Here is a 56,276-nt window from a genome sequence, read left to right as displayed (position 1 = left end):
CCGGAGTGGTAATTCTTTTCGGCTTCTTCGTCAGTCATGGTGTGTTTCTCTCTTGATGGGTAGATAGCCCGGAAAAGAGACCTTCCGAAACAACAAGGGGGCAGCTTGGCTGCCCCCTTGGAAGATTGGGGCCTGGTATCAGCCCTCTCCCTCTACGGCCTTGAGATCGGCCTTGAACTGGTCAAGTAGCTTCTTGCCGGTATCTCCCGTCATCTCCAGGAACTTTTTCTCCACCTGAGGGGCACGTTCCTTGAAGACCTGAATCTGTTCGTCAGTCAAACGAGTTACCGTGACATCGTCAGAAGCTTCCTCGATCTTGGCCAAGGAGTCTTCTGCCAGGCCCTTGATGTGCTCCATGGTAGTGTCATAGGCCGCGTCGGAAGCTTCCTGCACCAACTGCTTGTCCTCATCGGACAGGTCGTCATAGAAATCCTTGTTGGCCATCATCGCGGTGGTGAACCAGCCATGACCAGTGAAGATCAGGTTGGGAGACACTTCGTACAGGCCACCGGACTCGATCCAGAAGATAGGATTCTCCTGGCCATCGATGACTCCAGTCTGCAGAGCGCCGTATACCTCTCCCCACGGAAGCGGAGTCGGGGTTGCCCCGAAGGCCCGATAGGTTTCCGCCAGCAGTGGGTTGGTCATGGTACGGATCTTCTTGTTGTTGAAGTCTTCCGGAGAGGTGACAGGCGTGTCGGCCGTGACCACCATTTCCCCCTCGGGGAACATCTTCAGCAACTCCAGGCCGTGCTCGGCGTAAAGCTCGGGGAGCATCTCGTTGATGGCCTTGCTCTCGTCGAAGAACTTGAGCACGGTCTCTTCATCGGTAGGCAGCAAGTAGGGAATGAAGAAGATCTGGGCAGATGGGATAAGGGATCCGGTGAAGCCGGGGGACTGGTCGACGAACTGGATGATGCCGTTCTGGGCCTGCTCCATGAAGTCATCGGACTCGCCCAGTTCACCGAAACGGTAGACCTGAACAGTGTGATCCGAGTTCTCTTCGACGTACTTCTTGAATGCCTGAGCGTAGACGTCCTGAACGTCACCCTCATATTCCTCGTGGGCATAGCGCCATGTATCAGCCATGGCGAAGGAGGACAGGCCAAGCATCAGAGCGCCGATGCTGGCACTGGTGAATAGGTGTTTTGCCTTCATTATTGTGGCTCCATTTAAGGGCTTGTCTGGGCGAAATTTGTGAAAATTCTTTCACTTCAATGTCAAAATCATGTTGCGCTTACAGCATCAAAGCAGCAGCGCTGCCTGTTCAGCGGACACTGAAATTCAAGAGAAATATCCCGTGCGATGTATTTCAGGCTAGCGTGGGTGGCAAAGAGGGTCAAGCTGGGTTTCCAGCGTTGCAATCAGTCTAACTTGCGATTTTTTCTTTAATTCATGGTCAGAAAGTAGAACTTTTTCCAGACTTGGAAGAGGCACGGGAAGAGGTGTTAACGTGCTATCTTTGAGGCTGATTTTCATGAGCCTGTTCATGGTTTCTCTCTCCGCCGCAAGCTCGGATTTCTTGATTTGCTCACGCAGGCTGAAGACAGCCGTAGAGCGGCATGATTCTGGCTTGAGCTCGCGACGGATCCTGCGCAGGGGCTGCGTGACCTCGGCTTGCCAGCGACGTATCTCCGGCGCCAGCTCGCCGGCTTGTGCCCCATGCTGGAAGAGCCAGCAACGCCACAGCAGCTCGCACACATCCCAGCCATACTCATCCTGAAGGCTGAGGCAGACCTGCTCGACGCCTGAACGCGCATAGAAATCGACAGCAAACGTCCATAAAGGCTGTGCTGTCAGGTGCTGACGCAGTTGTGTCATGAATTGGGTAGAATTGGTGCCCAAGATAGCGACCTTTACATACTTGATTGTGGCATCACCGCTCACGCTGCTGAGAGCAGCGGTGGATGCCTTATGGAGTCTTGATGATTGCACTGCGCCAAGTGACTCTGCAACGTGGAGCCGAGCCACTGTTCGAAGGGGCCGACGCGACCCTGCATGCTGGCTACAAGGTGGGTATTGTCGGGCCCAATGGTGCTGGAAAGTCCAGCCTGTTCAGCCTGGTGCTAGGGCAGATCAGCGCCGACAAGGGTAACGTAGAGATGAGTGGTGGGCAGCGCATTGCGCACATGGCCCAAGAGGTCGAGGCCCTGTCACGTCCCATCGTCGATTACGTGCTCGATGGCGACACGGAGCTTCGCCGTACCGAGGCCGCTCTGGCGGATGCCCAGGCCAGCGGAGATCACCAACGAGAAGCCGAACTGCATGGCACCATCGAGGCGTTGGATGGATATAGTGCCCCTTCCCGTGCAGCCCAGCTGCTGGTCGGACTGGGATTTTCCCAGCAGCAGTTGAGCCAACCACTGTCTGCCTTTTCTGGTGGCTGGCGCATGCGTGCCAACCTGGCACGAACCCTGTTCATGCCTTCTGACGTCCTGTTGCTCGATGAGCCGACCAACCACCTGGATCTGGATGCATTGCTGTGGCTTGAACAATGGCTGATCCGTTATCCCGGGACCTTGCTGCTAATCTCTCACGATCGCGACTTCCTCGATGCGGTGTGCGACCACATTCTGCATTTCGATCGCCAACAGCTAGTGCTGTATCGTGGTAATTACACGACGTTCGAGCGCACTCGCGCAGAGAAGCTGGCGCTGCAGCAGGCGGTTGCCGCCAAGCAGCAGGCACGACGCGAGGAAATCGAGAAGTTCGTGGCACGCTTTCGCTACAAGGCCACCAAGGCCCGTCAGGCCCAGAGTCGATTGAAGATGCTCGAGCGCATGGGCACCATCGCGTTGGCCCATGTGGATTCGCCCTTCCATTTCACCTTGCCCTCTGCCGAAAAGACGTCTCATCCTCTGCTGGTGCTGGACGAAGCCACTCTCGGTTATCGCACTGCCGATAACGAGCGTGTTCAGCTTGAGCAGGTTCGTCTTACCCTCTTGCCGGGGCAGCGCATTGGCTTGCTTGGCCCCAATGGCGCGGGCAAGTCGACCTTGATCAAGTCGCTTACCGGGGCGCTGCCATTGCTGGCAGGTACCCGGATACCCGGTGAACATCTGGCCATCGGCTATTTCGCTCAGCATCAGCTTGAAGGGCTGGACCTGGCGTCGACGCCATTTCAGCACGTGCAGCGCTTGTCTCCCCGCGCAGCAGATAGCGAGATTCGTAGCTTCCTGGGAGGTTTTGGCTTCCCAGGTGATGATGTCTTTGCTGAAGTCGGCCAGTTCTCTGGAGGAGAGAAGGCCCGCCTGGCACTAGCCCTGGTGGCTTGGCAGAAGCCCAATCTATTGCTGCTCGACGAACCTACCAACCACCTTGATCTGGAGATGCGCGAGGCGCTGACCGAGGCCCTGGCAGCTTTCGAAGGTACGGTTATCGTGGTGTCTCACGACCGACACCTGCTCAAGGCCACTGTGGATGAGTTCTGGCGGGTCGCTGATCATCGTGTCGAGCCTTTTGACGGCGACCTGGAAGACTACCGCCTCTGGCTTAAACAGCGCTTGGATGCGGCGCGCCGAGAAGCTCGGGAGGAAAAGGCCGAGGCGATCGAGGCGCCAAGGGAAGATCGCAAGGCTTCACGCCGGGCAGCAGCAGAGCTGCGTGAGAAGCTGCGGCCATTGAAGCGTGAACGCGACAAGGCCGAGCAGGCCATGGAAAAAGTGCAGGAAGAACTGGCTGCTATCGAGGAGCGTTTGGCAGACCCTGAACTCTACACCGCAGAAGAACGCAAGGCCGAACTTACCGACAGTTTGGCGCGCCAGGGAGAGTTGAAGAGCCGCCTCGACGACCTGGAGCAGCAATGGCTGGCCGCCGAGGAGGCATTGGAGCAGATGAGTCAGGAATTAGCGGGCTGACACTGACTTGGCCTCGGTATCGGACTGGGTTCTGCCGCTTGACTTGGAACCTTGGCGATCTGAGTCATTCATCTTGGCCGCAATGCGTTCACGTTCCTGATGTTCATCATCCAGGCTGCGCTTGGGCAAGAGCAGGTTGAGCGTGACGGCGGTAATGGCTGCGACGACGACAGGGGATCCACCGATCGCCAGCTTGAGCATGGGGGGCAGGGCATCGAGGGCTTCGGGGGCAGCATAGACGCCCAGGCTCAAGGCCAGGGCCAGGCTGGCGATAGTCATGTTGCGTGATGATAGTTCATCACGGGTCAGCAGCTGGATGCCTGTCATGGTGATCATGCCAAAGACGGTGATAGTGGCGCCGCCCAGTACGGGATAGGGAATGGTGGTCATCAGCGCGCCGAACTTGGGAATGACCCCGGCCAGCAGCATGAATACGGCAGCAAGGGCCAGCACCGTACGGCTGACGACCTTGGTCATGGCGATGATGCCGACGTTCTGGCTATAGGAAGATGTGGGCAAGGCACCGAACAGGGAACCCACCAGGGTGCACAGGCCATTGCCCAGCAGACCACCGGACAGTTCCTTTTCTCCCAGCTCTCGGTTCATGCCGCCGATGGTCGTTGCGGAAAGATCGCCAATGGTCTGTACCGAGTTGACCACGCAGATGATCACCATGGAGATGACCGCGGCAGCAGGAAATGTCAGTTCAAAGGGCATCAACTGTGGGGCACTGAACCAGGAGGCATTGTGCACGGGGCTGAAGTCCACCATGCCCAGGGCCAGAGACAACCCGTATCCGACCAGAATGCCGCAGACGATGGCCGAGAGTTTCATGAAGCCGCGCGCAAACTGAGAGATGCACAGCACGACGAATAGTGTTACCAGCGCCACGGCCCATTGCGCAGGTTCCCCGAAGTGTGGATTCCCTATTCCACCTGCCATGTAGCGGATGGCGATGTCGTACAGCGACAGGCCGATTACCAGGACAACCACGCCAGCGACAACTGGGGGAAACAGGTGTCGCAACGGACGAATGCCCACACCGACCAGCAGCATTGCCAGGCCACCGATCAGCTGTGCGCCGAGAATACCACTGATACCGAATTGCGATCCGACGGCTGTGAGGGTTGGTACATAGGCGAAGCCGACCCCGAAGATGGTCGGCAATCGTGCACCAAAACGGTATACACCATATAGCTGAATCAGAGTGGAAACACCCGAAGCCAACAGGGAAATCTGGATCAATAGCAGGGTTTCTGCACTGGAAGCTCCCACAGTGCCTGCAACGATGATGGGCACTGTTACCGTGCCCATGATCATGGCAAGAATGTGCTGAAGTGAGAGTGGCAGAGCTCGAGTCAGGGGAGGGCGACCGTAGAAGTCGAAGACGGACCTGCTGCGGTTAGTTGTCATGGATACGCTCTTTGCCAGTTATTGTATACATTGGATATTTGGTAAATATTTCCAAAAACCAGGCTCGGGAGCCAGCACATAACGGCAAAATACGACCAAGGGATAAGAAGAGGAACACATATCACCGTTATGGAAAAACACCGCAACGGCAATATATGTGATTGATTTACATGAGGCTGATCAGCTTTCCAGGAGGAAAGTGACAGGTCCATCGTTGATCAATGAAACCTGCATGTTGGCACCGAACTCTCCACTGGCAACATGGGGCCAGCATTGCTGAGCCTGGTTCAACAGATAATGAAACAACCGATCACCCTCGGCAGGTGGTGCCGCGCTGGAAAAGCTGGGACGCAGGCCCTTGCGAGTATCGGCAGCAAGGGTGAATTGCGACACCAGCAGCAGACCGCCTTGGGCCTGTTGTAGATTGAGGTTCATTTTGCCTTCACTATCGCTGAATACTCGGTAGTGAAGCAGCTTGTGCAGCAAACGGTCCGCAGCGGCCTCATCATCTCCTTTTTCCACACCGATCAATGCCAGCAGGCCGGAGTCGATGGCGCCGACAATACGTGCGTCCACTTCCACACTGGCACGCTGCACGCGTTGGATCAAAGCTTTCATTGGGCAGGTTCCTGGTGCTTGTCATATATCGCGCCGGAGCCTACCACGAATGGATGGTCTGGTGTCTCCTGTCTCTCACCAAGCCCTGCATACCATGATGTCGTAATGCAGTTCCGACAGCAGGTGCCGGGTGATCTGGCCACATTGCTCGGATGGGCTGCGATTGCTCAATGCCAGCATGTCCGGCGGCTGATGTCTGAGGTGAGATACCAGCACTCCCAAGGGATCCCCTTGTTCGAGAACGAGCTCCAGTTCCGGCACTTGTTCGAATTCGCCCATCAGTTGATCGACATCTTGTTCCAACTGTTGGCGAAGGCGCGAGACTTCCTGATCTCGCCACAGTGCGAAGCCACTGTCAGAGCCCAATTCGCGTTCACCGGGAATATTCCAGGCATGCAGCAGCTTCAGGCGCGCTTCAGGAAAGCGACACAGAGTCTCATGCAAGGTGCGCCGGCAGGCCAAGGAAAAGTCCACTGGCACCAGAATGTCATGCCATGCCCTTGCTGGGGGTTGGCTTATTATCAGAACGGGGCAAGGTGCACTACGCAATACCCGTGCAAGGGTTGTCCCGCCGATCAGATCTGGATGCCCTCGCTTGCGATGGGTACCGAGGATGATCATATCGGCCTGGCGCTCATGGGCTTCGCGAATGATTTCCGCATAGGGGGCGCCGGTGACGGTCTGGATCAGGTGGGCGGGTTCTTCGAACGCATAGTCTTCGCGGAGGTCGGTCATGATCGACTGGATGTCGGCAACCACGGCACTTTCCAGGTCGTGCAGGACTCGATGGGGCAGGTAAGGATCCAGGACATGCAGGATGTCCAGATGAGCACCTTGCTCGCTGGCCAAACGAATGGCGCGCCCGAAGGCCGATCGGTTTTCAGCAGATAGATCGCAGGCAAACAGCAGGGTTCGAGCCATGACACATCTCCCACACCAGCAGGTGAGTTCTTAGCATGGGCGCCCATGCAGGATCACGCAAGATACGACAGAACCCTGGCCCATGATACTCAGGGGCCTCGAGGGCCCCTGAGCTGGTACTGATGAGAGTTCTTCCGATGCATGAAGCGTGTGATCAAGGATCACCATAGCGCATGGAAATGATGCACTGGCCCGCGCCCATGCCCCACCGCCAACTGGCGGCTGGCAGTGAGTGCCTCGTGGAGCCAATGCTTGGCTTCACCGATAGCAGCAACGATGCGCTCATGGCTGGCATCGGCGGGCAGGTGAGCGAGCTTCGCCGCAATAGCTGACGAAAGAGCACAACCGGTACCATGCAGGTTGTCGGTTTCAATGCGAGGGGCCGGCAACCAATGATCGCCTTCCGGTGTGGCCAGCAGGTCAGGGCAACTATTGCCGGCCAGGTGGCCTCCCTTGAGTAGCACATAAGGTGACTTGAGGGTTTTCAGCCCTGGCAGCATGGCTTCCATGGCATCAGGGGTGGTGGGCGGTGTCACTTCCAGCAAAACGGCAGCTTCGGGAAGGTTGGGAGTAATGACATCGGCCAAGGGGATGAGAATATCTCGGACGGCCTCGATACCCGCAGCATCGACCAGGATGTCGCCACTTTTGGCGACCATTACCGGGTCGAGTACTATCCAGCGGGGGCGACGGACTTCCAGCGCTTCTCGTAGCGTTTCGGCCACTTCGCGACTGGACACCATGCCGATCTTGACGGCATCGATATGAACATCGTCGAGCAGATTATCCAACTGGGTACGAATTGCCGAGGCTGGTACAGGGTGGACCTCGCGCACGCCACAGGTGTTCTGTGCGATGACTGCCGTGATCACATTGGTTGCGTAGGTACCGAGAGCGGAAAGCGTCTTGATATCGCCTTGCAAGCCTGCGCCCCCGGAAGGATCCGAGCCGGCAATGGTCAAAGTGTGAGGAATGGGAGAAGGTACAGACATGAATCTAGCCCGAGTCATAGCGTGAGCCACAGCATACACCTTTTCTTTTCTCTGCCTGGACCTGATACGACATGTTGAGCCTGTTCGTGGTCGCCCTGGCTGGAGCCACCTTGCTTCCAGGAGGCTCGGAAGCCTGGCTGGCGGCACTCTGGTGTCAAGGTGCAACGCCTTCAGGGCTGTGGCTCACCGCAACGGCAGGCAATACGCTTGGCAGTCTGATCAATGTGGCCATGGGGCGCTATGCTCGCCATTGGGAAGGGAAACGTTGGTTTCCCGTCTCATCACAAGCGTTGGCACGAGCCGAGGGATGGTACATGCGCGGAGGCGAGCTCAGTCTGTTGCTGTCGTGGCTGCCTGTCATCGGGGATCCACTGACGGTGCTGGCAGGTATCGCCAGGCTGCCCTGGTGGCGTGCCTGTCTATGGATCGTCGTGGCCAAAGGAGGCCGATATGCCCTGATGCTGTGGCTGGCGGAGCGCTTTCTGGCCGGTTACTGCGAATGACTCCATAGGCAGATTATCTTCCCGTATGTGCCTCACAGAACAAGGGCCGCATGAAGCGACCCCGTGTTTTTGTGCTCACAGCAAGCTATGACTCAAAACTTGCTGGGTAACCAGGTGGCCAATTGCGGGAAGAATGATAGAGCCACCAACATGCCTAGTTGCAGCACGATAAATGGCACGACACCGCGATAGATGGCTGAAGTCGGTAATGACGCTGGTGCGACGCCTCGCAAGTAGAACAGCGCAAAACCAAAGGGTGGAGTGAGGAAAGAGGTCTGCAGATTGATGGCGATCATGATGCCGAGCCATACAGGGTCGAGGCCCATGGCCAGTAGAATGGGACCAACGATGGGAACCACCACGAAGGTGATCTCGATGAAGTCGAGAATGAAGCCAAGCAGAAAGATCACCAGCATGACGATGACGGTTGCGCCGACGACTCCTCCGGGCATGCTCTCGAAGACATGGGTGACAAGTTCTTCACCACCGTAGGCGCGGAAGACCAGGGAGAACAGGGCTGCGCCGATCAGGATCAAGAACACCATGGTGGTCACATGGGTCGTGGTGCGAAGCACATCCTTGAGTGTCTCCAGATTCAGGCGGCGATAGGCCAGGGCCAGCACGAAGGCTCCAAAAGCGCCTACGGCTGATGCCTCGGTGGGAGTGGCCAGGCCGGCAAGGATCGAGCCCAGGACGGCAATGATCAGCACGATGGGTGGTACCAGGCCCTTGAGCAACAACAGGCCGAGGCCCTCTCCATGCCCAAGCTCCTTCATCAGCTCTTCACGATCTGCCGGGGGCGCGGCATCAGGTCTGAAAAAGGCGACCAGGCTGACATAGAGCATGTAGACCGCCACCAGGATCAGGCCAGGGACCAGGGCCCCCATGAACAGGTCCCCCACCGATACCGTCTTGGGGCTGAAGATACCCATGGCCAACTGGGCTTGCTGATAGGCAGAAGATAGGACGTCACCAAGCAGCACCAGGGCGATGGAGGGCGGGATGATCTGGCCCAGGGTTCCGGTGGCACAGATGGTGCCGGTGGCCAGGGACGGGCTATAGCCGCGCTTGAGCATGGTCGGCAGCGACAGTAATCCCATGGTCACTACCGTTGCACCGACAATACCAGTGGAGGCCGCCAGCAGCATACCCACCAGGGTCACGGAGATGCCGAGCCCTCCGCGTAGCGAGCCGAACAACAAGGCCATGGCGTCAAGCAAGGTTTCAGCGACCTTGGACTTTTCCAGCAGTACGCCCATCAACACGAACAGTGGCACCGCCAGCAAGGTCGCATTGGTCATGATCCCGTAGAGACGATTGGGAAAGGCATTCAGGTAGCTGGCATCGAAGTTGGCATCGATGCCAACAGTTTCCAGGCCATAGCCGAGTCCAGTGAAGGCCAGCGCGGTACCCGCCAGCGACAAGGCGACGGGATAGCCGAACATCAGGACAATGCAGATGACGGCGAAGAGCACCAGGGGCATGTATTCCATCATCACAGGCGCTCCTCATCCGCAGCATCGTGATCTTTCGTGCTGGGATCGAGACGTCCCGAGATGATCAATGCATTACGCAGGATCTCGACCAGGCCCTGCACGATCATCAATCCGGCAAACAGGGGAATCAGTGTCTTGAGCAGGAAAACCCCATGAATGCCTCCAGCATCCGGCGAGCCTTCGAAAATGGCCCAGGACTTGGCGACATAGCCAAGACTGGCCACAATGGTGAAGATCATTACCGGCAATAGCAGGAACACCGTACCAAGCAGGTCGACCCAAGCCTTTTTGCGTGGTGACATGTCTCGATAGAAAATATCGACGCGCACATGGCCGTCATGTTTGAGGGTGAAGGCCGCTGCCAGCAGGAATACCAGCGCGTGCATGTACATGACAGATTCCTGCATGGGAATGCTGTTGATGCTGAGGGCATAACGCAGCACGACAATCAGAAATTGCACCGCCATCATCGCGAGGATGAGCCAGGACAAGGCCTTGCCCAAGTAGTCGGAAAAGGCGTCGAGGGCGGCAAGAGGCCTCGGTAAGCCGCGGGAGTGGGTCATGGGGAACTCGCTGCTGTATCCATTGCTTGGACAACACCGTGCGCATGAAGCAGACGAATGACGGTGTAGTGTTGCCCTTTATTATCGTTGTGCCGGATGGCGTGATCATCCTGCACAGGCTAAGTGCCGACTATACGGTAAGCCGCTGAAGGATGTCATGAAAGCGGAGGTCGGGGCTTTCCAAGCGAGCGAGAGGCCACGGACTTGCATAAGACGTTCAGAGGAAACGCAGGGCTGGCATCTGACTGTTGGTGCTGATTCGCTCAGCGTTTCTCAGAGAGCAGGGTGTGCAGCAGCAATGGCAGACTTTGCGCTGTTGCAGGTGAGCATGGCCCGACGGCAGGCCGAGGGTAGATGGACATCGATCGCCACCGGAAGATGGTCGGAAAACAGGTGGTCAAGCACCTCGATCTTGTCTGCTTGCAGAGAAGAAGACAGCAGGATGTGGTCCAGCGCACGGCGAGGACGCCAGGAAGGGTAGCTCAGTGCAGGCTCGACAGGATGCAACGGGAAGGCATCACAGAAGCGGTCGTGGGCCTGGATGCGCTCAGGAGTGCAGTTCATGTCTCCCATCATCACGACATGCTTCAGGGGCGAGATCAACTCACTGAGATAGTCGAGCTGGCGTGTCTGTGAGCGTTGCCCCAGGGCCAGATGGACGATAAACAGATGCAGCGCATCCGGTCCTTCGCCAAATTGCGCATGAATGGCGCCACGCCCTGGCAGTGTGCCGGGTAAACGATGCTCCTCCACCCGGCTGGGGGCGAGGCGGGATAACAAACCATTACTGTGTTGTCCCAGGCGACCCAGGTTGCGATTGAGCTGCTGATAGTGATGGGGAAAGCCTGCGGATTCGGCCAGGTAGTGCACCTGGTTAACCTGATTCGAACGAATGCTGCCGCCATCGACTTCCTGTAACCCGACCAGATCGAAACGGGACAGTGTCTCGGCGATGATGTCGAGACGCTGTTGGCGCTCGGGGTGTGGCAGCAGATGCTGCCAGCTACGCGTCAGGTAATGATGGTAGGCCGACGTCTGAATACCTACCTGGAGGTTGAAGGTCACCAGCTTGAGGTGATCCTGCTCCTCTGGCAAGGACATGTCAGGTATTGCCACGCCGGCCTTGAAGGTCATTCTTGATTAGCCTCGTCCTGTTCGGAATCATCGGTTCCTGCTGCGCGCTCTTCACGGACCTGATCAATGAGAGCTTCGGCCACCTTGGGCATATTTTCCAGGCTTCCTGCGCTGCTGGGGGACACGATGTAGCGGTTATCGACGATCAGCGCCGGAACGCCCATCAATTCGAGGTTGCGCATGGCGGCGCTGGCACGATTGAGTTCCGACTTCACACCAAAGCCATTCAGTGCGCTCAGGGCGTCTTCCTTGCTGACACCGTAATTGCTGAAGAATTCGGCAATATCGTCCGGCTCGGTCAGCTTCTGGCCTTGCTGATGCAGAGCATCGAAGAAGTCAGCATGGACTTTATCGAGGATTCCCAACTGCTTGGCGGCATAGAAGGCGGTGGCATGCTTGACCCAGGTGTCTCCCAAAGTGGCAGGCATGCGTTCGAAATCGACGTCATCGGGAAGCTCTGCCACCCAGGCATTGAGCGGTTCTTCCAGGTCGTAGCAGTGCGGGCAGCCATACCAGAAGATCTCGGTCACATTGATCTTGGTGTTGTCGGTGCTCAGTTCGACCGGATTCGGGGATACAGTATAGTCTTTACCTTCGGTCAGCGGGGCCGCGCTAACCAATGTCGACAGGCCAAGGCCAGCCAGACCAACCAAAAAAGACTTCAACATGAGACCTTCTCTCCTTGTATGGGACATCTGACCCCCAGTTCCTGAGGGTCGATAAAAGAACGCTGTTTTGAGTCTACAATGCCGCCAAGGTTCCCCGCACCTGCTAGTCGGCATTGCACGTTTTTTTCTCGATTACCGCGTGTTACCTGGATGTGCCGCCGGCAGGCCTCTCCAGCCAGCGTAGCCCCTGGATCTAGCGTAGCCCCTGGATATAGTTGGCCACGGCCTGCATGTCGGACTCGCCCAGCTTGGTGGCCACATCGGCCATGATGCTATTGTCCCGACTGCCGGCAGCGTAGGCCTTGAGGCTGGTCACGATGTAGTCGGAGTACTGCCCGGACAATGCCGGATAACCTGCAGAGGCAATGCCTGCTCCACTGGGTCCATGGCAGGAGGAGCAGGCAGGAATGCCTTGCTCGATATCGCCAGCACGATAGAGTTCCTGTCCTCGTTCGAGCTGCTCCGGGTTCGGGGAGGCTTCGCCTTGCGGGAGTTCCTGGCTGGCGAAGAAGGCGGCGACATTCCAGGCATCCTGGTCACTGAACCCCGCCACCATGGCAGCCATTTGCGGTACCTGACGCTTGCCGTCTCGAATATCCATGATCTGTTGGGCGAGATAGGACTCATGCTGGCCTGCAAGATGGGGAAACAATGGAGCAGGACTCTGTCCAGTGGGGCCATGACAGGCAGAACATACTTTTGCCTTGTCGCGGCCGGCATCGGCATTGGCGTCGCTTTGAGCGTCGCCATGGGCGGTGCTGACAGCACCAATGAGAATTGCCAGGCTTGCCAATATTCGTCTCATCGCTAGCTCACTTACCTGTGGTCGTTTTTATGTGCTCTTTTCGCCGGCGACCATAAGGGCACGATGGTATGATGGGGTGCCCGAGCATTGACGCCAATGGCTTCACTATAATCAATCGCTGCCGATGAGACACAATGTCTCCATCATCGGGTTTCTAATCTTCTTACCAGCAGGATGTTCTCTTCCCATGCCGCTCAAGTATTCCACGGCTCGTTTTCTGACCAGTGCACCCACGCTCGCCAAATGTCCGGTCGACAGCGGTGTGGAAGTCGCCTTTGCTGGCCGTTCCAATGCGGGCAAGTCCAGTGCGATCAATGCCATCACCCAGCAGAAGGCGCTGGCGCGAACTTCCAAGACACCTGGCCGAACCCAACTGATCAACATTTTCTCCCTGGGAGATGATGTCGAACGGCGTCTGGTTGATCTCCCCGGCTATGGTTACGCCAAGGTGCCAGAGAATATCAAGCAGGAATGGCAGCGCCATCTGTCGGATTACCTGCACCGGAGAGCTTCACTCAGGGGGCTGGTGCTGGTCATGGACGTTCGGCACCCCCTGACCGAGTTTGATCTCGACTTGCTCGAGGTCGCCGATGAACGTGATCTTCCTGTCCATATCCTGCTGACCAAGGCCGACAAGCTGAAGAAAGGGGCAGCCAAGAACGCTCTGCAACAGGTGCGTTCAAGGCTGCGTGAATGGGAGGACCTGATCAGCATCCAGCTGTTCTCTTCCCTCAAGCGTCAGGGCGTGGAAGACGTCCATCAGCGCCTGGACAGCTGGATGGAAGGTGAAACAGGTGTGGCAGGCTAGTGGCGCCAGCCCCCGTCGGCAGCGAGCAGTGCCTCGAGCTCAGTCACCAGGGGCAAGCGCACCACGCCAAGTGGCAGGGGGTCGTTGACCAGAAGCTCGGTGGGAGCGATCCACACTGCCTGCATGCCCAGACGCAGGGCAGGTATGACATCTTCTTCCCATGAGTCTCCGATATGGAGTGTCTCATGGGGCTTCACACCAAGTAACGCAAGCATGGCCAGGAAAGGGCGCGGGTCTGGCTTGGGAGCGAGCAGCTCTCCGGCGGCAATGCGGTGCTGGAAGTGGCGCGACAGAGGAATACGCTGGAAAGCCACGTTGCCATTGGTGATGCTGCCGAGGCGATAGCTCTGCCTGAGCCTGCCGAGCATGTCATCGACCCCTGGGAAGGGCGTGACTTTCACGCGCAGGGCGTGGAAGTGATTCATGGCGAGGGCCGCCCAGAGATGAGCGCTGGCCCTGTTCAGGCCACTTTCTTCCAGTAGATGGGCCAGGGTACGCTCGCGCAGCCAGGTAAAATCCCCACGCCGCGCCCAGCAGCGCTTGCCTAGTGCCACGCGCTCACGTTGATAGTCTTGTAGCGAGATGGGGGGTGTCAGTGGTTCGCCTCGACGCTGCTGCCAGAGAGCCAACTCGCTCACCAACCATTCGAAGTGGCCGTGTTCAGTACGATGCATGACACCATCGTTATCCCACAAGGTGTCATCGAGGTCGAAGGTCAGAGCCTTGATCATGAGAGGTCTCGATCTTTACGCTTGGCTCTAGGATGAGCCTGATCATAACTCTGCGCCAGATGTTGCCAATCGAGCCGGGTATAGACCTGTGTGGTCGAAAGGTTTGCATGACCGAGCAACTCTTGCACGGCGCGCAAATCCTGACTGGACTCCAGCAAGTGACTGGCAAAGGAATGGCGCAGCCGATGTGGATGCAAGTGTTCAGGCAAGCCTCGGCGCCGGGCCTGTGTGACCAGCCGGCTCTGAATGGCACGGTGGCCGAGGCGCTTGCCCTGTTGGCCGACGAACAAGGCTGTTTCCCCCTCTGCCGCTAGAGTCGTGCGCAGCGCGAGCCAGTCTTGCAGAGCTTCTCGAGCACGCCTTCCTACCGGCACCTGGCGTGGTTTGGAGCCTTTGCCTATCACGCGTACACGTTGGGACTGCAGATCGCTGAGGTCCAGCGCCGCCAGCTCCGCCAGACGCAGGCCACTGGAATAGAGCAGCTCCAGCATGGCCTGGTCGCGCACCGATAACGGAGAGCCATCATGGGGCGTATCGAGAAAACGAGCCAGTTGATCCACGTCAACGGGTTTGGGCAGATCTCGAGGTGTTCGTGGACCACGACTCAGTGTCACTGGGTTATGTGAGAGGCGCTGGTGCTTGATCTGGTGCTCACAGAAGCGTGACAGAGCAGCACGGCGACGTTGCAGACTGCGCGGAGCCAAGCCTCGTGCCCGCTCGGAGGCAAGAAAACGGCGGATGCTGTTGCTATCCAGTGGCGTAGTTTCCAGACCTTGTTCTGCACGATAGGCCAGCCATGTACCCAGGTCGCGTCGATAGGCATCCAGAGTCGCTGGAGAGGCTGTCTGGCCGAGTTCTTCAAGAAATTCGGCTACCTCTCCTTCCAGCTTGTCTGTTGGCTGATGGTCAGCCATGCGGGTGTCCATTGAGCCTTGTCGACAGGCGTACGAGAACATCCGCCAGATATTCGGTGAATAGCGTATCCATGCTGGCGCAGAAGTGCTCCGGGTCGGGGCTGGCCAGCACCAGGTATCCCTGAGGTTCACCCAGGGTCAGCTTGGCAATGGCGCAGGAGCCTGTCTTGGTGGGCGCCTTGGCATGGGGAATCAGGCGCTTCCAATCTGTAGGTGTCAGACGGGTACAGCGACTGGCGCGTCCTTCCAGCATGGCAGCCAGGCGTTGGCCGGTATGCTCATCCAGCACATGGCGCGGTGCTTGAGGAGGCGTGGGTGCATTGTCAGTCAGGCTGGCAGGACACCATAGCGACACGGCCGGAGTCTGGAAGCGCTCGCTCAGATGGGTCGCCAGAGCCTGGCCGAGCGCATCGTTGTCCTCTGCTTCCAGCAACGCCAGCATCAGCTCTCGTGTACGCCGGTACTGGGCTTCGTTGTGGCGTGCTGAATCAAGCAGTTGCTCAAGACGCTGTTCGGCACTCTGGGAGCGCTGGCGCAGGTCGTGTACCAGACGCTCAAGCAGGGATGTGGCGCCTTTGGTTTCGGGATGGGGCACCGTGAGCTGCTGCAGCAGGCCCTCGCGCCCGACGAAGAAATCCGGGTGTCGAGCCAGCCATTCGGCCACGCGATCCGGGTCAAGGGTCTTGCGCGGCTCGGGGGCAGCTTGGGACATGGGGTTGTTCTCCCTTGCAAACGGCCTGTTAATTATCGATAGACCTTATTATTCATGGATGGGTCTTTATTGATGGATAGTCGGTGCCCAATCCCTATTTCAATAGCACACGACCATCGTAAACCCGCTCTGCGGGCCCCGTCATGATCAACGCTGAGCCATCGCCGTCCCAGCGAATGCTCAGATCGCCTCCTGGCAGGCGCACCTTGACAGGACTCGTCAACAACCCTTGGCGAATGCCGCTGGCAACTGCCGCACACGCACCCGTGCCGCAGGCCAGGGTTTCGCCACTGCCGCGTTCGAAGACCCGCAGGCGAATTTCCTGAGAAGATACCACCTGCATGAACCCGACATTGACCCGCTTGGGGAAGCGGGGGTGTGCCTCGATGGCCGGCCCCAGATGTTCGACGGGAGCGCTGTCGACATTGTCGACGCGCAGAACTGCATGAGGGTTGCCCATGGATACTACGCCAATCTCGACATGCTCGCCGCCTACATCGAGTCCATGACGCAGCAGGTCCGCGTCGGCCTCAAAAGGCAACGACTCAGGAGCGAAGCGTGGCATCCCCATATCGACACTGACTTGATCATCGTCGAGAACATTCAACACCAGAGGCCCACCTGCGGTTTCCACCTTGATCTGGCGTTTATGGGTCAAGCGCTTGTCGAGTACGAAACGAGCGAAACAGCGCGCTCCGTTGCCGCAGTTTTCCACCTCACTGCCATCCGCGTTGTAGATGCGATAGCGGAAGTCCATGTCGGGATCCCGAGGCGGCTCGACGATCAATAGCTGATCGAAGCCAATCCCGAATCGGCGATCAGCCAGGCGCCGGACTTCATCAGCATCCAATCTGGCCCGCTGGGTGACCAGGTCGACAACCATGAAATCGTTGCCGAGCCCATGCATCTTGGTGAAGTGCAACAGCATCAGCGCGGATCCTCCAGCAATGTTTCGCCGGCCCACAGATCACTCAACGTCTCGCGCTTGCGCACGACCTGATAACGATCGCCATCGACCATGACCTCGGCGGCTCGAGGGCGACTGTTGTAATTCGATGCCATGACGAAACCATAGGCACCGGCGGAACGTACTGCCAGCAGATCTCCCGGAGCAATGGCCAGTTCACGTTCTTTACCGAGAAAATCTCCCGTTTCGCATACAGGGCCAACGACATCATAGATGGCTGCGTCGCGGGGCTCGCGGGTATCAACGGGGAGAATGGCCTGCCAGGCCTGATACAGCGCTGGTCGAATCAGATCATTCATTGCTGCATCGACGATGGCGAAGTTCTTGGTCTCACCGGGCTTGAGGTATGTCACCCGGGTCAGCATCGTGCCTGCATTGGCGGCAATGGAACGTCCCGGTTCGAACAGCAGGGTCAGTTGCTTGCCACCTTCCCAGCGAGCCAGGCGTTCGAGTAACTGTGAGGCGTAAGCGAAGGGTTCGGGGGGCGTTTCATCGCGATAAGGCACACCCAAGCCGCCACCGAGGTCCAGGTGATCGACTTCGATACCTTGTTCACGCAGGCGGTCGAGCAGCAGTAACAGGCGCTCCAGGGCATCAAGGAACGGGGCTGTGTCTGTCAGCTGAGAGCCGATATGACAGTCCAGGCCAGCGACACGCAGGTTCGGCAGAGAAGCTGCCTGCTGATAGACCTCGAAGGCCTGCTCTACCGGGATACCGAATTTGTTGTCCTTGAGACCAGTGGAAATATAGGGATGAGTGCCGGCGTCCACATCCGGGTTGACGCGCAAGGACACTGGAGCAATGACGCCGAGACGGCCGGCCACTGCGTCAAGTCGCTCCAGTTCAGGACGCGATTCCACGTTGAAACACTTGATGCCCACCTGCAGAGCTCGGGCCATCTCGTCTTCCTGCTTGGCGACACCGGAGAACACCACCTTGGCAGGATCTCCACCAGCGGCCAGCACGCGCTCCAGCTCACCCACAGAGACGATGTCGAAGCCAGCGCCCAGGCGTGCCAGCACGTTGAGCACGGCCAGGTTGCTGTTGGCCTTGACCGCATAACAGATCAGATGCGGGTGTTCACCCAGGGCATTCTGGTAGGCCTTGAAGTGGCGTTCCAGAGTGGCTCGGGAATAGACATAGCAAGGAGTTCCCACTTCATCGGCAATACGTGCCAGAGGCACCTGTTCGGCATGGAGCTGGCCGTCACGATATTCAAAATGATCCATTCTCAGTTCTCGCCTGCCGCTGAAGTGCTGTCTTGAGTCGCGCTGTCTTGAGTGTTGCCGTCAGTAGTGTCCGGGGCAGTGGCGTCCTGCTCGGTCTCTTCGTCTTGCTGGTCTTCCTCCAGCTGGCTGGCCGGGTCGTAGCGCTTGGCAGCTTCCTCGTCATCAGGATGGTACAGAGGTCCTTTCTGGCCGCATCCTGCCAAGCCCAGCAGAGCACTCAACAACAGCGCAACAACAAAAGTCGGTCTCATTGATCATGTTCCTCTGTCGTTGCCTGCTGGGTTGTCACGAACTGGGCCAGAGCATCGCGGGCACGCTGGGCAGCAGCGCGAACCTGGTCGGGTGCGGTGCCACCGATGTGGTTACGTGCGGCCACGGAACCTTCCAGGGTCAGCACCTCAAAAACGTCGGCTTCGATCACGTCAGAGAACTGACGCAATTCATTCAGACTCATCTCGGACAAGTCCTTGTGGTTCTGGATGCCGTAGGCCACGGAGAGCCCGACGATTTCATGGGCATCACGGAATGCGACTCCCTTGCGCACCAGGTAGTCGGCCAGATCGGTGGCCGTGGAAAATCCGCGGCGAGCGGCTTCGCGCATGGAGTCCTTCTTGGACTCGATGGCCGGAATCATGTCGGCAAAGGCGCGCAGGCAACCAAGTACCGTGTCCAGGGTATCGAACAAGGGCTCCTTGTCCTCCTGGTTGTCCTTGTTGTAGGCCAGTGGCTGAGACTTCATCAGTGTCAGCAGACCGATCAGGTGACCATACACACGTCCCGTCTTGCCGCGAACCAGTTCCGGCACGTCGGGGTTCTTCTTCTGCGGCATGATCGAGGAGCCGGTGCAGAAGCGGTCCGGCAGGTTGATGAAATCGAACTGGGCGCTGGTCCACAGCACCAGCTCTTCGCTCATGCGTGACAAGTGCATCAAGAGCAGGCTGGCAAAGGCCGTAAACTCGATGCCGAAGTCGCGATCACTGACCGCATCCAGGCTGTTTTCGGCGGGACGCTCGAAGCCCAGCAGTTCAGCCGTCAGGTGACGATCGATGGGATAGGTGGTACCGGCCAGGGCGGCGGCGCCCAACGGCATCACATTGACGCGCTTGCGACAGTCAAGCAGACGCTCGTGGTCGCGGGCCAGCATTTCCTGCCAGGCCAGCAGGTGGTGTCCGAAAGTCACCGGCTGAGCTGTCTGCAGGTGGGTGAAGCCAGGCATGATCGTATCGGCCTCGCGGTCGGCCAGTTCGATCAGACCTGCGCGCAAGCGGGCCAGTTCGGCGGCAACCGCATCGATTTCATCGCGCATGTACAGCCGGATATCCGTTGCCACCTGATCATTGCGAGAGCGGCCTGTATGCAGTTTCTTGCCGGTAATGCCGATTTTTTGCGTCAGACGTGCTTCGATATTCATGTGCACGTCTTCCAAGGCAACTGACCACTCGAAGGTGCCAGCTTCGATTTCCTGCAGGATCTCCTTGAGTCCTGCTACGATGGCGTCACGCTCGTCCTCGCTGAGCACACCGACGTGTGCCAGCATGGTGGCATGGGCAATGGAACCCTGGATATCGTGGCGGGCCATGCGTTGATCGAAGTCAACCGAAGCGGTGAAGCGGGCGACAAAGGCATCGGTAGGTTCGCTGAAGCGGCCGCCCCAGGACTGATTGGTGGTCTGGCTCATTGGGCTGGAATTCCTGCATCGGGTTCGCGAGCGACGCTCGGGTCCATCAGGGACGACCTGGCTGAGTGGCCATCGTGCCTTGGAACGGCGTCGAGATATGCTGAAAGTGTACCAGAGTCGCACCCTGTGGCGAGGGGGAGGGTGATGATAATGACAGACGGGATACCTGCCAGTAACGGGACTGCGATTTTACTGATACCGGTGGTGCATTATGATGGTGGCATTCATTTCACTATATAAAGCAAAACCGGTGGACAGGCCGTCCGGTCAGGGAGAAACAAGTGCAATATACGTCGACACTGCGTATCGCGACCCGCAAAAGCCCGCTGGCCATGTGGCAAGCCGAGCATGTGCGCGATCGCTTGAAGGCGCTTCATCCGGGGCTTGAAATCGAATTGGTTGCCATGTCGACCAGAGGCGACAAGATTCTCGATACCCCACTGGCCAAAGTCGGTGGCAAAGGGTTGTTCGTCAAGGAACTCGAAGAGGCCATGCTGGATGGCCGTGCCGACATTGCCGTGCATTCGATGAAGGATGTGCCGATGCAGTTTCCCGAAGGCCTAGGGTTGTCAGTCATCCTGGCGGGAGCGGAACCTACGGATGCCCTTGTTTCCAACCATTACGCTTGCCTGGATGAACTGCCCGAAGGTGCGCGTGTCGGTACCTCCAGCCTGCGTCGCGGCCTGCAGTTGAGTGAGGCACGCCCTGATCTGGAAATTCTCAGCCTGCGCGGCAATGTGCAAACTCGGCTGAGCAAGCTTGATGCAGGCGACTTTGATGCCATCCTATTGGCCACCTCCGGGCTCAAGCGCCTGGGACTGGGAGATCGCATTGCTCAGGAATTGCCCCCGGAAGTCTGCCTGCCTGCGTGTGGGCAAGGGGCCCTAGGTATCGAGTGCCGGATGCATGATGCTGAGCTGGTATCGCTGCTGGTGCCATTGGATGACCCGGAAACGTCTGCTCGGGTCCGTGCCGAGCGGGCAATGAATACCCGCCTTGAGGGTGGTTGTCAGGTACCGATAGCAGGTTATGCCGTGCTCGAGGACGAGCGGACTCTGTGGCTGCGGGCGCTGGTGGGCAATCCCGACGGAACCCGCGTACTGCGCGCTGAAAGCCGTGGTTCGGCAGAAGAGCCAGAGGCATTGGGGATTCGCGTCGCTGAGGAATTGCTCGACCAGGGAGCTGGCGAGATCCTTGCCGACATCTATGGGCAGCATTGATGGCTGACTGCCCTGTCATCATCACCCGACCCGGTAGTCGAGCCGAGCCATTGGCTGCGGCCATCCAGGCCTATGGCCTGGAAGTGGAGCGGATGGAAGTGATGACACAGGAAGTTGTGCCGGAATCAGCAGGCATGCGCGCAGTGTGGCTCGATATTGACCAGTTCCATAAGGTAGTGGTGATCAGTCCCGCTGCCGCCGAGTGTCTGATAGACGCACTGGATCGTTACTGGCCGCAACTGCCCCAGGGCCTGGCGCTATATGCAGTGGGTGAGGCAACTGCCTCAGTGTTGTATCAGGCCCTGGGGGTTCGCGCCAGGGTGCCCACGGTGGGGAATGAAACCAGCGAGGGGTTGTTGGCGCTGGGGTCATTGCGTCAGCTTGATGAACAAAAGGTTTTGCTGGTCGCCGGTCAAGGCGGCCGAACATTGCTGGCTGATGCCCTGGCTGAACGGGGAGCGCGTGTGACTCGTCTGGAAGTCTATCGACGGCGGTTGATGGAGCCTTCCAGGACGGATCAATGGCGCCTCAGTTCGGCACAATATAGGGCGTTGGTAGTCAGTAGCGGAGAAATTCTTGAACATCTGGCAAGATGGTGTTCAAAGACTGCGTTGTACCAACCGCTTATCGTTTCCAGCCAGCGGTTGGCTACACTGGCCGAACAACTAGGGTTTCGCGACGTGGTAGTGGCATCCGGCGCATCTCCTGCGGCAATGGCAGCGGCGGCAGCCGGAACCAGCAACCCCAGGTAGTGGGGAGTCTAGGACGGCGAATGAAGATCTCGAACAAGGGCTAGCGACAGATGAGCAATCAACAGCACGATAAGGACGAACAGCAGACCCCGTCCGGAACTGCCCAGAATGGAGCAGGCGACTCGGCTGCGGGCAAGGAAGGCTCGAGCGGTACCACTACGAGTAGGAGTGGCCAGCGACGCTCGCGACGACGTACCAAAGGTGGCGGTGAACGCTATGTTTCCACTTCGTCATCGTCGTCCACGACCACATCGACACCTTCATCCACTTCTACTGCTGCGGAGCCGTCCTCGAAAGCTGCTGTGGATGATGCCAAGCCGGAAGCGTCCAAGGCAGCTGATAGCCCATCGTCCACGGCCAGTGACAGTAAGCCTTCCGGTAAGGACTCGTCAGTCAGCAAGCCAGCCGACGTGAAACCTGCCAAGAGTGATACAACGGCGAGTACCAGCAAGGCCAGCGACAGCAAGCCTGCTGACTCGAGCAAGACCGGTGGATCGAGCAAGTCGTCTTCCTCCGCTGGCAGTGGTGGTTCCGGCGGTAGCAGCAAGACAACGTCCTCTGGCTCCGGCGGTGGCAAGGCCGGTGTCATTGCCCTGATTCTGGTGTTGATTCTGATTGCTGGAGTGCTGTTCATTGGTTGGAAGGGCTGGCAGCTGCAGCAGGCCATGTCCGAGCGACTTGATCAGCTCAAGGAAAATTCTCCCAGCGTGGCCCAGGTGCAGGAACTGTCCAACGAACTGCATAGTAACCTGGAAGAGCGCAAGGCCAGTGTGAATGAGACCATCGGCGGTATCCAGAGTGAATTCGCCGACTACAAGGCCGATGTCAACCAGACGCTGGACCGAGTGCTGATGGAACTGGCCAAGAAACAGAAGACCGACGAGCGTGACTGGCTCCACGCCGAAGCCGCCTATCTACTGCGTCTGGCCAACCAGCGCTTGCAACTGGAGCGTGATGTGGGGGGGGCTGCTGCCCTGTTGCGTACTGCCGATAATCGTCTGGAAGAGGCTGACAATCCTGCCTTGGTTCCAGTGCGCCGTGCCATTGCCGAGGAACTGGCGGAGCTACAGTCCGTGCCACGTGTCGATCGTACAGGCCTGTATCTGGCACTGAATGCCCAGCAGGAGCAGATCGCTGGCCTGCCGCTGGCTCAGGACATAAAGGAATTCACTGCTGATACCACCATCGCGGAAGCGCCTACCGGAGCCTGGCAGAAGCAGTTGGCTCGAGTTGGGGAAGAGCTGAAGGACCTGGTGGTGGTCCGGCATCACGATCAGCCCATGGAAACGCTGATCACACCGGAGCAGGAGACTTATCTGCGTCAGAGCCTGCGCCTGATCCTGGAGCAGTCTCAACTGGCCCTGTTGAAGGAAGAGCAGGACCTTTACGAGACCAGCCTGGAAAAGGCTGAGGGCCTGCTCAATTCCTACTATGACCTGGATGACCAGAAGGTACAGGCCGTCCTGAGCAAGCTTGATGAACTCAAGGGGGCTTCCATCCATCCTGAGTTGCCCGACATCAGTGCATCCCAGCAAGCACTGGCCCGTTTCATTGAGCAGCGTTTTGAAGCGACTGCCAAAGGCCAGGGGGATAACGCATGAGAAAGCTGATCCTGCTCATTGTGCTTGGCCTGGCAGTGGGAGCGCTGTTTGGCCAGCTGATGATGTCAGTGCCCGGTTACTGGCTGGTTCGGGTGGGGGATACTTCCTACCAGACCTCATTCTGGTTTGGCCTGGTGATCCTTCTGGCACTCTTTATTGTGCTGCACTTCGCGCTGCGTGTGCTGATGCGCATGACCCGGCCAGTCAGTCGTTTCAAGGTCTGGAATGCACGGACCCGTAACCGCAAGGCCATGAAACGTACCGTGCGTGGCCTGGTAGCGCTCGCCGAGGGCCGCTGGAAGCGTGCCGAGAAGGCATTGGTCAAGGCAGCGGATGATTCCAGTACGCCACTGGTCAACTACTTGTCAGCAGCGCTGGCAGCCCATTATCAGGGGCGCTATGAGCAGGCCGACACTCTGCTCAAGCGTGCACATCTGAGCACCGACGGTGCCGACCCTGCCGTCGGCATGATGCAGGCGCAGTTGATGCTGGATCGTCAACAGTATGAAGAGGCTCTGGCGGTGCTGACGCGGCTGGATCGCCACCTGCCGCGCCACCCTCAGGTGCTCAAGCAGCTCAAGCAAGCCTATATCAGTGTCAGTGACTGGGAAGGGCTGCGTCGTTTGCTGCCGCGTCTGGCTGACCAGCAGCTGATTGCCCGAGAAGAACGCGAGGCATTGGAGCTGCAGGCCTATAGCGAGTTGATCATGCGTGAGACGCGTAATCCGGAAGACGTCGACCGGGTGCGCAATCTGTGGGCCGACATGCCTGAGCACTTGCGTTCCAATGTCGACTTGATCGTGCTCTACACCGAGGCTCTGGTGCGGGGTGATCAGCAGGTCATTGCTGAGCGCCTGCTGCGTCATTCGCTCAAGGATCACTGGGACAGTCGCCTGGTTCTGCGCTATGGCCTGCTCGATGTGGATGCCTCACGCCAGCTGGTAACCGCAGAGAAGTGGCTACAAGAGCGTCCTAACGACCCAGATCTGCTGCTTACCTTGGGTCGCCTGGCACTGCGCAATGCATACTGGGGCAAGGCTCAGGAATATTTCGAAGCCAGCCTGCGTCAGCGTTCCAGTGGTGTGGTGTGTGCTGAACTGGCGCGCCTATACGCCAACCTCGGTGAGCACAACAAGAGCCAGCTCTATTATCGCCAGAGCGTCGAACTTCTCGACAAGTCGCTGCCATCACTCCCGCAGCCCAGCGATGCTCAGCAGGCCGCTCAAGCCTGAGTGCCCAGGTAAAACTCCCCGATACCTGCACCAAAAGATCCCCCCATGGAGAGCCCCTCCATGGGGGGATCTTTTGGTGGGTTGCTTCAGGCACTCAATGCATGATCCTGTGCCCCATCGCTATGCCTAGGCAGGAGTGCCTGTCCCCGGTGATTCACGCTGCTTATGCTGGTGGCCGTGTGGCAGTGAAGCCGATGAGCAGGGAGTACGATGATGGTGAGCATAGCGGTGATGACACGCATGAAATGGGCGAGTACATGTTCGATTCTCGCCTTGCTGCTGTCTGCCGTGCTGCTGTCTACTCAGGTACAGGCCTATCAGGAGAGTCGGGAGCAGACGGTATTCTCTGCCAAGGAGACGCTGGCTGACGATGCAGTGGGGCAACTTCCTGATGTCTGGGTGCAGGCCTTGTCAGCAATGAAACTGGGGCCGATGACGATTGCCCTGAGTGATCAGGCCAGCCTGGAGCTTCCTTCGGGATATGGCTTCATGCCTCAGCCTTGGGCCAGGAAGATAATGGCAAAGATCGGAAACCAGCCTTCGGCCGATGAGTTGGGTGTGATCTTTCCACTAGTGGAAGAGGTTGAGTGGTATATCGATGTCGAGTATGTGGGGTCGGGGTATATCCGAGGCGGAAATGACCAGCCGTGGGATACGGAACAGCTGCTTGCAGGGCTGCGCCAGGGAGCCAAGGCGGGTAATGCCCGGCGAGGGAAGTTGGGTATCCCTCCTGTTCAAGTGGTGGGTTGGGAGGAAACGCCTGTCTATGATGCAGAGCTCCACCGCTTGCTTTGGGCTATCGAAGCTCGCATGCAAGCCAGCATGCGTGACAGCACCTCAAGCAGTGAAAGCATCGTCAATTACAACCTCCATGAGCTTGGCCGAGAAGGCTACATCTCGCTGAGCCTGGTAACCAACCGGGCATCCTTGGCGCAAGGCAAACATGCTGTCGATGAGCTGGGAGCTGCGATCGAGTTCAAGGAGGGTAAACGCTACCAGGACTTTGATGCGGCCTCGGATCGCCTCGCTGAGAGTGGACTTGTCGCGCTGGTTGTCGAAGGAGAGATCAGAGAACCAGGGTTGATGATGGAAGCGGGTAGTTGGCTGGCCAAGCTCGGGGCGCCTCTGATGGTTGTTCTTCTGCTGCTGATGTGCGGGCTTGTTTGCTGGAGCAGGAAAGCGAAAGGCCGCAATCGGTTGATATCCCCATAAAAAAAGACCCGCGGATCAGTTCCGTGGGTCTTTGTCATTCGGGCATGAACCCTGTAAGTCAGCCTAGTTTTCCGGACTGTCGGGGTAATCACCCTTGAAGGTGGATTTGATCTCTGCTTCTTCGGGGGCGTTGTGGATCTCGGGAGCTTGAACGCTGCCGTCCTCGCCCGCCTGGGGAGCCGATGACTCGGGAGACACGTAGCCGGTCTTGTCCACCAGGCGCAGATTGGCGGCAGGAGCATGGCCCTGTTTGTCTTCGCCGAAGTACACGGTGGTATGCGGGAACGGAATCTCGATACCGGCATCGTCCAGGTGCAATTTGACCAGACGGTTGTATGCGCGCCCCACGGCCCACTGCATGCCAGGGGTGGTCTTGATTCGTACTCGAATGTGAACCGCGCTGTCAGCCAGTGCCGTGACACCTTGCACCTCCAGGGGAGCGACAATCTCCAGCTTCATTTCCGGATCCGTGGTCAGCTCTTCGAAGGCATTGTGCAGGGCAATGATGGCCTCATCGATGCTTTCACGATAGGCGATACGGTATTCGCCCACATGATAGGCAAAGCCACGCATGTAGTTGGACACCACATCAACGCTGGAGAAGGGAATCAGGTGGTAGGTGCCATTGAGATCACGCACACCCACCGAGCGGATATTCAGCTTTTCGGCAGTACCGGTGATGCCGCCAAGGGTAACGACGTCTCCGGTATTCATGGCATTTTCGACCTGAATGAAGATGCCCGTGATGATGTCCTGCACCAGTTTCTGGGCACCGAAGCCGATGGCGAGGCCCAATACCCCAGCACCCGCGATCAGCGGACCGATGTTGATGCCGATCTCCGACAACACGATCATCAGCGTCATGGTGACCAGAGCAATGGCCAGTGCATTGCGGAACAGCGATAGCAAGGTGTGGGTGCGAGCCGAAGATTGGCCATTGCTGTTGGCCTGGCTGAGCTTATGCTCAATCAGGCTAGCCAGAGAGACCCAGACAATGGCGGCCACGATCAGGATGACAGCAACATTGAAGGTCTTGGTGACCAGGTTGCGCCCGGATTCCGATGCATACCACGAGGCTATGTCGAATAGCCCCCAGGCATTCGCCAGGCTCATGACAGCGGTGATCAGAATCAGGATATTGATGACCCGTAACAGCGCGGGAATATAGGAATTCAGTCGTGGCTCAAGTAGCGGCAACTTCTGGCGCAGCTCATCGGACAGCGTGATGCGCCGGCCGATGATCTGGGAAATGCCGCGGGATACCAGGCTGGCAACGAGCACAATGGCAAGGGTCTTGGCCGTGGCGATCAGGACATAGGGCAGTGCTCTCTCCGGCTGGGTCAACGTCAGCATCAGCACTACGGTGAAGTAGACGATGGCCAGCAGGTGCCAGGTGCGGGCCAAGAGCCCGATAGCCACACTCGACGCAGGCAGGGTCGCCCGCTGAGCGACGCTGAGCAGCCCATCTCGCACCTTGGTCCGATTGATCAGAATCACGATGATGGCATAGAACCAGGCGCAGAGCATGATCAGGGCGCCAGCCCCCTTGCTGAGGCTTTCTGACAGGTAGAGACTGATCAGCGGTACCACGACCATCAGACCATAGCCGGCCAGGCCGATCAGGCGAGCGATCCAGCGGTTCCAGTAGGATGCGTCCTTGGCGCCAATCGGCAGCAGGCGAATGCCTTCATAGCGTGAAGCGAACAGCATGCGCATCCCCGCCTTGAGCAGTTCAATGACCAGAAAGGCGTTGAGGAACAGCGATGCCTGGGTGGAAAGATTGCCGGTCTCACCAATGATGAAGGTTGCTGCCAGGTTGCCACCGACATAGGCCAAGCCTACTGCCATGGCGTCGATCAACAGTGCAAGCGCTGAGCACAGGACTTGCCGCACGATGGGATAGAGACTGCGCCCATTCAGTGACCATTGGCTCAGGTGGGCGAACAAAGGACGCACCAGGCGGCGAATGACCAGGAACAGAGCGAAGGTGGCGATGATCACCAGACCCAGGTTGAGCGCTGCCGTCATCAGCAGGCCGAGATCCAGCGAGCTTGATGTCAGGGAGCCATCGAACAGTGCACCAAGGGAGGAGACGAGGTTGTCGAATTGTTCGCCGAATTCGCTCACGGTCTTGCTGGTCAGAGTAGCCAACTGAGCCGGCAGGTTGGCACCAACGATCTCTGTGCTATCGGGGGGGGCTGCCTCGGGAACCTCTTCTGCGGCAAGCTGGCGTAGTTGTTCGATCAGTTGGGTTCGGGACTGTTCGTTTTCCAGCATGTCGGCAAGGGTGGAATATGCCGGTGTTCCGGTGCCTTCCTCTGCCGGCGGTGCTTCCGCTGGCTGGGCGAGTGCTGGCATGGCTATTGTCATGAGCAGCAATAGAGCACCCAGTAATAGAGCGCAGATGCGTGGGGGCATCACTCGAAGATCTCCTTTCATCGGTGGGCCTGTTCGATAATGGTGGTATGGGAGAAAGTTGAGCGCAGGCTAACATATCGTCAGTAAGCGCTTCCTGCTTTCGTGTGCCGTGTCGGCATATGAATCATGTGACAAGCATGTGGGTGCGGGGTTCGTGACTTTTTTCGGGAGTGACAATGGGACAGGGATGGACGTTATTGGGGATATCACTGATAGTGGCAGCCGGCGGCGCCCTGGGGGGCATGGGACGGCTCTACATCAGTCGCTGGTCGGCGAGCTACCTGGGCAGCCGTTTCCCCTGGGGAACCCTGATCGTCAACCTGGTAGGGGCCTTCGTCATCGGTGTGCTGGGGGGGCTGATGACACAAGGCTCGTTTGCCGCCATGTTTTTGCTGACCGGTGTGCTCGGCGGTTTTACCACCGTCTCGTCACTCAGCCTGCAGACCCTGGACCTGTTGCGTGAGCGCCGCCCTCTGGCAGCATTGAGCAATGTCGGCGTGACGCTATCGCTGGGGCTTGCTGCTGCGGCCTTGGGCTGGAATATGGTGGCTGCCTCATGAAGACCTGGCCAATCTATCTGGCGGTAGGTGCAGGCAGTGCCCTTGGTGCAGTATGCCGCATGTGGGCGGGGCTAGCCGTTGCCTCTGTCGCCACGACAGCTTTCCCCTGGGCGACGTTGATGGTCAATGTGATAGGGTCCTGGCTGATTGCGCGTTTTGCCACTCATGCCAGCCTCCATGAGCATGGACGAGTGGCCCGTCTACATCCCTTCCTGGTCGCTGGTTTCTGTGGCGGCTTTACGACATTTTCTCTTTTCAGCCTTGAAGCGGTGACTCTGGTCAGTGAAGGTCGGGCCGGGTGGGCCGCGCTCTATGTCGGGATCAGTGTGTCATCCTGGCTGGGAGCCGCCTGGTTGGGTGATCGCAGCGCGCGGCGAGCTGCTGCTCAGTAGCTTTTCAACTGAAAGCGTCACCTGACAGAAAGAATCACCCAGCTGAAAGATCACAGGTCTGTCACAACAATAAGGCTGCCCGAAGGCAGCCTCGCCCTGAAAGGATCCAGGTGAGATATGCAGGAAGACAAGCGAGGATCAGGATGTCTTGCGCTTGGCCTTGCTGCTGCCCTTGGGATTTGCGGCTGCCTTGTCCGGTGACTTGCTCTGGGGCGGGAAATGCGCACGCACCAGTCCCAGCAGGCCTTGGGTCGAAGCATCGAAATCCTGGCTGCGTTCGTCGATGCGTTCGCTGATCTCGCCGGCGATACGCTTGCCCAACTGGACGCCCCATTGGTCAAAGGAATTGATGTTCCAGATGACTCCCTGAACAAATACCTTGTGTTCATAGAGCGCTATCAGGGCGCCCAGGTTGCAAGGCGTCAGTTCATCGAGCAGCAGTACGCTGGAGGGGCGGTTGCCTGGGCAGCTGTAGGGGTCGAGATCTCCTCCCTGGAGGCTGCCTTCCATGAAGGCATTGGCCTGGGCCAGCATATTGGTGAGCAGGGCGAAGTGATGCTCTTCGACGCCTGGCTCTGGCTTGAGTGAAGCGATGAAGTCGATGGGCACATAGCGAGTGCCCTGGTGGAGCAGCTGGAAGAAGGCGTGCTGACCATTGGAGCCCGTCTGCCCCCAGACGATGGGACCTGTCTTGTAATCCACCGGACGCCCGAAAATATCCACTGACTTGCCGTTTGACTCCATGTCGAGCTGCTGGAGAAAGGCGGGCAACTGATGCAGGGCCTGGTCGTAGGGCACAATAGCCTGGGTTTCCGCACCCACGAAGTTGATGTACCAGATGCCAATCAAGGCCATCAGCACAGGCATGTTCTGTTCCAGCGGTGCCTTCAGGAAGTGCTGGTCCATCTCCCAGGCACCCTGCAGCATCTCGATGAAGCCTTCAAAGCCAATGGCCAATGCGATGGGCAGGCCGATGGAGGACCACATGGAGTAGCGCCCACCGACCCAGGCCCAGAATTCAAAGACATTTTCCTCGCGAATGCCGAACTCCATGGCGGCTTTGCGATTGGTCGACGCTGCCACGAAATGTGCCCCGATGTCCGCGTCTTCGCCTGCCTGTTCCAGGAACCAGCGGCGTGCGGTGCGGGCATTGAGCAGGGTCTCCTGGGTGGAGAAGGTCTTGGTCGAGACGATGAACAGGGTCGTGGCCGGGTTGAGGCCATTCAGCACCTTCTGAATATGTGCACCATCCACGTTGGAGACGAAGTGGAAGTTGAGTTCTGGATGGCGATATTTGAGCAGAGCACGGCAGGCCATGTTGGGACCCAGGTCGGAGCCACCGATGCCGATGTTGACCACATCACGGATGCGCTCGCCGCTGTAGCCTTTCCACTCCCCGCTGCGTACGGCTTCGGAGAAGCGTTTGATCTGCTCACGGGTTGCGTGGATCTCTGGCATCACATCCTTGCCATCGACGATGACCGGCTGATCGCCCAGATTACGCAGTGCGGTATGCAGGACGGGGCGGTCTTCAGTGACATTGATGATATCGCCGGAGAACATCTGGGCCCGGCGCTGCACCAGCGCTGAGTGATGGGCCAGTTCCAGTAGTTTATCCAGTACTTCGTCGGAGATCTGATGCTTGGAATAGTCGAGGAACAGACCCCCAACCTTCAGGCTCATCTTGTCGAAGCGCTGAGGGTCCTGGGTAAAGTAATCGCGAATACGGTCATTGGCGGTTTCCTGGTGCAGACGCAGCAGGGATTGCCAGGTCACACTACGGGTCAGCTGAAACACTGATTGCTCCTCTTGTTATTTGCTGCGCGCGGATACCCAGGCGCCAGCGTCAGGAATGTTCATCTCATAGTCCTGGTTCAGCCAGGGAGAACTCATCATGAAGTCAGCGCTGGATGGATTGCAGGCCACGGGCACGTTCCACAGGGCTGCCAGGCGCAGCAACGCCTTGACGTCCGGGTCGTGAGGTTGAGGGGCGAAAGGGTCCCAGAAGAAGACCAGCAGGTCGAGGCGCTGTTCGGTGATGCGCGCTCCGATCTGTTGGTCTCCACCCAAAGGGCCGCTCATCAGGCCTTCTACCTGAAGCCCCAGGGCCTTGCTCAGGCGTGCCGCGGTGGTTCCAGTGGCAATCAGCTCATGCTGCTTCAGTGTGTCATTCCAGCGTTCAGCCCAGGCCAGCATTTCTTCCTTCTTGCCATCGTGGGCGACAAGGGCTATGCGCTTACGTGCCGGAAGGGTGCGGCGAGCCTGGTTGGCAGGGAAGGTTGGGGTCATGACGAGCCTCCGGAAACAGGGCAGTGATAAAGAGTCACCTGTCGAGATGTCACCATAGTGCTTTGAAGGTAATATTACTACGGCAATAGGTGTCGACTAAGGTCTATATGGGTGAGCTGAATCGTGATTAAAGCGATAAATCGCAGATTTTCCGCAGTATTTGTCTGGTTCCATATGAGGTAGTACCACTTGATGTTGTAATTTTAACAAAAAACACTTGAGTCCTTGTGGTACATGTACCAAAGTGTTGGCTAATGACGACGTCCCAGCGGGGATTCATGGAAGGAGCCCGCCTGCCGTCGAGTCCTAGGGTTTGTCTGAAAGTCGTTGAGTACTGTCAGGAAAAGCGATACCGGTCGACAAATTATCAGGCGTGGCGATATGGAAAGCCTCACTGGTCGCAGAGCGACAGTGATACTCCAGTCACCAGCCGCAGAGTCATCAGCTGCAAGTCGTCTCTGTTCAGATAGTCGCTGTGGATGGTTTCAAGACAGATCCTAGATGGTTCTTGCATCACTTTTCATCGCTTCTAGTTCTAGTCAATGGAGGTCTCGCCATGACGCTCAAGGTTGCCATCAACGGGTTCGGTCGAATTGGACGCAATGTACTGCGTGCCTTGTATGAAAACGGTTATCGCGAGAAGGTCCAGATCGTTGCCATCAATGACCTGGGCGATCCTTCTCTGAATGCCCATCTGCTGCGCCACGACACCGTGCATGGTCACTTCGCCTTCAAGGTAGAGCATGACGAAGAAAGCCTCAGCGTCGATGGGGATCGCATCACCATTCTTTCCGAGCGCGATCCGGCCAACCTGCCCTGGGCCACCCTTGGCATTGATCTGGTCATGGAGTGCACCGGGTTGTTCACCAAGCGTGAAGCGGCTGCCAAGCACCTGGAAGCTGGCGCTGGCAAGGTACTGATTTCCGCCCCCAGCCCTGATTGTGACGCTACTGTCGTCTTCGGTGTCAACGAGCAGGTGCTGACAGCGGAACACAAGATCGTCTCGAATGCTTCCTGCACCACCAACTGCCTGGCGCCAGTCGCCAAGGCATTGAACGATGCAGTGGGCATCGAGAATGGTCTGATGACCACAGTGCATGCTTACACTAACGACCAGAACCTGTCCGATGTGTATCACTCCGATCCGTACCGCGCGCGTAGTGCCACGCATTCCATGATCCCGACCAAGACAGGCGCTGCCGCTGCGGTGGGCAAGGTACTGCCGGAGCTGCAGGGCAAGTTCGATGGCCTGGCTGTGCGTGTACCGGTGATCAACGTGTCATTGGTTGACCTGGTATTTACTGCTTCCCGTGATACTACCCGTGAAGAGATCAATGACATTGTGGCCAAGGCCGCCGAAGCATCGCCAGTGCTGGCCGTCAACGCTCAGCCACTGGTCTCGATCGATTTCAATCACGATGCGAACTCCTCGACCTTCGATGCCAACCACACTCGCGTCAATGGTCGCCTGGTCAAGGTCATGGCCTGGTACGACAACGAGTGGGGCTTCTCCAACCGTATGCTGGATACGGCCTTGGCCATGCAAGCTGTAGGCTAAAATCATTAGCCAGCGCAGTTGTTTATTGTTATGAGAATGTGATTCTCTAAGGCAATAGACACAAGAAAGAAACGCCGGTGCCTCGACAGGTTCCGGCGTCTTTGCGCCTGAGGAGCACCAATGCTGCCGGATTATTCATGGATTGCCTGGCTTCTGATCATCCTGTCCACATATCTGACAGGAGTGTCCAAGGGGGGCTTTGCCGGAGGGTTTGGTACGCTCTCGGTGCCGTTGATGGCACTGGCCATTGATCCCATTGCTGCCGCGGGCTTACTGCTGCCGCTTTTGATTGTCATGGATGGTCTGGCGGTGAAGGCTTGGTGGGGGCGGCAGAACTGGGCCGAGGTGAAGCGCTTGATACCCGGGATGGCGGTTGGTGTCGTGGTAGCCACCCTGGTGGCGGACAGCCTCGATGCTGATCATGTGCGTCTGGTGCTGGGCGTCATATCGCTGCTGTTCGTTGCCTACATGCTATTCAAGCCGTCGGCGTCTCGACCGATTTCCACTGCCTGGGCCTGGCCCGCAGGCATTGCCACTGGCATTACCAGCTTCATTGCCCATGCCGGCGCGCCACCCATGAACCTTTATCTGGTGCCCCGACGGCTGGACAAGACTTCCTTCATCGCGACCACCACTCTGGTGTTCGCGGCCGTCAACCTGATGAAGCTGCCGCCTTACCTGTGGCTAGGCGAGATCAACACCACCAGCATCTGGGCCTCGCTGGCACTGGTGCCTGTGGCCTGGCTCGGTATTCGCAGTGGTGTGTGGCTGCATCACCGGGTCAATGAACGGCTGTTCTATCGCGTGGTGATCCTGGCCATGGCCATTGTCGGCGTACAGCTGATTCTCAAGGCGCTGGGGTAGCTCCGGGAAAGTGAGCGAATGGCACCGGTTATCCTCGCTGTTCAGGAGCGGCCGGTGTATTGATCGTCGCTCACATGCTCCATCCAGGTGACGACCTCGCCGTTGTGCACTTCCTGTATCGCCATATGGCTCATGCTGACGTCGGGAGCTGCACCGTGCCAATGCTTCTCGCCTGGCTCGAACCAGACCACGTCTCCGGGATGAATCTCCTCCACTGCGTCGCCCCAGCGCTGAACCAGTCCACGACCAAAGGTCACGATCAGCGTCTGGCCCAGCGGGTGGGTGTGCCAGGCCGTGCGTGCACCGGGTTCGAAGGTGACATGAGCCCCTTGTACCCGGTCCGGATCGGCCTGATTGAACATCGGGTCGACCCGAACCGTACCGGTGAACCAGTCTGCGGGCCCTTTGGCGGATGGAGTGGTACCAGCGCGCGTGATTTTCATGATGAGTTCCTTGCTTTCAACGTGATGTATTCTCCAGCGTTGCCGAGAAGTTGCTCGCCGGCATTCGCTCATTACTCGCCCCGCTACTGACATGTTGATGGCGGAAATGGAGAGTTGTCGTCTCAGGGCTGGCTCTATCGCAGGCTCGATATGGGCGATATCAGTTATCCGCTTCCGTCATCGGCTCGTAGCTTTCATCTTGGCTGTCCTGGTTCGACAGCGTCCTTCTTGGTGGACTGGGTAACGGTGCCCGGCTTGGCACGTCCTCATGTTCCAGGCCATGCAGCCACTCCCGCCAAATGGCAACCAGCAAGGCCATCAATACCGGGCCGACAAACAGCCCCATGAACCCCATTGTCGCCACACCGCCGATCAGTCCGAAGAAAGTCGGTAGAAACGGTAGCTTGATTGGACCGCCGACAAGCTTTGGTCGTAGCGTCTTGTCGACGATAAACAGTTCGACCGAGCCCCAAAGAAACAGCCCGACGCCAGCAATCAGGTTACCGGTACCCATGAGGTAAAGAGACACTGAAGTGAATGCCAGGGGCGCGCCACCTGGTATGAGTGCCATGAATCCCGTCACAACTCCAAGAGCAACTGATGAAGGAACTCCCGCGATAGCATAGGCAATACCCAATACCACGCCTTCCCCCAGCGCGATGATCCCCATGCCGAAGACCGTGGCACTTACGGTGGCCGGTATCACTCGAGAAAAGCGTTGCCAGTGTTGTGGCAGAATACGCTCTCCGACAAAGTCGAGTTGAGTGGCGAATTTAGTGCCATCCTTGAACAGAAAGAACAGCGTTATCAACATGAATACGGTTGTCAGGACGATGTGGACGGCATTGCTGCCAAACGCTAGCAGCCAGCGCGAGATATTGCCGATATTCTTGCCAGTAGCAGCTCGAACGAGCTCGTCCAAGGCACCTGGAGAGCCGAGATAATCCATCCAGTATCTGCCGGCAGATTCGCCAACCCCTGGTAGCGCGATGATCCATTCCGGTACTGGCCAGCCTTGGTCGTTCACCAGGAATAGCCAGTCCAGCCATCCATAAGCCTGCGTCACGGCGTAGAAGACAGCCACAGAAACGGGGATAACGAGTCCGGCAATGACGAGCAGCAGCATGAGTGTTGCTGCTACGGCCGTGTTCCCATTACACCACTCAACGATCTTTTCGAATGCGGGCCAACTGGCAAAGCCGATAATCAGGGCAGCGAAAACTGGCACTAGAAAACCGCCGAAGAAATAGATCCCAGCGAGAATGACGATAACCAACAGCCAGCGGGCGACAAGATTGTCTGGAAGGGAGGGCGGCATAGGTAGAGGCATCGTTTGATTGAATCAGTACGCACTATACGTTGAATTGGCCGGGAGTGTCAGCGTGAGTGGGCAATGCAGGAACGCACCTGAGCTGGCCAGTTCCGACGCATCAGAACCTTTCGTAGCGACGTGGCCTGTCAGGCGTCAGGCACCTGGTTGGTTCTATTGCTCTATTACCTGGTGGAATAGAAAACGGCAGATAGTGGATGGCTCGGGCGGAAACAGAACTCTCTTGTGCTATTGCGATCACTGCTTTAACTTGAATTTGGGTATCACACGTTCATTTTGAAGGACCTGCTGCCTTTGCAACGTATCCTGATCGCCTGTCTGACAGCCTTGCTCTTCTGGAGCACCTTGCCGACCGTATTCGCGGCCGAAGAAGGTGCTCGCGCCTCGAACAAGGCTGTGACGGCATTCACGTACGACAATACCTGCTCAACGACAGCGTTATCCGGTGAAGGGAACGAAAACAACGAAGCGCTCACCGATTTCGTTCTCCTTGCCTGCTGCACCGCTCGGGCGTCGGGCGTAGCATCACTCCCCCTGACGTATAGCGGGCGTTACCGCTCAGCTCATTCCATCCGAGCGCCTCCACAGTACCTCTGATCTCTCCCTGACATTTCGGCTTGAGAACAAGCCGGTATTGATTGATGCCCCCTCACAGAATGTGGGCACTGTAGAGGCTACTGTATGAAAACCTTACCCCTATCAAAGCTTGATGTGACTGATCATTTGGTAACACCTCTGGAATTCGACGATATAGAGCGAGATTCTCCTGCGCTGAGCCTCATGACGGACTTCCGCCAACACCGTCCCCATGCTGTGAGTGCTACGACTCCAGCGCTCTGGGTGGCCAGGCTGATGACAACAGAGGATGTGGACAGCAAACTGGTGGTTGACCATCGCCGTGATTTTATCGGGCTACTCACCCAAGGACGCCTTTCGGAACAGAGCCTGCTCGTGGCACAAGCCACCCTGGGTATTGACCGTGATAGCCTGACAGCTGCCGATCTGATGGTGCCTCGTGCTGGCATGCCTGCCCTTGATTACCATGATCTGGCCAAGGCCACTGTTGCGGATCTGGTGGCTACCTTGCAGGAAGCTGGCGAACCTTACTGTCTGGTGCGGGATAATGAACACCAGCAGATCCGTGGGTTGATTTCCTTGCGAGAACTTTCCGAACGTCTGCATCAGCAGCTATCGCTCAAACCCAAGTCATCGGTGCTCAAGGTGCTGAGCCACGCATTAAACTGAGATCCTTGTCGTTCTGAAAAATAGACAAGCGGGTCCACTGGGCCCGCTTTTTCATTTCCAGGAACCTTGGGAAGGTTCGCTACCACTTCGCCAGAAGATGGAGCTTCTGGTGCATGACAACGTCATGAGGCTGAGGAGCTGCAAGTGGCGAAATATTTGATCTTTTATATCTTTTAGGACTAAAGGTAGTTTTTATAGATCTTTTTGGTCTTAACAGGTATGCTGTCTCAATAATAAACCCATCGTTACCCGTTGTACTCGAGGTCTCTAGCGCCGTCCCTAACTGAATCGAGATCATGACATGCTCCTCATTGCCCTGATCGCTCTACCGTTTATCGCCTGTATTGTCGCGGCGTGTATGCCGGCCAATGCGCGTAACCGTGAAACCTGGCTGGCTGGGGCGACTGGATTGATTGCCTGGGTGATGGCAGCCAGCCAGTTTGGAGCCGTGTCACAGGGGCAGTCTGTCGCATACAGCGCTGAATGGGTTCCTGCCCTGGAGTTGTCGTTCTCACTGCGCATGGATGGCCTGGCCTGGCTGTTCTGCATGTTGATACTCAGCATTGGCCTGTTGGTTGTGCTCTACGCGCGTTACTACATGTCGCCGAAGGATCCAGTGCCTAGATTCTTCGCCTTTCTCATGGCGTTCATGGGATCGATGCTGGGCGTGGTGCTTTCCGGCAATGTCATTCAGATGGTGGTGTTCTGGGAACTCACCAGCCTGACTTCGTTTCTGCTGATCGGTTACTGGCATCACCGGGCAGATGCACGCCGCGGCGCACGCATGGCGCTGACGGTGACTGCGTCGGGCGGACTCTGTCTGTTGGTGGGTGTCGTGCTGATGGGGCATGTCGTAGGTAGTTACGAACTCAGTGACATACTGGCCTCGGGAGAGACACTGAGAGAACACCCTTGGTATGTGCCGATTCTGACACTGGTGGCTCTTGGCGCATTGACCAAAAGTGCTCAGTTTCCATTCCATTTCTGGTTGCCGCATGCCATGGCGGCTCCGACGCCGGTTTCTGCCTATTTGCACTCGGCAACAATGGTCAAGGCTGGCATCTTTTTACTGATGCGTTTCTGGCCGGTGCTCGGTGGTACGCCTGAATGGTTCTGGCTGATCGCTGGAGCTGGTGCGTGCACACTGTTGCTGGGCGCCTTTATCGCCATATTTCAGCACGATCTCAAGGGGCTGTTGGCGTATTCGACGATTAGTCATCTTGGCCTGATTACTGTGTTGCTGGGTATTGGGTCTCCGCTTGGGGTGGTGGCTGCGATTTTCCACACCATCAATCACGTTACCTTCAAGGCCTCGTTGTTCATGGCTGTGGGAATCATTGATCACGAGACTGGTACCAGAGATATTCGCCAGCTCAGTGGATTGAGACGCCATATGCCAATCACTGCAACGTTGGCGATCGTCGCCAGCGCAGCGATGGCGGGTGTGCCATTACTCAACGGCTTCCTGTCCAAGGAGATGTTCTTCGCTGAGACGCTGTTGGTGGGGTCGGCCGAGAATTGGACGATGTCGATCGCGGCAGTGGTGATGGGAATGTTCAGCGTCGCGTACTCATTACGCTTCATCCATGTATTCTTCGGCCCGGCGGCCGAGGATCTTCCACGCGCGCCTCACGAGCCAGTCCGCTGGATGCGCTTTCCCATCGAATTGCTGGTGTTGGCGTGCCTGGTCGTTGGGGTCATTCCTGGGGTGAGTATTGGCTGGTTACTGGATGAGGTAGTGATATCGGTACTGGGGGCGCGCACTCCAGATTATAGCCTGTCGGTTTGGCATGGCTTCAACCTTCCGTTGTTGATGAGTGTGGTTGCGTTGGGAGGCGGTGTCCTGTTCTACATCCTGTTGCGCCGCCGCTTCCACCTATCCCAGCGCGACCGTGTGCCACTGCTCCATTATCTTAGTGGCAAGCAGTTATACGAATCGATGATGCTCAATCTCTCGCGGTTGGCCAAAAGAGCCGAGTCGCTGCTGGGAACACGCCGTCTGCAGTCTCAATTGCTGTGTGCCGTGGTGGTAATGATCGCGGTGGTTGTCATGGCATTCGGTCGGCCAACGATCAACTGGCAGGTACCCATGTCATGGGATGCGGTGCTCTTCGCATTTCTTTGGTTGGTGGGTGGCGGTTGCGCCATCGCCGCGGCTTGGCTGGCCAAGTACCACCGTCTGGCGGCGCTTGGGCTGACCGGCGCGACGGGGGCAGCGACCTGTATCACCTTCTTGTGGTTATCAGCTCCGGATTTGGCGCTGACACAACTGTTGGTCGAGTCGGTGACGACGATACTTATTCTGCTGGGGTTGCGATGGTTGCCGCCTCGGTTGACAGCCTTTGTTGTGGGTGACGAAGGGCGAGGGTGGCGTCGACTGCGACGTGGGCGTGACTTGATTGTGGCCATCGCTGCAGGCACGGCGATGAGCCTCATCAGCTATCTGGTGCTGGTGCATCCAGTGGCTTCGTCGCAAGTATCCGACTTCTATCTGACCCAGGCATTGCCCGGTGGAGGAGGTAGCAACGTCGTCAACGTGCTGTTGGTGGATTTTCGCAGTTTCGATACGCTCGGCGAGATCAGTGTTCTGGCGATTGTCGCGCTGACGGTATATGCCCTGTTGCGGCGCTTTCGGCCAGCACCAGAGAGCATGGTGACGCCTTCGCAGCAACGCAACCCAGCCGACCCGGCATCTGGAACAACCCCTGCACACCATGTCGAGCACGGCTATCTGAAGATTCCCGGCATATACATACGATTGCTGTTGCCGATCATCGGTGTTGTGTCGGCATTCTTCTTTCTGCGTGGTCATAACTTGCCCGGTGGTGGGTTCATCGCCGGGTTGATCTTTGCGACCGGGTTGATTCTGCAGTACATCCTCGGAGGAACGCATTGGGTTGAGACGCATCATCGCATGCAACCACATCGCTGGCTTGCCATCGGTCTGCTATTGGCTGGGTTGACCGGATTGGGAGCTGTAGCGTTCGGTTACCCGTTTCTGACCACGCATATGGCTCATGTGACATTGCCAATATTTGGTGAAATCCATCTGCCCAGTGCTTTCATTTTTGATCTGGGTGTATTTGGCGTAGTGGTTGGTGCAACCATGCTGATTCTGGTCGCACTGGCCCACCAGTCGGTACGTAGTCATCGTGCGGCACCTCTGGAGCTGGAGGTGCCGTTGAAGCCAACCGATTTGACGCCAGGAGACAGCCCATGGAAGTCGTGATTGCCATCGCCATCGGAGTGTTATTCGGTTCTGGAGTCTGGCTGTTGCTTCGGCCACGTACTTACCAGGTCACCATCGGGCTGCTGCTGGCCTCATATGCGGTCAACTTGTTCATCTTCACCATGGGGCGACTGTGGGTCGACAAACCTCCCCTGACGCTCAATGGCGTGCCGACAGACTTGAGCCAGTATGCTGATCCTCTGCCACAGGCCCTGGTGCTCACGGCGATCGTGATTGGTTTCGCCACCACTGCGTTATTCCTGGTGGTGCTGCTGGGATCGAGAGGAGTTAACGGCACGGACCATGTCGATGGCAAGGAGCCGAAGCGATGACGTTGTGGCAACAGTATCTGCTTATGGTCCCCATTCTGGTGCCGCTGTTCTCCGCGACAGTCCTGATTCTGCTGTCTGAGCGTCACCATCGACTCAAGTTTGGACTCAATCTGGTCACGACACTGGTGGTACTGGCAGCGGCAGCAATGCTGTTGTGGCAGGTTGATAGCGGCACCTTGCCTCTTGGTATCGGCCTTCATTTTATTGCGGATTGGCCTGCGCCGTTCGGGATTGTGTTGCTGGTCGACCGTTTGAGTGCGCTGATGGTGCTGATGGCATCAGGAATGGCGGTGTGCGCACTGCTTTACGCCGAATCACGCTGGAGCCGCATCGGTGTGCACTTTCATTCCTTGTTTCAGTTTTTGCTGATGGGGATGAATGGAGCTTTCCTGACACATGACCTGTTCAATCTTTTCGTGTTCTTCGAGGTGATGCTGGCGGCTTCCTATGGGCTCGTTCTTCATGGTTATAACTCACAGCGCTTGCGGGCCGGGCTTCACTACATTGTGATCAACCTGGTCGCTTCCTTCTTTTTCTTGATCGGAGTGTCGCTGCTGTATGCGGCCACCGGAACGCTGAACATGACCGACATGGCGATGCAGATCGCAACGCTATCGCCTGACGATTATGTTCTGCTCAAGGTCGGCTGCGGGATATTGGTGCTTGCTTTTCTGACCAAGGGAGCTGCCTGGCCACTGGGGTTTTGGCTACCTCAGACTTATGCTGCGGCATCGCCACCGGTTGCGGCCATGCTGGTGTTGATGACCAAGATTGGTCTCTATGCAGTGCTGCGTCTATGGCTGCTGCTGTTCGCGGATGCGCCTGCGGTCCTGCAGGGGTTTGGTGGAGAATTTCTGCTGTGGAGCGGTATGGCGACGATCGCCTTCGGCACGTTTGGCATGTTGGCCAGTCAGGAGCCCGCACCTATTGCCGGATATGGGGCGATCATCTCCTCTGGCATATTGCTGTCGGTAGTGTCTTTTGGTGATGCTGACTTGTTGGCGGGTGCACTGTTCTACTTGATAGGGTCGACTCTGGCGATTGCGGCATTCATGCTATTGACGGAGATTGTCAACCGCTTGCGCACACCGGCATCGGCCATGCTCGCGCTGACCATGGAGGCGTTTGCCGTAGAGGATAAACCCTCAGAACCTGTGGGCGTGGTGATTCCTGCAGCGTTGGCTTTTCTCGGTATTGCGTTTATCGGTTGTGCATTGATGATCACGGGGTTTCCTCCGTTGTCAGGTTTCATCGCCAAGTTCAGCTTGCTACGGGCATTGGTCGAACTAGCCAGTAGTGGAATTGCCAACACCTTGATCTGGCTTTTAATCGTGCTGATTGTGGTATCGGGACTGACGGGGATCATCTCGTTGATGCGCTTTGGAGTGCGTACCTTCTGGGCGACGAATATCACGACATCAGTACGTCTGTCGGTTAGCGAAGCGGTACCGATAGTAGCGCTGCTACTTGTATTTATCGGGCTGACAGTGCAAGCCGGGCAGGTGATGGGATACCTCGAGCGCACAGCCGATGGCCTGCTTGTACCGCAGCATTATCAGTCAACGGTGATGGATAACCAGGTAGCCACAAGAGCGTCAGGAGGTGACACATGAGGGCATGGTTGCCTACACCGCTGTTGTCGCTATTCCTGCTGCTGATGTGGTTATTGCTCAATCAGAGCATTGCTCCGGGAACCTGGGTGATGGGAGCGGTTCTGGCAATTGTTGCTCCAAGACTCGCAGGGAATCTATTGCCGGAATCCCGGGTCCGCATCTATCGACCCAGGCGGTTCTTCAGGCTATTGATCTGGGTGATGATCGAGATTGTGCGCTCGTGCATTGCGGTGTGCTGGATCATTGTCACACGTCGATCACCTCATCTGAATTCGCGATTCATTCGCGTGCCCCTTGATATTCAGGATCCGTATGGTTTGGCAGTGATGGCGGCACTGGTCAATTCGACACCAGGAACCGTCTGGATCGAAATCCTGCCAAAATCAGGTGACCTGTCACTGCACGTGCTTGATCTACACGACGAGCAATGGTGGATCGATACGATCAAGACGCGTTACGAGAAACCGTTGATGGAAATCTTCGAGCCTCCGCGAGGAGAAGAGTGATGGCACTATTATGGACGATCGTGTGTATCTTCACGCTGACCTGCCTGGTGCTGTCGATGCTGTGTTGCACTTTCCGGCTGCTGATCGGGCCTGCTGCACAAGATCGTGTCGTTGCCCTTGATACGCTGTGGATCTGCGTCATGCTGCTGGCCGTTGCGCTGGGCATCATGTTCGGGCGCCTAGTCTACTTCAACGTAGCAGTACTCATTGCGTTGTCCGGCTTTGTAAGCACCATCGCGTTGACCAAGTTCCTGATGCGTGGAGAGATCATCGAATGATTGCGTCAGTTGATTCCTTACCTATCGTCGCCGTGGTGGCCATCATGGTGTTGATGATCTTCAGTGGAGTAGTAGTGCTGATCGGTGCCTTGGGCATATTGCGTCTACCGAGTTTCTATCAGCGCATGCACGGGCCGGCAGTCATTTCCACTGTGGGTTCTGGCGCGCTTCTACTCGCATCGGTGCTGCTTTTTCTTGTGGCTAAAGGGCCGGCCTTGCCGCATGAGATACTCGTTCCGATATTCATTGCCATGACTGCGCCGATCTCGGCGATGCTGATCACCAGGACGGCGGTGTACCGTGATTTGCGAGCCGGACGCGAGGATGTCAATACTGGCATCGGCGAAGACCACCCAATGCCTCGCGAAGATGGCCCGCAAGAAGGCGGGCGCTGAATACACCGTGGCTATGCTGGCTGCGCTGGATACTGGAGCCCTGACGGGGCCAAGACAATAACGACTGAAATAATGGAGATAGCATGCTGCAACTTCCACGCCTGAAGGCAGTCGCGGGCGCTCTGCTGGGGGCCGCTGCATTGACCATATCCCTGAATGCTCAGGCTGATACGCGCTTGACCTACAAATCCGCATCCGCGGGAACGGCCTATTACCAGATGGGCGTGGAACTGGCGGAGTCTATCAAGCAAGGTACCGATGGCGGCATGACGCTGACACTGGAAGAAAGCCAAGGGTCGGTGCAGAACGTCATGGAAGTCATGGCGCGCCCGGGCAATTATGTCTTCACTGCGCCGCCTGGGCTGGTAAGCAAGGCCAGAGCGTCCAGCGGCCCATTCGAGAAGCGCCAGAGCCCGCGCTTCCAGGATATTCGTGCCCTGTTCCCGATCCCATCGCTGACCATGCATTTCGTCGTGTCTGGCGAACAGGATGTGGTGTCGCTGGAGGACCTGGCGGGCAAGCACCTGCTGATTGGCCAGGGGTCTTTTGGCGCTCGCGAGGCGGCCCGCTATCTGGACCTGTTCGGACTGACAGACAAGGTAGATGTCGATAATGCGGATGTTGGCAGTGCGCCTGATGCGCTGAAGAATGGCCAGATCGATGCCTATGCGACGGCCAGTTCCTTCCCTGCACCCAATGTCATCGAAACCGCCGCCAGCCATGCTGTCGGGTTGGTGTCATTCTCTGAATCGCAGGTGGAGCAGACCGGGGCCACACCGCAGGTGATTCCTGCCGGCACTTATGCGGGCATCGATCAGGATGTACTGACCACGTCACTGCCGGTGGTGGCTTATGCCACGACGGCAATGGACGATGATACGGCCTACACCCTGACCAAGACCTTCTGGGAGCGGCGCGAGGCAATGGCCGAGACATCTCCGTGGTGGGGCGGTATCCGTCCACAGATGCTGGCCAACCTGGAAGGCAAGCTGCATCCGGGGGCGTTGCGCTACTACGATGAGGCCGGTATCGAGGTGCCCGAAGCGCTGCGCTGAGGGCAAATACTTTTCTGATCTTTTGTGAATCTCATGAGTGCTACGCAATCTGAAGTGGCAACATCGCCATCCACCGATGTTGCCGCCACACCCACGCATTGGTCATGGGTGCTGCTTGGCAGTGTCTCGGTCCTTTTTCATCTTGGCCTGATCTTCTATGGCCTGACACCGGCACTGGTCAGCCGGCCACTGCACATGGCACTGATTGTGCCTTGGGTATTGGTGTTTACGGCCCGCACCCGTAACCAGCGTATCAGTGGCCTGGTGCTCAGCGTATTGGCGGTTGCCGCCTGTGCATGGATTGCCCTTAACCAGCAGGTGCTGGCCGAGCAGTATGGCTTCATCGATAGCCCATGGCAGATGACGATGGGCGGCCTGCTGATCGTGGTGGTGCTGGAAGCAGCCCGCCGGGCGATTGGCTGGCCACTACCACTGGTCACGCTCGTGGCCCTGGCTTATGGCGCATTCGGTCAATACATCCCCGGAGAGTTCGGCCACCCAGGGTTGCCGATGGGCAGTTTCGTTGGTTCGCTGACCATTGCGGAAAGTGGGCTGTGGGGAGAGCTCACGGCGGTCAGCGTTGGCGTCGTGGCAATCTTTGTCATCTTTGGCGCTGTATTGAATGCGGGAGAAGCAGGCAAGGGCTTCATGAACCTGGCTGGCGCCGTGGCCGGACGCCTGACCGGTGGCGGGGCCAAGGTCTCGGTGATCTCATCGGCCTTGATGGGTTCGATTTCCGGCTCGGCATCGGCCAATGTCGCCTCGACTGGGGCGATCACCATTCCTTCGATGGCCAGGCTGGGGTATCCACGTTCCCTGGCGGCTGCGGTGGAAGCGGTGGCGTCTTCGGGAGGCCAGATCATGCCGCCGTTGATGGGGGCGGGAGCCTTTGTCATGGTGGAACTGACCGGGACACCCTATACCTCCATCATGGCCGCTGCCTTGCTGCCGGCAGGGTTGTACTTTGCCGCGGTATGGCTAGGCATCAATGCCTTTGCCACGCGTCATGACCTGCGTCCGGTGGCGGCCGAGGACCGCCCGGCAGGGCGCGATGTCGCGATGACGGCGCTGTTCTTCGCATTGCCTTTTGCGGTGTTGCTGGAACGAATCTTTCATGCAGGCAACACGCCTCAGTACGCCGCCAGCGTCGCTATCTTCGTCGGCGTTGCCCTGTTGTTCCTGAATGCCAGGCTGGAGGTCTCCGGGAGCGCATTCCTTGCGCGCTTGGCCGAAGCTGTTGTCATTGCCGGCCGCCAGATTGCCACTATCGGTTCCATCATCCTGTGTGCCTCGCTGGTGATCGGGGTGCTGGCTATCACCGGCCTGGGCGTCAAGGTGACGTCCGGTATTCTGGGGCTGTCAGGTGGGGCGCTATGGCCGGCACTGCTGCTGACTGCGCTGGCCTGCCTGATCCTCGGCATGGAAGTGCCGACCACGGCGGCCTATGTCATCTGTGTGTCTGTTGCGGGGCCAGCCTTGACCGAGCTGGGCCTGCCGTTGTTGACGGCGCATCTGTTCGTGTTCTGGTTCGCGCTGCTGTCGACCATCACGCCTCCGGTATGTGGTGCGGTCTTCATTGCGGCAGGCATGGCCGATGAGAACTGGCTCAAGGTGGCGGCCAAGGCAATGGCATTGGGGGTGGGGCTCTATGTGATTCCATTGGCCATGGTCGCCCACCCCGCACTGTTGGCGCTGGGTGATGATCCGCTGCGCGCGGTAGCGACCAGTCTGGCTGTGCTGGTGGGCCTTGGTGCGTTGTCCTATGGCCTGATTGGACGTTTCCATCCCATGCTTCGGGCCCTGCTGGTCCTGGCGGGTGCGGGAGTCATCGCCGCACCGTATTGAAATGTTCCTGCAGGGCAGGGTTGTCATGCAGGGACAGTCGGGATGATGGGTTTTGGGTGGATAGCGGTCGATTGGCGTACAGCACCCAAGTATCCAATGCTGCGCCCAGATGGCGCAGGCAGGTCAGTTCGTCGCTGAAGCGTTCGACCGCGTCTTCGGCCACAATCGCGGCATCGGCCTGGCCGGCGCGTAAGCGCTCCAAGGCTTCTACCGTAGTCGAGGCATCGATTTCCTGCCATTGGCGCAGGTCAGTGTAATAGCGCGTGGCCGGCTGGCGCAGCACGCTAGTGGGCTGATCGACACCACGTCGAGCGACAAGGGCCAACGGGCGACTGGCAGCAATGAAGGTGTCGACGGGAAAGACACGGTGCATGAAGTGGCCGACACAATCGCCATGGCTGAAATGAGCACTGACCTGCAGCAGGTAGTCGTAGTGGCCTTTCTCCAGATCAGCAAATGCCTGGGGGAAGTCATTGATCAGGATGACCTCGCTGCCTTGCAGCCCACGTTGTTCCAGATAGTGTGACAAGACAAAGGCATGATTGCTGTCGGCAGGGCCGAGGGTGGCGATACGTATCATGGTCATCTGCCGTCTTTATCCTGAGCCTGCTGTTGGAGCTGGCGCCTCCAGCGGCTTTCCATGCTATCCGGCTCCGTCGGACCGTACAGAGCCTCACTCTGACCACTGTAGTGAGCCCATAGTTGATCGCCGAAGTCGAAATGCCACCATTCGCTGGGCAGGTTGGTAAAGCCCTGAGCTGTCATGGCGTGATACAGCAAGCGTCGGTTGTCGCGTGCTGCACGTTCGTCATCGTTGAGTCCGGTGCGGTTTTCGAACGCCGCAGTATGCGAAGTGGGAAGGACGGCATCGAAGAGCGTTCCCATGGGCAGTGGCAGGCCATCTGCATCACACAGCGTCACGTCTACTGCGCCTCCTGTCAGGTGAGGGCTGGGGGCGTCGGCGGACTGGCTGGGCAGTGCCACGAATTCACGGGTGCGCTCGAGCAGTTCGTCGTCACTGATGGCTGGATGTATCTCGCGGATGGCTTCCGACAGGGCCTCGAACAAGTATTCCTGCACGCGCCATGGACGCCAGCCATCCAGCACCAGCAATGTCAGTCCGGGAGGTAGAGAGCGTGCCACCGCCAACAGGCGTCGATATACCCCCTCACGTAGATGACATTCATTGATCGCCCCCGGAATGCCCATGCGAGCATAGGCTGGGTATACTTTTAACGGTGCAGGGGCCAGACTGACGGGAACCAGCGGTTCATCGCTCCCTGTGATGGGAATGTTGCCGAGTGCCGCCCAATCAGGTTCGGCTGATCGAGGTATAGGTTGGTCGCAGGAGATGTTGTTCAATATCACGGTTCACTCTGGTTGAGGTATCTCGATAAGACAGTCTCAGATTCATCTCACTCTTGCTATCAGATTACGACAAGGAGCGTCGCATGAAGCAATTCATGATTTATGAGCACCCCACCAAAGGGTTGAAAGCGGTCAAGGTTGGGTGGTCCTGGCCCGCGTTCTTCTTTGGCATCTTCTGGATGCTTTACAAGACACTATGGCTGCTCGTCGCTGCCATCATTGGGGCGTCGATTGTCGTGGCCATGGTCATACCTGCGGATGCCCTGATGGCCAACATCGTGGCGAACCTGGGCTTTCTGGCGTTCCATCTGGTGGTGTGTGCCAAAGGCAACGGCTGGTACGAAGACCGGTTGCAGTCGCGTGGTTTTGCCTACCGCCATATGGTGGAGGCCAAGAATGTGGATCAGGCCCTGGCTTTCTATGCACAGCCGGGTAACGACCAAGGGCATGGCTCCTCTGGGGGAGAGGGCGCCGATGCCCTGCCATCCAGCACGTTACCAAATACCGGGAAGCCATCTGGCGATGGCTCGGATAGCCTCAAGGCTTGAGGCTATCCTGCTGTCGTATTGATGAATTATCGATGGTTGTGCTGTCCTGGCTCGAGGATCTCTCTGGCCAGGTAGCGCCCGGTTTCTGTCAACGCCAGGCGCTCGCCTTGTAGCGTGATCAACTGGCGTTGGCAGGAGCGTTCCACCACGCGATTGGCGCGGACACTGCTCCACAGCAGGTGTTCGCGCAGGGCCTGGGTGACGTTTTCCACATCCTGCTCCGGCCCACCTTCATGATTGTAAAGGTGTACCGCGAGGGTGCGGCTGTCATTGAGTGCACGTTGCTGGCGTCGGCGAAGCCACTGTGCCGCCATGCCGTAGCGAGGTCCGAAGAGGAAGGCCAGAGACAGAAAGACGCCTGTCATCACCGCCATCATGCCGCCGATGGAAACATCCCACCATACCGCCATATAGTAGCCGCTGATGCTGGAAGTCACGGAGATCAGGGCGCCATACAAGAACATGAGCCACAGTCGGTCGGTGAGCAGATAGGCTGCGGAGGGTGGCACGATGACAAAGGCCACGAACAGCACGGCGCCTACCGCATCGAAGGCGGCGACTGCAGTGCCGCTGGTCAATAGCAGCAACGCATAGAACAGGATACCTGGGGCAAAGCCCAATGCCTTGGCCAGGGGGGCATCGAAGGTGGCGAGCTTGAGCTCCTTGTAGAACAAGCCGATGAAGGCCGCGTTGATCAACGTCATGCTGCCCATGGTCACTATCGCCCGGGGCACGTCATGACCCGCGATCGACAGTGTGTCGAGCCAGACAAAGCCTATCTCGCCCAGTAGCACTGTATGGGCGTCGATGTGCACATCGCTGGCATAGAGATTGATCAGCAGGATGCCCAGTGAGAACAGTACCGGGAATACCAGGCCGATGGCGGCATCTGCCTTGACCTTGCGGGTATTGATCAGCAGTTCGCTGAGAAATACGGTCAGAAGCCCGGTCAGTGCCGCGCCGAGGATCTGCCAGGGGCCACTGGTCTGATGGGTGATCAGCCATACCAGAATGATGCCGAACACGATGGAATGTCCGATGGCATCCGATAGCATGCTGCTGCCACGCAGAACGAGGAAGGTGCCGACCAGACTGGAGGCAATACCGACCAGGGCACCGACGAGCATGATCATCAAGTCGATGTCGTTGAAAAATGTATCGAGCAGGCTGGTGATCATCGGCTTGCCCCCTCCAGATCGGTCAAGATGCGCTCGGCTTCGTGGCGTCCCGACTCAGTCAAGGCCCAGTGCGGCTGGGTGGCCGGATCGCCCGCATGAGGAGATTCGAACCTGACCCATCCTTTCCCTGCAAGGTATTGCAGGGCGCTACGAGTATTGGTGCCGTGATAGGCATCGACCATGCCTTGGTCCGAACGAAATGCCGGGTCTCTGTGGTGCTGGGCCAGACGATACAGGGTTGTCAGGACTTGCTGGGTGCGCAGGGTTCGCCGGTCTCGGCGCAGTTTGTACAGCTCCCAGGCAAAACCGCGGCCAGGAGCCAATAACAGCGAGACCACCACGATCAGCGACAGGCTGAGGATGATCAGCGGGCCGGTAGCCAGGCCAGGTCCCATGGCACTGATGACGGCCCCACACATGCCACCGACAATGCCAAAGGCAGCTGCCAGCAGCACCATGTGTTCAAGGCGCTTGGTCCACTGTCTGGCGGCTACGGCGGGTGCGATGATCATGGCCGCCATCAGTACGACACCGACCATCTGCAGGCCGACGACCACCGCCAGGGCGATCATCACCGTCATGGTCGCTTCCAGCAATACCACCGGTAAACCGCTGCAGGCGGCGAACTCGGGATCGAAAGACACCAGCTTGAACTCTTTCCACAGGACCGTGACCAGCGCCAGGGCAATGGCGGTGATGGTTGCCATGACCCACAAGTCACTTGTCAGCGTGGCGGCAGCCTGGCCAAACAGGAAGGAGTCCAGGCCGCCTTGGGAGGCGTTGTTGCCTCCCTGGATATAGGTCAGCAGGACCACGCCCACGGCGAAGAAGACGCTCAGGGCGACACCCAGGGCGGCGTCTGTCTTGAGGCGGCTCATGCGGGTCAGCAACAGCATGGTCAGGGCGGCTAGGGTACCTGTCATCAGGGCTCCGGTCAGGATGCTGCCGAGTTCACGCCCCCCTGCAATGATGAAGCCCAGGCACACGCCTGGCAGAGCGGCATGCGACAGCGTGTCGCCGAGCAGGCTTTGCTTGCGCAGTACGGCGAAGCTGCCAAGCACTCCGCTGATCAGTCCCAGCAAGGCAGCGCCGATTGCCACCTTTTGCAGGGTATAGTCACCCAGCAAGGAAAGCAGCGTCATGACAATGGCTCCGTTTCTGCCCTTGAGGTGGCATCATCGGTGATCGTGGGGACATCATCGAGCAGGGCGATCTGTCCGCCGTAGGCACGCCTCAGATGCTCGGCGGTGTAAATCTTCTCGACAGGTCCCTGGGCAATGACGCGAACGTTGAGGATCACCAGCCAATCGAAATAGCTGCGTACCGTCTGCAGGTCATGGTGGACGACGATCACGGTCTTGCCTTCGTCACGCAGGCGACGAAGGATATCGACGATGGCGCGCTCCGTCGTCGCATCGACGCCGGCCATGGGCTCGTCGAGGAAATACACATCGGCTTTCTGCACCAGGGCCCGGGCCAGGAAAACACGTTGCTGCTGCCCGCCAGACAGCTGGCTGATCTGGCGTGTGGCGAAGTCCTGCATGCCGACCATCTCCAGGGCCTGCATGGCCTCGCTGCGCTCACGACGTCCGGGGCGTTTCAGCCATCCCAGGCGGCCGTAGAGCCCCATGATCACCACATCCAGGGCGGTAGTCGGAAAATCCCAGTCGACACTGGAACGCTGGGGAACGTATCCCACCCGGCGTCGGGCGCGGCGATAGGAGAGGCCATGCAGCGTGATATGACCGGCAACGCTTGGCACCAGGCCCAGCACGCTCTTGATCAGCGTGCTCTTGCCTGCGCCGTTGGGACCGATAATGGCGGCCATGACACCAGGCGGCACATTGAAATCGATGTCCCACAGCACTGGCTTGCCGTGATAGCTGACGGTCAAGTCCTCGACGTGCAGGGCGAGATTCGGTTCGTGGAGTGTCTCGTTCATGTGTCTGCGCCTCTTGTCTCTACGTCTCGCCAGCGCTGCTGCCATTCATCGAGGGCATCGGGGAGAGGGGATGGTTGTCCTCCCAGAGCCTCGACGATGGTTCGGGTATTGGCCACCAGCATGCCGATATAGGTGCCATCGGCGGTGCCATTCTCTCCCATGGCGTCGGAATACAGCTCTCCACCGATGTTGACCTGGTGGCCCGCATCCGCAGCGGCATCGATCACGGCCTGAACGGTACGGGGATTGATGGTGCTTTCAACAAACATGGCGGGCACCTGGCGCTGGGCTACCAGCCTGGCCATGCGCCGGATGTCTGCCACGCCACTTTCCGTAGAGGTGGACAGGCCTTGAATGCCGGCGACTTCAATATCGTAGGCGCGGCCGTAGTAGTTGAAGGCATCATGGGCTGTCACCAGAATGCGTTGCTGCTCGGGAATGCTCGCGACGCTGGTCTGAATCCAGTCGTTCAGGGCGCTGAGTTCAGCAGTGTAGGACTCGGCCCGAGACTGAATCGCGTCTTCACATTGCGGACGATACTTGCCGAGTACCTTGGCCACCACGGGTACGGTTCTGGCCCATAGCGCCGAATCCATCCACAGGTGAGGGTCGACACCATAGCTGTCCTGGCTGTGGATAACTTCATCTTGCGGGATCGCCTCTTCACTCACGGCCACGGTGGGTTTCCTGTGAGAGAAACCATTCAGCACCTTGCTCAAGCGACCCTCGAGCTCATACCCGCTGTACAGGATCAACTCCGCCTCGCCCAGCTGATGGATGTCACGCGCACTGGCCTGATAAAGATGCGGATCCACCCCCGGCCCCATCATGGTCGTCACCGCCACACACTCACCCCCTATCTCCTTTACCACGTCGCCCAGCATACCGATGGTGACAACAGCCTTGAGCGGGGGGGAGGAATCAGCCTTGAGCGGGGGTTGTGAATCGTCCTTGAGCGGGGCTTGCGAACCTGAGGAGGCTTCGGTGGTATTGGCCCAAACGCCTGTGCTGGCCAACATGACCAGGAGTGTTGATAGGGCGGTCAGACGCATGGTGATCTCCTCAGTCCTTGTACGAAAAGTGGTTGCGCTTGTTGATCAGGGGGAGCAGTCAATCCAACCACTTTGCTATGATTTATAGACTTGGCTAAGTTTTGCCGCGAAAGGCGACTGGGGTCAAGTCGATTCCGACTATGGTAGGCATCAATGATGGCTATGGCACATCATTGATGCCGTATTCAGGACTGGGAGAGAAACTTCTCGAAAGCGGCCAGGGTCTCGGCACTGACGTGGTGTTCGATGCCTTCAGCATCGACCCGAGCCGTCTCCGGGGTGATGCCGAGCTTGATCAGGAAGGCTTCGACGATGCGATGGCGTTGACGGCTGGCGTCGGCCAGTGCCTCGCCTTTGGGGGTCAGGAAAATACCACGATAGGGGCGCTTGATGATCAGGCCTTCTTCATCAAGGCGTTTGAGCATCTTGGCAACGGTAGGTTGAGCAACGCCCAGACGTTGGGCAATGTCGGTCTGACGAGCTTCGCCACCGTCGGCAATAAGGTCCGAGATCAGTTCCACATAATCTTCGATGAGCTCAGTGCGGCGCGCATCACGCGCCTTGCGGAAGCCTTCGACATGGCTTTCCGGTGAAATGAGCGACATACGCTGGTCATCGTGATTGAGGGGTTCGGACATGGCAATGGCTGCGCCTTGGGACAGGAGCCACTATCTTCTCAGTTGGAGCGCTCAATGCAAGTTCCACGCTCTCCAAATTCAGAAGGCTTAGCGCAAGGTGTTGGTTCCCGTCGAGGAGGGCGGCGGGGGACGCGCGATGTCGCCCGCTTCGAAACGTGCAACGAATTCGTCCACCGGGAGTGGGGCCGAGAACAGATAACCCTGGAAACGCTGGCAGCCCAGTTCGATCAGACGCTGCCTCTGTTGCGGTGTTTCGACACCCTCGGCAATGACATCCAGCCCAAGCGTTCTGGCCAGAGTAATGATGGTTTCTACAATCGGCGCTGTATTGGGGTCGTCATCCAGGTCCCTGACGAAAGTGCTGTCGATCTTCAAGACATCCAGAGGCAGGCTCTTGAGGTGGGACAGGGAGGAATACCCTGTACCGAAGTCATCGATGGAAAGCCGCACACCAATGGCACGCAACTGCGTGAGCACATCAATGACAGGGTGGTTATCCCCCAGCATCAGAGATTCGGTAAGTTCCAGGGTCAGGCAGGTAGGGGGCGCTCCGCTGGTTTCGAGGGTCTGGCGTATCGTACCGATGAAGTCCTGGCGCTGAAACTCGCGCATGCTGACATTGACGGATAACTGCCACTGACGACGGCCTGGATGACGTTGCCATTCAGCCAGTGTGTGGCAAGCCTGGCGCAGCACCCAGCTACCCAGTTCGACGATCTGACCAGTATCTTCGGCGACTTCGATGAACGCGCTGGGAGCAATGAGCCCATGCTCGGGATGTTCCCACCGAACCAGTGCCTCGGCACCCAATAGTTTGCCACTGTCATCAACCTGGGCCTGGAGATAGAGACGCAATTGCTCACTTTGGATGGCATCTTGAAGCTGGCGCTCCAGGAGCAGGCGTGAATTCATGCGTTCAACCATATCTGGTGCAAAGGCACTCGGGCGTTGGGTGCCTTCGCTCTTGCTGTCCAGCAAGGCTAGCCCAGTGTATTTGAGCAGTTCCTCCGAACTCCATTGCGAACCCCGGAAGGTGAGAAAGCCACCGCTGACACGGCAAGTATGGCGTTCACCTGCGAGAGAGTAGTCGCCGTTGAGTGCATTCAGAACACTGTTGGCCTTGGTGCGAGCCTGGACCTCGGCTTTCTCGACGTCGGCAGACAGCCCTTCATAGAGTAGCGCGAACTCGTTGCTGCTGAATCTTGCCAAGTCGCTGGCATGGCGAGCCCAGGGTTTCAAACGTGCTGCCAGGGCCCTGAGCAGACGGTCCCCCGTCGCCTGGCCGAGAGAGCCATTGATACCCTTGAAATTATCGATATCAACCAGCAGCAGCATGACATGACGGCCAGAGTCGCCACTACTCAGTTGCAGGGACTGGATGCGTTCGCACAAGGCTATTCGATTAGGCAGGCCAGTCAGGGCGTCGTGGTGAGCCTGATAGTGCAGTCGACGCTGTGCGTCATGATGTGCGGTCGTATCCGACAGTGTGGCGACGTAGTAGCTGGCCGTATTGTAGCCGGTGACACTGTGGCCAGATGCCGTGTAGCTGGAGGCATCATAGCTGGTGAGATAGCTGGTGGAATCACCACCGGAGTCTCCATCGCCGGCCAGCACCTGATTGATGCTCAGACGGGCAGGCAAGCGGTGGCCCTGTATGGCGCGCACCTCTACGTCTCCTACCCAGACGCCATTCTGACGTAGAGAACGCAGGATATCGCCACGTTGATGGTCAATACGCAGCACTGAACTCAGGCGCAGTAGTGAACGGTTCTGCAGGTCAGCAAGGCAGAGACCGGTGAGTGACTCGAAAGAGTGGTTGCACATTACCACTCGGGCTCTCTTGTCGAGCAGGATGACGCCGTCATGCATGGAATCAAGCACTTCTTCCAGGCGATGTTGAGTGTCCAGAAGGTTCTTGATGCTGTTCTGTTGTTTACGTTCGACCAGGACTGACGTCAGGGCTCCAATGGCAAGCAGCGTGGACACGACGGCGACAATTGCTGCCAGCAAGGCATCATTATCGGAGAAAAGCTCAGGGTTGACTCCCTCGATCAAGGGCAGGAAATACGCCGCATGCATGTAGAGGTAATGGATCCCGTACATCACCGCGGCCATCATGACACCGATGAATATCAGGCCAATGTTGAACCCCTTGAAGGTCGGCAACTGCCGAGCGCCATGGAAGGTCGCGAAGGTGGCAGCTCCCAGGATCAGTGCGGCTATGGATGCCAATATAGTGGAGGGGATCGCCAGATACAGCGTTGCCGGCATGTCAATGGCCAGGGAACCAACATAGTGGACAATGGCGATGCCAAGGCTGAACAGGCAGCCAGCCATGGCCTGCTGCCAGACAGGAGCAGAGGGGCGTGACATGGCATATTGAGCGACCCCTCCTGCAAGGGTTGCCGGGATCAATGCCGTCAGAGTCAGGCCAAGGCGATGGTGCACGGGGAAAGGAAACTGATAAGCGAGCATGCCCGTGATATGCAGGCTCCAGATCCCCAGTCCCATCATCAAGCCACCACCTATCCAACCAAGTCGGCGATATCCAGCGCTATAGGTAGTACGACTGCGCTCGCTCATGACGATTGAGGCGTAGACGGTCGTCAATGCCACTACCCAAGACAGGAAAACAAGCCAGCCAGTGTGTTCGCTCTGGATAGCTTGCGTGATCTGCGGGTGGGCAATGAAGGTTGGATACATCCAGGATGCCAGTGCAGGTTGAGGTCAATGTGCGCTTTTCATGCGTATGATCTCAATGTAACAGCAAAATATCCTGGATGTGCAGTTGGAGCCAGAGCATGCTTCTTATGGGTTAGGAGCAGTACTTCTCCTGTCTTAGAAGAATGACAACCCGACTTGAAACAATCTTTCGACGTCCTTGATCTTGCGTTTGTCGACGACAAACATGATGACGTGGTCATCGCTCTCGACCACCACGTCACGGCGGGCGATCAACACTTCCTTGCCGCGTACGATAGCGCCAATGGTAGTGCCAGCGGGTAATTCGATCTCGCCGATGGTGCGCCCTACCACCCTGGAGGACTGCTTGTCGCCATGGGCGATGGCCTCGATGGCTTCGGCAGCTCCCCGGCGCAGCGAGTGGACATTGACGATGTCGCCACGGCGCACGTGGGTCAGCAGGCTGGAAATGGTGGTCTGCTGGGGGGAG

54 protein-coding genes and 1 pseudogene (1 of these 55 running past the window's edge) are annotated in these 56,276 nt (G+C 57.9%); 22 read left to right on the top strand and 33 right to left on the bottom strand.

From position 1 onward, the window contains the following. From Q1K07_RS17595 to Q1K07_RS17585, 3 genes are all read right to left on the bottom strand, one after another. A protein-coding gene (locus Q1K07_RS17595; RefSeq protein ID WP_300313997.1) for a TRAP transporter small permease crosses the window boundary here: on the bottom strand, window positions 1-38 show its start. The gene continues 541 nt to the left of window position 1, outside the view; the window shows 38 of its 579 coding nt (coding positions 1-38); it begins with the start codon at window positions 36-38; the stop codon falls past the left edge of the window. Between the two features lie 100 nt (window positions 39-138). Beyond that, window positions 139-1,158 (bottom strand): TRAP transporter substrate-binding protein DctP, encoded by a 1,020-nt coding sequence (gene dctP / locus Q1K07_RS17590; protein ID WP_300313994.1) that lies wholly within the window; start codon window positions 1,156-1,158, stop codon window positions 139-141. A gap of 159 nt (window positions 1,159-1,317) precedes the next feature. Next, window positions 1,318-1,845, bottom strand: coding sequence for a TIGR02444 family protein (locus Q1K07_RS17585; protein ID WP_300313991.1), 528 nt, complete (start codon window positions 1,843-1,845; stop codon window positions 1,318-1,320). 80 nt (window positions 1,846-1,925) lie between these two features. On the opposite strand from Q1K07_RS17585, the gene Q1K07_RS17580 reads away from it, so the two are divergent. Next, a complete protein-coding gene (locus Q1K07_RS17580) occupies window positions 1,926-3,857 on the top strand; it encodes an ATP-binding cassette domain-containing protein (RefSeq protein ID WP_300313989.1) in 1,932 nt (643 codons plus the stop codon). On the opposite strand, the gene Q1K07_RS17575 is transcribed toward Q1K07_RS17580, so the two are convergent. From Q1K07_RS17575 to thiD, 4 genes are all read right to left on the bottom strand, one after another. Continuing rightward, complete coding sequence (locus Q1K07_RS17575; RefSeq protein ID WP_300313985.1) at window positions 3,846-5,270, bottom strand: nucleobase:cation symporter-2 family protein; 1,425 nt, start codon at window positions 5,268-5,270, stop codon at window positions 3,846-3,848. The genes Q1K07_RS17580 and Q1K07_RS17575 overlap by 12 nt on opposite strands. Before the next feature lie 180 nt (window positions 5,271-5,450). After that, a complete protein-coding gene (gene dtd, locus Q1K07_RS17570) occupies window positions 5,451-5,888 on the bottom strand; it encodes a D-aminoacyl-tRNA deacylase (RefSeq protein ID WP_300313982.1) in 438 nt (145 codons plus the stop codon). Window positions 5,889-5,963: 75 nt separating this feature from the next. Further along, window positions 5,964-6,809: a universal stress protein gene (locus tag Q1K07_RS17565; RefSeq protein WP_300313979.1), complete on the bottom strand. Its 846-nt coding sequence runs from the start codon at window positions 6,807-6,809 to the stop codon at window positions 5,964-5,966. 161 nt (window positions 6,810-6,970) lie between these two features. After that, window positions 6,971-7,801, bottom strand: coding sequence for a bifunctional hydroxymethylpyrimidine kinase/phosphomethylpyrimidine kinase (gene thiD / locus Q1K07_RS17560; protein WP_300313976.1), 831 nt, complete (start codon window positions 7,799-7,801; stop codon window positions 6,971-6,973). Window positions 7,802-7,872: 71 nt separating this feature from the next. On the opposite strand from thiD, the gene Q1K07_RS17555 reads away from it, so the two are divergent. Then, complete coding sequence (locus Q1K07_RS17555) at window positions 7,873-8,304, top strand: YqaA family protein (protein WP_300313973.1); 432 nt, start codon at window positions 7,873-7,875, stop codon at window positions 8,302-8,304. 92 nt (window positions 8,305-8,396) lie between these two features. Here the strand turns inward: Q1K07_RS17555 and Q1K07_RS17550 are convergent, their stop codons facing one another. From Q1K07_RS17550 to Q1K07_RS17530, 5 genes are all read right to left on the bottom strand, one after another. Then, on the bottom strand, window positions 8,397-9,800 hold the full coding sequence (locus tag Q1K07_RS17550; protein ID WP_300313971.1) for a TRAP transporter large permease subunit: 1,404 nt from the start codon (window positions 9,798-9,800) through the stop codon (window positions 8,397-8,399). Then, window positions 9,800-10,363 carry a TRAP transporter small permease subunit gene (locus Q1K07_RS17545; RefSeq protein ID WP_300313968.1) on the bottom strand — a complete coding sequence of 188 codons (564 nt, stop codon included), beginning with the start codon at window positions 10,361-10,363 and terminating at the stop codon, window positions 9,800-9,802. Before Q1K07_RS17545 ends, Q1K07_RS17550 begins: the two co-directional genes overlap by 1 nt. A gap of 273 nt (window positions 10,364-10,636) precedes the next feature. Then, window positions 10,637-11,497, bottom strand: a complete 861-nt coding sequence (locus tag Q1K07_RS17540) for an endonuclease/exonuclease/phosphatase family protein (RefSeq protein ID WP_300313965.1) — start codon at window positions 11,495-11,497, stop codon at window positions 10,637-10,639. Next, window positions 11,494-12,165 carry a thiol:disulfide interchange protein DsbA/DsbL gene (locus Q1K07_RS17535; protein WP_300313961.1) on the bottom strand — a complete coding sequence of 224 codons (672 nt, stop codon included), beginning with the start codon at window positions 12,163-12,165 and terminating at the stop codon, window positions 11,494-11,496. The genes Q1K07_RS17540 and Q1K07_RS17535 overlap by 4 nt, the downstream gene beginning before the upstream one ends. A gap of 193 nt (window positions 12,166-12,358) precedes the next feature. Further along, complete coding sequence (locus Q1K07_RS17530; RefSeq protein ID WP_300313959.1) at window positions 12,359-12,970, bottom strand: c-type cytochrome; 612 nt, start codon at window positions 12,968-12,970, stop codon at window positions 12,359-12,361. 187 nt (window positions 12,971-13,157) lie between these two features. Here Q1K07_RS17530 and yihA point away from each other — a divergent pair, with 187 nt between their 5' ends. Continuing rightward, window positions 13,158-13,778: a ribosome biogenesis GTP-binding protein YihA/YsxC gene (gene yihA / locus Q1K07_RS17525; protein WP_300313956.1), complete on the top strand. Its 621-nt coding sequence runs from the start codon at window positions 13,158-13,160 to the stop codon at window positions 13,776-13,778. Here yihA and Q1K07_RS17520 read toward each other — a convergent pair. From Q1K07_RS17520 to argH, 7 genes and pseudogenes are all read right to left on the bottom strand, one after another. Then, window positions 13,775-14,509: an HAD family hydrolase gene (locus tag Q1K07_RS17520; protein ID WP_300313953.1), complete on the bottom strand. Its 735-nt coding sequence runs from the start codon at window positions 14,507-14,509 to the stop codon at window positions 13,775-13,777. The two genes, yihA and Q1K07_RS17520, sit on opposite strands and share 4 nt — an antisense overlap. Beyond that, window positions 14,506-15,423, bottom strand: a complete 918-nt coding sequence (locus Q1K07_RS17515; protein WP_300313950.1) for a tyrosine recombinase XerC — start codon at window positions 15,421-15,423, stop codon at window positions 14,506-14,508. The genes Q1K07_RS17520 and Q1K07_RS17515 overlap by 4 nt, the downstream gene beginning before the upstream one ends. After that, window positions 15,416-16,135 (bottom strand): DUF484 family protein, encoded by a 720-nt coding sequence (locus Q1K07_RS17510; RefSeq protein ID WP_300313948.1) that lies wholly within the window; start codon window positions 16,133-16,135, stop codon window positions 15,416-15,418. The genes Q1K07_RS17515 and Q1K07_RS17510 overlap by 8 nt, the downstream gene beginning before the upstream one ends. 94 nt (window positions 16,136-16,229) lie before the next feature. Then, window positions 16,230-17,063, bottom strand: coding sequence for a diaminopimelate epimerase (gene dapF / locus Q1K07_RS17505; protein WP_300313946.1), 834 nt, complete (start codon window positions 17,061-17,063; stop codon window positions 16,230-16,232). Continuing rightward, window positions 17,063-18,331 (bottom strand): diaminopimelate decarboxylase, encoded by a 1,269-nt coding sequence (lysA, locus tag Q1K07_RS17500; protein WP_300313944.1) that lies wholly within the window; start codon window positions 18,329-18,331, stop codon window positions 17,063-17,065. Before lysA ends, dapF begins: the two co-directional genes overlap by 1 nt. A 158-nt stretch (window positions 18,332-18,489) precedes the next feature. Next, window positions 18,490-18,582: pseudogene (locus tag Q1K07_RS17495) on the bottom strand (lipoprotein); the annotation flags it as partial. Further along, window positions 18,579-20,009 (bottom strand): argininosuccinate lyase, encoded by a 1,431-nt coding sequence (gene argH, locus Q1K07_RS17490; protein ID WP_300313942.1) that lies wholly within the window; start codon window positions 20,007-20,009, stop codon window positions 18,579-18,581. The gene argH and the pseudogene Q1K07_RS17495, both read right to left, overlap by 4 nt. A 281-nt stretch (window positions 20,010-20,290) precedes the next feature. On the opposite strand from argH, the gene hemC reads away from it, so the two are divergent. The 5 genes from hemC (at window position 20,291) to Q1K07_RS17465 (ending at window position 26,026) form a co-directional block, all read left to right on the top strand. Then, window positions 20,291-21,229, top strand: a complete 939-nt coding sequence (hemC, locus tag Q1K07_RS17485; RefSeq protein WP_300313940.1) for a hydroxymethylbilane synthase — start codon at window positions 20,291-20,293, stop codon at window positions 21,227-21,229. Continuing rightward, entirely contained in the window at window positions 21,229-21,981 is a 753-nt protein-coding gene (locus tag Q1K07_RS17480) for a uroporphyrinogen-III synthase (RefSeq protein WP_300313938.1), read from the top strand. The genes hemC and Q1K07_RS17480 overlap by 1 nt, the downstream gene beginning before the upstream one ends. Before the next feature lie 50 nt (window positions 21,982-22,031). Next, window positions 22,032-23,582 (top strand): uroporphyrinogen-III C-methyltransferase, encoded by a 1,551-nt coding sequence (locus Q1K07_RS17475; RefSeq protein ID WP_300313936.1) that lies wholly within the window; start codon window positions 22,032-22,034, stop codon window positions 23,580-23,582. After that, complete coding sequence (locus Q1K07_RS17470; protein WP_300313934.1) at window positions 23,579-24,814, top strand: heme biosynthesis HemY N-terminal domain-containing protein; 1,236 nt, start codon at window positions 23,579-23,581, stop codon at window positions 24,812-24,814. The genes Q1K07_RS17475 and Q1K07_RS17470 overlap by 4 nt, the downstream gene beginning before the upstream one ends. 210 nt (window positions 24,815-25,024) lie before the next feature. Continuing rightward, window positions 25,025-26,026: a DUF2167 domain-containing protein gene (locus Q1K07_RS17465; protein WP_300313932.1), complete on the top strand. Its 1,002-nt coding sequence runs from the start codon at window positions 25,025-25,027 to the stop codon at window positions 26,024-26,026. A gap of 63 nt (window positions 26,027-26,089) precedes the next feature. Here the strand turns inward: Q1K07_RS17465 and Q1K07_RS17460 are convergent, their stop codons facing one another. After that, window positions 26,090-28,444, bottom strand: a complete 2,355-nt coding sequence (locus Q1K07_RS17460; RefSeq protein WP_300313930.1) for a mechanosensitive ion channel domain-containing protein — start codon at window positions 28,442-28,444, stop codon at window positions 26,090-26,092. A 176-nt stretch (window positions 28,445-28,620) separates the two neighbouring features. Here Q1K07_RS17460 and Q1K07_RS17455 point away from each other — a divergent pair, with 176 nt between their 5' ends. Beyond that, complete coding sequence (locus tag Q1K07_RS17455; RefSeq protein ID WP_300313927.1) at window positions 28,621-29,004, top strand: CrcB family protein; 384 nt, start codon at window positions 28,621-28,623, stop codon at window positions 29,002-29,004. Further along, the gene (locus Q1K07_RS17450) at window positions 29,001-29,396 is read left to right on the top strand and encodes a CrcB family protein (protein ID WP_300313925.1); all 396 of its coding nucleotides are present in this window, start codon (window positions 29,001-29,003) and stop codon (window positions 29,394-29,396) included. Before Q1K07_RS17455 ends, Q1K07_RS17450 begins: the two co-directional genes overlap by 4 nt. A 138-nt stretch (window positions 29,397-29,534) precedes the next feature. Here the strand turns inward: Q1K07_RS17450 and pgi are convergent, their stop codons facing one another. Next, window positions 29,535-31,193, bottom strand: coding sequence for a glucose-6-phosphate isomerase (gene pgi / locus Q1K07_RS17445; RefSeq protein ID WP_300313922.1), 1,659 nt, complete (start codon window positions 31,191-31,193; stop codon window positions 29,535-29,537). A gap of 15 nt (window positions 31,194-31,208) precedes the next feature. Continuing rightward, window positions 31,209-31,685, bottom strand: coding sequence for a methylglyoxal synthase (locus tag Q1K07_RS17440; protein WP_300313919.1), 477 nt, complete (start codon window positions 31,683-31,685; stop codon window positions 31,209-31,211). A 556-nt stretch (window positions 31,686-32,241) separates the two neighbouring features. Here Q1K07_RS17440 and gap point away from each other — a divergent pair. Further along, on the top strand, window positions 32,242-33,243 hold the full coding sequence (gap, locus tag Q1K07_RS17435; RefSeq protein ID WP_300313917.1) for a type I glyceraldehyde-3-phosphate dehydrogenase: 1,002 nt from the start codon (window positions 32,242-32,244) through the stop codon (window positions 33,241-33,243). A gap of 120 nt (window positions 33,244-33,363) precedes the next feature. Further along, entirely contained in the window at window positions 33,364-34,107 is a 744-nt protein-coding gene (locus tag Q1K07_RS17430) for a sulfite exporter TauE/SafE family protein (protein ID WP_300313915.1), read from the top strand. Between the two features lie 41 nt (window positions 34,108-34,148). Here the strand turns inward: Q1K07_RS17430 and Q1K07_RS17425 are convergent, their stop codons facing one another. Further along, window positions 34,149-34,550, bottom strand: a complete 402-nt coding sequence (locus Q1K07_RS17425) for a cupin domain-containing protein (protein WP_300313913.1) — start codon at window positions 34,548-34,550, stop codon at window positions 34,149-34,151. A 160-nt stretch (window positions 34,551-34,710) separates the two neighbouring features. Beyond that, window positions 34,711-35,868, bottom strand: a complete 1,158-nt coding sequence (locus Q1K07_RS17420; protein ID WP_300313911.1) for an AI-2E family transporter — start codon at window positions 35,866-35,868, stop codon at window positions 34,711-34,713. A gap of 693 nt (window positions 35,869-36,561) precedes the next feature. Here Q1K07_RS17420 and Q1K07_RS17415 point away from each other — a divergent pair. The 9 genes from Q1K07_RS17415 (at window position 36,562) to Q1K07_RS17375 (ending at window position 46,378) form a co-directional block, all read left to right on the top strand. Continuing rightward, window positions 36,562-37,125, top strand: a complete 564-nt coding sequence (locus tag Q1K07_RS17415) for a hypothetical protein (RefSeq protein ID WP_300313908.1) — start codon at window positions 36,562-36,564, stop codon at window positions 37,123-37,125. A gap of 301 nt (window positions 37,126-37,426) precedes the next feature. After that, the gene (locus Q1K07_RS17410) at window positions 37,427-40,354 is read left to right on the top strand and encodes a monovalent cation/H+ antiporter subunit A (protein ID WP_300313905.1); all 2,928 of its coding nucleotides are present in this window, start codon (window positions 37,427-37,429) and stop codon (window positions 40,352-40,354) included. Continuing rightward, window positions 40,342-40,686 (top strand): Na+/H+ antiporter subunit C, encoded by a 345-nt coding sequence (locus tag Q1K07_RS17405; RefSeq protein ID WP_300313903.1) that lies wholly within the window; start codon window positions 40,342-40,344, stop codon window positions 40,684-40,686. The genes Q1K07_RS17410 and Q1K07_RS17405 overlap by 13 nt, the downstream gene beginning before the upstream one ends. After that, window positions 40,683-42,299, top strand: coding sequence for a monovalent cation/H+ antiporter subunit D (locus Q1K07_RS17400; RefSeq protein WP_300313900.1), 1,617 nt, complete (start codon window positions 40,683-40,685; stop codon window positions 42,297-42,299). The genes Q1K07_RS17405 and Q1K07_RS17400 overlap by 4 nt, the downstream gene beginning before the upstream one ends. Beyond that, window positions 42,296-42,805, top strand: a complete 510-nt coding sequence (locus tag Q1K07_RS17395) for a Na+/H+ antiporter subunit E (protein WP_300313897.1) — start codon at window positions 42,296-42,298, stop codon at window positions 42,803-42,805. Before Q1K07_RS17400 ends, Q1K07_RS17395 begins: the two co-directional genes overlap by 4 nt. Next, the gene (locus tag Q1K07_RS17390) at window positions 42,805-43,083 is read left to right on the top strand and encodes a K+/H+ antiporter subunit F (RefSeq protein WP_300313894.1); all 279 of its coding nucleotides are present in this window, start codon (window positions 42,805-42,807) and stop codon (window positions 43,081-43,083) included. The genes Q1K07_RS17395 and Q1K07_RS17390 overlap by 1 nt, the downstream gene beginning before the upstream one ends. Further along, window positions 43,080-43,478, top strand: coding sequence for a monovalent cation/H(+) antiporter subunit G (gene mnhG, locus Q1K07_RS17385; protein ID WP_300313891.1), 399 nt, complete (start codon window positions 43,080-43,082; stop codon window positions 43,476-43,478). The genes Q1K07_RS17390 and mnhG overlap by 4 nt, the downstream gene beginning before the upstream one ends. Before the next feature lie 83 nt (window positions 43,479-43,561). Then, window positions 43,562-44,533: a TAXI family TRAP transporter solute-binding subunit gene (locus Q1K07_RS17380; RefSeq protein ID WP_300313888.1), complete on the top strand. Its 972-nt coding sequence runs from the start codon at window positions 43,562-43,564 to the stop codon at window positions 44,531-44,533. Between the two features lie 33 nt (window positions 44,534-44,566). Then, window positions 44,567-46,378 carry a TRAP transporter fused permease subunit gene (locus Q1K07_RS17375; protein ID WP_300313885.1) on the top strand — a complete coding sequence of 604 codons (1,812 nt, stop codon included), beginning with the start codon at window positions 44,567-44,569 and terminating at the stop codon, window positions 46,376-46,378. Here Q1K07_RS17375 and Q1K07_RS17370 read toward each other — a convergent pair. Together Q1K07_RS17370 and Q1K07_RS17365 are read right to left on the bottom strand one after the other, a co-directional pair. Further along, window positions 46,359-46,964, bottom strand: a complete 606-nt coding sequence (locus Q1K07_RS17370; RefSeq protein ID WP_300313883.1) for a hypothetical protein — start codon at window positions 46,962-46,964, stop codon at window positions 46,359-46,361. The two genes, Q1K07_RS17375 and Q1K07_RS17370, sit on opposite strands and share 20 nt — an antisense overlap. Then, entirely contained in the window at window positions 46,961-47,746 is a 786-nt protein-coding gene (locus Q1K07_RS17365) for a M15 family metallopeptidase (protein ID WP_300313881.1), read from the bottom strand. The genes Q1K07_RS17370 and Q1K07_RS17365 overlap by 4 nt, the downstream gene beginning before the upstream one ends. Before the next feature lie 83 nt (window positions 47,747-47,829). Between Q1K07_RS17365 and Q1K07_RS17360 the strand changes: the two genes are divergently transcribed. Continuing rightward, entirely contained in the window at window positions 47,830-48,294 is a 465-nt protein-coding gene (locus tag Q1K07_RS17360; RefSeq protein WP_300313878.1) for a DUF2628 domain-containing protein, read from the top strand. Between the two features lie 26 nt (window positions 48,295-48,320). Here Q1K07_RS17360 and Q1K07_RS17355 read toward each other — a convergent pair whose 3' ends face one another. The 7 genes from Q1K07_RS17355 to Q1K07_RS17325 all read right to left on the bottom strand — a co-directional run. Continuing rightward, entirely contained in the window at window positions 48,321-49,472 is a 1,152-nt protein-coding gene (locus Q1K07_RS17355) for a metal ABC transporter permease (protein ID WP_300313875.1), read from the bottom strand. Beyond that, the gene (locus Q1K07_RS17350; RefSeq protein WP_300313873.1) at window positions 49,469-50,614 is read right to left on the bottom strand and encodes a metal ABC transporter permease; all 1,146 of its coding nucleotides are present in this window, start codon (window positions 50,612-50,614) and stop codon (window positions 49,469-49,471) included. Before Q1K07_RS17350 ends, Q1K07_RS17355 begins: the two co-directional genes overlap by 4 nt. Then, on the bottom strand, window positions 50,611-51,414 hold the full coding sequence (locus Q1K07_RS17345; protein ID WP_300313871.1) for a metal ABC transporter ATP-binding protein: 804 nt from the start codon (window positions 51,412-51,414) through the stop codon (window positions 50,611-50,613). The genes Q1K07_RS17350 and Q1K07_RS17345 overlap by 4 nt, the downstream gene beginning before the upstream one ends. Continuing rightward, window positions 51,411-52,466, bottom strand: a complete 1,056-nt coding sequence (locus Q1K07_RS17340) for a zinc ABC transporter substrate-binding protein (RefSeq protein ID WP_300313869.1) — start codon at window positions 52,464-52,466, stop codon at window positions 51,411-51,413. The genes Q1K07_RS17345 and Q1K07_RS17340 overlap by 4 nt, the downstream gene beginning before the upstream one ends. A 185-nt stretch (window positions 52,467-52,651) precedes the next feature. Continuing rightward, window positions 52,652-53,104: a manganese-binding transcriptional regulator MntR gene (gene mntR, locus Q1K07_RS17335; protein WP_300313866.1), complete on the bottom strand. Its 453-nt coding sequence runs from the start codon at window positions 53,102-53,104 to the stop codon at window positions 52,652-52,654. Window positions 53,105-53,191: 87 nt separating this feature from the next. Continuing rightward, the gene (locus tag Q1K07_RS17330) at window positions 53,192-55,807 is read right to left on the bottom strand and encodes an EAL domain-containing protein (protein WP_300313864.1); all 2,616 of its coding nucleotides are present in this window, start codon (window positions 55,805-55,807) and stop codon (window positions 53,192-53,194) included. A 135-nt stretch (window positions 55,808-55,942) separates the two neighbouring features. Further along, window positions 55,943-56,276 (bottom strand): TrkA C-terminal domain-containing protein (locus tag Q1K07_RS17325; RefSeq protein WP_300313861.1); only part of this gene is annotated, 334 nt, incomplete at its 5' end.

It is taken from the genome of Halomonas sp. (assembly GCF_029263665.1).
Classification (GTDB): domain Bacteria; phylum Pseudomonadota; class Gammaproteobacteria; order Pseudomonadales; family Halomonadaceae; genus Halomonas.
The sequence above is the reverse complement of the archived record's forward strand: the minus strand, read 5'-3'. Positions and strand labels throughout refer to the sequence as shown.

Excerpts from the sequence above, each read along its gene's own strand:
- Q1K07_RS17515 (WP_300313950.1), bottom strand. The coding sequence starts at position 15,423 with ATGGCTGACCATCAGCCAACAGACAAGCTGGAAGGAGAGGTAGCCGAA.
- Q1K07_RS17530 (WP_300313959.1), bottom strand. The coding sequence starts at position 12,970 with ATGAGACGAATATTGGCAAGCCTGGCAATTCTCATTGGTGCTGTCAGC.
- Q1K07_RS17380 (WP_300313888.1), top strand. The coding sequence starts at position 43,562 with ATGCTGCAACTTCCACGCCTGAAGGCAGTCGCGGGCGCTCTGCTGGGG.
- Q1K07_RS17580 (WP_300313989.1), top strand. The coding sequence starts at position 1,926 with ATGATTGCACTGCGCCAAGTGACTCTGCAACGTGGAGCCGAGCCACTG.
- Q1K07_RS17340 (WP_300313869.1), bottom strand. The coding sequence starts at position 52,466 with ATGCGTCTGACCGCCCTATCAACACTCCTGGTCATGTTGGCCAGCACA.
- dapF (WP_300313946.1), bottom strand. The coding sequence starts at position 17,063 with ATGCTGTTGCACTTCACCAAGATGCATGGGCTCGGCAACGATTTCATG.
- Q1K07_RS17550 (WP_300313971.1), bottom strand. The coding sequence starts at position 9,800 with ATGATGGAATACATGCCCCTGGTGCTCTTCGCCGTCATCTGCATTGTC.
- mntR (WP_300313866.1), bottom strand. The coding sequence starts at position 53,104 with ATGTCCGAACCCCTCAATCACGATGACCAGCGTATGTCGCTCATTTCA.
- Q1K07_RS17540 (WP_300313965.1), bottom strand. The coding sequence starts at position 11,497 with ATGACCTTCAAGGCCGGCGTGGCAATACCTGACATGTCCTTGCCAGAG.
- lysA (WP_300313944.1), bottom strand. The coding sequence starts at position 18,331 with ATGGATCATTTTGAATATCGTGACGGCCAGCTCCATGCCGAACAGGTG.
- Q1K07_RS17460 (WP_300313930.1), bottom strand. The coding sequence starts at position 28,444 with ATGCCCCCACGCATCTGCGCTCTATTACTGGGTGCTCTATTGCTGCTC.
- mnhG (WP_300313891.1), top strand. The coding sequence starts at position 43,080 with ATGATTGCGTCAGTTGATTCCTTACCTATCGTCGCCGTGGTGGCCATC.
- Q1K07_RS17410 (WP_300313905.1), top strand. The coding sequence starts at position 37,427 with ATGCTCCTCATTGCCCTGATCGCTCTACCGTTTATCGCCTGTATTGTC.
- yihA (WP_300313956.1), top strand. The coding sequence starts at position 13,158 with ATGCCGCTCAAGTATTCCACGGCTCGTTTTCTGACCAGTGCACCCACG.
- Q1K07_RS17470 (WP_300313934.1), top strand. The coding sequence starts at position 23,579 with ATGAGAAAGCTGATCCTGCTCATTGTGCTTGGCCTGGCAGTGGGAGCG.
- Q1K07_RS17395 (WP_300313897.1), top strand. The coding sequence starts at position 42,296 with ATGAGGGCATGGTTGCCTACACCGCTGTTGTCGCTATTCCTGCTGCTG.
- Q1K07_RS17375 (WP_300313885.1), top strand. The coding sequence starts at position 44,567 with ATGAGTGCTACGCAATCTGAAGTGGCAACATCGCCATCCACCGATGTT.
- thiD (WP_300313976.1), bottom strand. The coding sequence starts at position 7,801 with ATGTCTGTACCTTCTCCCATTCCTCACACTTTGACCATTGCCGGCTCG.
- Q1K07_RS17450 (WP_300313925.1), top strand. The coding sequence starts at position 29,001 with ATGAAGACCTGGCCAATCTATCTGGCGGTAGGTGCAGGCAGTGCCCTT.
- Q1K07_RS17405 (WP_300313903.1), top strand. The coding sequence starts at position 40,342 with ATGGAAGTCGTGATTGCCATCGCCATCGGAGTGTTATTCGGTTCTGGA.
- Q1K07_RS17360 (WP_300313878.1), top strand. The coding sequence starts at position 47,830 with ATGAAGCAATTCATGATTTATGAGCACCCCACCAAAGGGTTGAAAGCG.
- Q1K07_RS17370 (WP_300313883.1), bottom strand. The coding sequence starts at position 46,964 with ATGACCATGATACGTATCGCCACCCTCGGCCCTGCCGACAGCAATCAT.
- Q1K07_RS17425 (WP_300313913.1), bottom strand. The coding sequence starts at position 34,550 with ATGAAAATCACGCGCGCTGGTACCACTCCATCCGCCAAAGGGCCCGCA.
- Q1K07_RS17510 (WP_300313948.1), bottom strand. The coding sequence starts at position 16,135 with ATGTCCCAAGCTGCCCCCGAGCCGCGCAAGACCCTTGACCCGGATCGC.
- gap (WP_300313917.1), top strand. The coding sequence starts at position 32,242 with ATGACGCTCAAGGTTGCCATCAACGGGTTCGGTCGAATTGGACGCAAT.
- Q1K07_RS17400 (WP_300313900.1), top strand. The coding sequence starts at position 40,683 with ATGACGTTGTGGCAACAGTATCTGCTTATGGTCCCCATTCTGGTGCCG.
- argH (WP_300313942.1), bottom strand. The coding sequence starts at position 20,009 with ATGAGCCAGACCACCAATCAGTCCTGGGGCGGCCGCTTCAGCGAACCT.
- Q1K07_RS17565 (WP_300313979.1), bottom strand. The coding sequence starts at position 6,809 with ATGGCTCGAACCCTGCTGTTTGCCTGCGATCTATCTGCTGAAAACCGA.
- Q1K07_RS17390 (WP_300313894.1), top strand. The coding sequence starts at position 42,805 with ATGGCACTATTATGGACGATCGTGTGTATCTTCACGCTGACCTGCCTG.
- Q1K07_RS17555 (WP_300313973.1), top strand. The coding sequence starts at position 7,873 with ATGTTGAGCCTGTTCGTGGTCGCCCTGGCTGGAGCCACCTTGCTTCCA.
- Q1K07_RS17355 (WP_300313875.1), bottom strand. The coding sequence starts at position 49,472 with ATGATCACCAGCCTGCTCGATACATTTTTCAACGACATCGACTTGATG.
- Q1K07_RS17455 (WP_300313927.1), top strand. The coding sequence starts at position 28,621 with ATGGGACAGGGATGGACGTTATTGGGGATATCACTGATAGTGGCAGCC.
- Q1K07_RS17350 (WP_300313873.1), bottom strand. The coding sequence starts at position 50,614 with ATGACGCTGCTTTCCTTGCTGGGTGACTATACCCTGCAAAAGGTGGCA.
- dctP (WP_300313994.1), bottom strand. The coding sequence starts at position 1,158 with ATGAAGGCAAAACACCTATTCACCAGTGCCAGCATCGGCGCTCTGATG.
- Q1K07_RS17480 (WP_300313938.1), top strand. The coding sequence starts at position 21,229 with ATGGCTGACTGCCCTGTCATCATCACCCGACCCGGTAGTCGAGCCGAG.
- Q1K07_RS17415 (WP_300313908.1), top strand. The coding sequence starts at position 36,562 with ATGAAAACCTTACCCCTATCAAAGCTTGATGTGACTGATCATTTGGTA.
- Q1K07_RS17545 (WP_300313968.1), bottom strand. The coding sequence starts at position 10,363 with ATGACCCACTCCCGCGGCTTACCGAGGCCTCTTGCCGCCCTCGACGCC.
- Q1K07_RS17465 (WP_300313932.1), top strand. The coding sequence starts at position 25,025 with ATGATGGTGAGCATAGCGGTGATGACACGCATGAAATGGGCGAGTACA.
- Q1K07_RS17430 (WP_300313915.1), top strand. The coding sequence starts at position 33,364 with ATGCTGCCGGATTATTCATGGATTGCCTGGCTTCTGATCATCCTGTCC.
- Q1K07_RS17475 (WP_300313936.1), top strand. The coding sequence starts at position 22,032 with ATGAGCAATCAACAGCACGATAAGGACGAACAGCAGACCCCGTCCGGA.
- Q1K07_RS17440 (WP_300313919.1), bottom strand. The coding sequence starts at position 31,685 with ATGACCCCAACCTTCCCTGCCAACCAGGCTCGCCGCACCCTTCCGGCA.
- Q1K07_RS17575 (WP_300313985.1), bottom strand. The coding sequence starts at position 5,270 with ATGACAACTAACCGCAGCAGGTCCGTCTTCGACTTCTACGGTCGCCCT.
- Q1K07_RS17330 (WP_300313864.1), bottom strand. The coding sequence starts at position 55,807 with ATGTATCCAACCTTCATTGCCCACCCGCAGATCACGCAAGCTATCCAG.
- Q1K07_RS17535 (WP_300313961.1), bottom strand. The coding sequence starts at position 12,165 with ATGTTGAAGTCTTTTTTGGTTGGTCTGGCTGGCCTTGGCCTGTCGACA.
- Q1K07_RS17345 (WP_300313871.1), bottom strand. The coding sequence starts at position 51,414 with ATGAACGAGACACTCCACGAACCGAATCTCGCCCTGCACGTCGAGGAC.
- Q1K07_RS17520 (WP_300313953.1), bottom strand. The coding sequence starts at position 14,509 with ATGATCAAGGCTCTGACCTTCGACCTCGATGACACCTTGTGGGATAAC.
- dtd (WP_300313982.1), bottom strand. The coding sequence starts at position 5,888 with ATGAAAGCTTTGATCCAACGCGTGCAGCGTGCCAGTGTGGAAGTGGAC.
- Q1K07_RS17420 (WP_300313911.1), bottom strand. The coding sequence starts at position 35,868 with ATGCCGCCCTCCCTTCCAGACAATCTTGTCGCCCGCTGGCTGTTGGTT.